This window comes from Caballeronia sp. INML1 (assembly GCF_023631085.1).
Taxonomy (GTDB): Bacteria; Pseudomonadota; Gammaproteobacteria; order Burkholderiales; family Burkholderiaceae; genus Caballeronia; species Caballeronia turbans.
The window spans coordinates 1-41,586 of the sequence record NZ_JALQDT010000020.1 but is presented as its reverse complement, the minus strand read 5'-3'; the positions used below and the strand labels follow the sequence as shown (position 1 = coordinate 41,586).

Below are 41,586 nucleotides of genomic sequence, written 5' to 3'. Positions count from 1 at the left end.
GAGGTGGTCGGCAAGCATCGCACCGGAAAGTTAACAGCCCGGCGCTCCGTTTACAACCACTTCTCACCCCATAAACAAAAATGCCGTTCAGCGCTAACTGAACGGCATTACCTCGCGAGAGGGCTTTTCGCTTGGCGCGGCGCGGATGCGCTCAGAACAAATTGCGTCGGTCGGGATCGTGGAGCGGATCGGGCGTCTTCTGCGTCATGCGCAAAATGCCCTGATCGTCAAAATAGAAGTTGTACATCAGATACCAGATGTTCGCTTCCATATACCGATAGGTCCAGACTTCGCGCTTCATCAGCGGAAAATAGGATGTCTCCACGGGCCGGCCGAAGTTCACGAGCACATCCTTTCTCGTCCACGTGCCGATCTGCGCCTTGTAGAACTCGTTCTCGTCGAGCACCTGTCTGACGTTGACGATCTTGCCGGATGCGTCGATGTCGGCGGCGGTGGTGAATTCGCCGAGCGGTTGCGTCGGCCACATCAGGCGCTTGCCGCCGTCGGGCAGATCGTAGACTTCGCGCGGCGGACCGAGGCGGGCGACGATCGTCGATGCATCGGCGCCCGTCTGATAGTTCTGCCACGGCTGCGCGCAGGCCGACAGAAGGAGCGCGACGCTCGCGCATGCAAGCGACGCGCGCATGCGGTTGAGTTTGTGCAGCATTGAAGCCTCCACGTGCTTGCTCCTCGCGGCGGCGAGCAGCGTTTATTCGATGTTTCCCGTGATTTTGACACGCGCGCGCGGCAAACGATTCTCCGGTACGCCGCGGTATTCGGGCGGATGTGTCGGCAATGCCGGACTTGCGCGGCCCGCCCGGTGCGGCCTATGATCCGCGCTTTCGGCGGATCGGCGGAACGGCATGGAGAAAGAAATCAGCGCGACGCGTTGGCGGCGCATTGTGGCATCGGCGTGCTTCGCGTTGTCTTTGACGGCGCATGCGGCCGATTTGCCGCCCATCAAGCTTGGGCTGATCGAAGGCATGTCCGGCCCGTTCGCGAACGCCGGCGCGATGGTCGAGCGCAACTTGCGCTTCGGCATCGAGCGCGTGAACGCGCAGGGCGGCGTGAAGCTCGCCGACGGCATGCATCCGCTGCAACTCGTCGTGCTCGACGGCAAGGGCAGCAGCGAGGCGAGTCTCGTGCAACTGCGCGCGGCGATCGACGACGGGATCGGCTTCGTCATGCAGGGCAACAGTTCGGCGGTGGCGGCGGCGCTCGTCGCGGCGATCGACAAGCAGAATGCGCGCGAACCGGACCGCCGCGTGCTCTTCCTCAATTATTCCGCCGACGATCCCGCGCTCACCAACGACGCGTGCAGCTTCTGGCATTTCCGCTTCGACGCGCACGCCGGCATGCGCATGGACGCGCTCGCCGACGCGTTGAAGGACGATCGCGCTGTCAAGAAGGTGTATCTGCTGAATCAGGATTACAGCTTTGGTCACGACGTGAGCCGCGAGGCGCAGCGCGCGCTCAAGGAGCAGCGGCCGGATATCGCGATCGCTGGCGACGAGTTTCATCCGATCGGCCGCGTGAAGGACTTCGCGCCTTACATTGCCAAGATCCGTTCGAGCGGGGCGGACGCCGTGATCACCGGCAACTGGGGCAACGATCTGACGCTGCTGGTGAAAGCGGCGCGCGAGCAGGGGCTCGACGCAAAGTTCTACACGTTCTACGGAAACAGTCTGGGCGCGCCGGCCGCGCTCGGCGACGCTGGCGTGAAGCGCGTGATCGCCGTGGCCGACTGGCATCCGAACGTGGGCAGCGCGGCCTCGGACGCTTACTACCGCGCGTTCCGCGCCCGCTATCCGGACGCCGCGGACGACTACCTCGTGGCACGCATGCCGCTGATGGTCGAAATGCTTGCGTCCGCGATGACCCGTGCGGGCAGCGCCAATCCGTTCACGGTGGCGCGCGCGCTGGAAGGCATGAAGTTCGACGGCGAAGGCTTCCACGCGATGACCATGCGCGCGGACGATCACCAGGTGATCCAGCCCCTTTACGTCATGGAAATGGACAGGGCGGGAGCGAAGGGCGTCGCGCTCGATAACGAAGGTGCCGGCTACGGCTTTCGCACGCTGCTCGCCGTTCCCGCGGGAAAAACCGTCCCGCCGACGACTTGCAGAATGTCGCGTCCGGCACGGTAGGGTCGTCGGTGCCTGTCGGAACCGTGCCTCGGGCGGCGGGCCGTATGCTATACTCTGCGCTTCGTCTCCGGTTTCGACCGAGCCGATATCCGAAACTGGCAAACCCACGGCACGGCCTTTCTTCCGTGACCGCCTGTCTGTATCAAAGGAAAAGCAAATGTCCGTAGCAGAAATCAAGAAGTCCGACATCGTCGCAGAATATGCGCGCGGCGCCAACGACACCGGCTCCCCCGAAGTGCAAGTTGCACTTCTCACGAGCCGCATCAACGAACTCACCCTCCACTTCAAGTCGCACTCGAAGGATCATCACAGCCGCCGCGGTCTGCTGCGCATGGTGAGCCGCCGTCGCAAGCTGCTCGACTACCTGAAGGGCAAGGATGCGGATCGTTACCGCTCGTTGATCGAGAAGCTGGGTCTGCGCAAGTAATTGGCGTCAAACGGCCGCCGTTAGAACGAAGTGCCTGTGTCAGTCCGCTGATACAGGCACTTTGTTTTTATACGTTCCGGCCGTGAAGCGGTGCCTGATCGCATTTTTCATCGGTCGACCCGTCGTAGTAGGTAATTCGGCAGTTCATGGCTTTACCCGGATGCATCATCCGGTTCGACACCCGGTCCGGCCTCGCGGCAGAGCTTTGTGTCATTCCAGCGCGGCGCCTGCGCGCACATCCGGCCAGGCGCCGCGCTGGAATGGCATAACACACCTCCCAAGCGTGGCTCGCGACCGCTCCAGCCAGCGCCAGACAGCCGGCGCGGCGCAACTAGAAGGAGTGACAATGTTCAATAAAATCGTCAAAGAATTTAAGTGGGGACAACACAATGTCCGCCTGGAAACGGGTGAAATCGCCCGTCAGGCAAGCGGCGCGGTGATCGTCGATGTCGAAGACACCGTCGTGCTCGCGACCGTCGTCGGCGCGAAGACCGCCAAGCCGGGCCAGGACTTTTTCCCGCTGACCGTGGATTACCTCGAAAAGACCTACGCCGCGGGCAAGATCCCCGGTGGCTTCTTCCGCCGCGAAGGCCGCCCGTCGGAAGGCGAGACGCTGATCTCGCGCCTGATCGACCGTCCGCTGCGTCCTCTCTTCCCGGAAGGCTTCTATAACGAAGTGCAGGTCGTCATCCACGTCCTGTCGCTGAACCCGGACGTCCCGGCGGATATTCCCGCGCTGATCGGCGCATCGGCGGCGCTCGCCGTGTCGGGCTTGCCGTTCAACGGTCCGGTCGGTGCCGCGCGCGTCGCGTACATCAACAACGAGTACGTGCTTAACCCCACGCGCCCGCAAATGAAGGAATCGGCGCTCGATCTCGTCGTCGCCGGCACGGAGCGCGCGGTGCTGATGGTGGAGTCGGAAGCGCAGCAGCTCTCCGAAGAAGTGATGCTCGGCGCGGTCGTGTTCGGCCACGAGCAGATGCAGACGGCCATCGACGCAATTCATGAACTCGTTCGCGAGGGCGGCAAGCCCGAGTGGGACTGGCAGCCGGCGCCGAAGAACGAAGCGCTCATCTCGCGCGTCACGGAAATCGCCAAGCCGGAACTCGAAGCGGCTTACCAGTTGCGCAACAAGCAGGCGCGTTCCGCCAAGCTGAAGGAAGTGTACGCGGCGACTTCGGCGAAGCTCGCCGAGGAAGCCGTGGCGGCCGATGCGGCAACCATCGGCAACGTGTTGTTCGATATCGAAGCGAAGATCGTCCGCTCGCAGATCCTGAACGGCGAGCCGCGCATCGACGGCCGTGACACGCGCACGGTGCGTCCGATCGAAATCCGCACGGGCGTATTGCCGCGCACGCACGGTTCGGCGCTCTTCACGCGCGGCGAAACGCAGGCGCTCGTCGTCGCGACGCTCGGCACCAAGGGCGATGAGCAGAACATCGACGCGCTCGAAGGCGAATACCGTGAGCGCTTCATGCTCCACTACAACATGCCCCCGTTCGCAACGGGCGAGACCGGCCGCGTCGGTTCGCCGAAGCGCCGTGAAATCGGGCACGGCCGACTGGCCAAGCGCGCGCTGGTCGCGTGCCGGCCGAGCGCCGATGAATTCGGCTACTCGATCCGCGTCGTGTCGGAAATCACGGAGTCGAACGGTTCGTCGTCGATGGCTTCGGTCTGCGGCGGCTGCCTCGCGCTGATGGACGCCGGCGTGCCGATGAAGGCGCACGTCGCGGGCATCGCGATGGGCCTGATCCTCGAAGGCAACAAATTCGCGGTTCTGACCGACATCCTCGGCGACGAGGATCACCTCGGCGACATGGACTTCAAGGTGGCCGGCACGGCGCAAGGCGTGACCGCGCTGCAGATGGACATCAAGATCCAGGGCATCACGAAGGAAATCATGCAGGTCGCGCTCGCGCAGGCGAAGGAAGGCCGCATGCACATCCTCGGCAAGATGACGGCCGCGGTACCGCACACGAACACGGAACTGTCCGACTACGCGCCGCGCATGATCACCATCAAGATCAATCCGGAGAAGATCCGCGACGTGATCGGCAAGGGCGGCTCGGTGATCCGCGCGCTGACGGAAGAGACCGGCACGACCATCGACATTTCGGACGACGGCGTCGTGACGATCGCGAGCACGAGCGCGGAAGGCATGGCCGACGCGAAGAAGCGCATCGAGAACATCACGGCCGAAGTGGAAGTCGGCCAGGTCTACGAAGGCCCGGTGCTCAAGCTGCTCGACTTCGGCGCCATCGTGAACATCCTGCCGGGCAAGGACGGTTTGCTGCACATCTCGGAGATCGTCAACGAGCGCGTGAAGGACATCAACGACTATCTGAAGGAAGGCCAGATCGTGAAGGTCAAGGTCATCCAGACGGACGAAAAGGGTCGTGTGCGTCTGTCGGCGAAGGCGCTTCTGAACGAAGCGGCGCAACAGGTAGAGCCCACGCACCCGCAGCAGTAATGCGGTAATGTGTAGACGGCCGGCCGCTGATGCGAGCCGGCCGTTTTCATGTATGACGCGTCGGATGCTATGCATTGTCCGACGCGTCATTGGACTCGATGGCAGTGTGGAGCGTAATTGCGTCAGGCGCGCGCAGTGCCATCCGGTCCGAATGCACACTGACTCCGGTCGTCACAGGGAGAGGATATGAAGGCCATCGAAATCACCGAGTTTGGCGCACCCGACGTCCTGAAACTGGGCGAACGTCCGACGCCTGCGCCAGGCAAGTGCGAAGTCTTGATCAAGGTGGCCGCTTCCGGCGTGAACCGGCCGGACGTGTTTCAGCGGAAGGGCGCCTACGCGCCGCCGCCCGGCGCTTCGGATCTGCCGGGGCTCGAGGTGGCCGGTGAAATCGTCGATGGCGATTTCGATCCCAAGCACAACCCGTTTGGTCTGAAAAAAGGCGATCGCGTGTGCGCGTTGCTCGCGGGCGGCGGATATGCAGAGTATGCGGTCGCCCCGCTCGAGCAATGTCTGCCGGTGCCGAAGGGCCTGTCGGAGATCGAAGCGGCATCGTTGCCGGAGACGTTCTTCACGGTCTGGAGCAACGTGTTCGAGCGCGCTCAGTTGGGCGCGGGTGAGAACGGCGCGGAAGAAACGCTGCTCGTGCAGGGCGGATCGAGCGGCATCGGTGTGACGGCAATCCAGATCGCGAAGGCGCTCGGCTTTCGCGTGTTCGCCACGGCCGGCACCGACGAAAAATGCCGCGCGTGCGAAGCGCTCGGTGCGGAGCGCGCGATCAACTATAAGACGGAAGATTTCGTCGAAGTGGTGAAGTCGCTGACGAATGACCGCGGCGTCGACGTGATTCTGGACATGGTCGCCGGCGACTATCTGCCGCGCGAACTCAAGGCGCTGGCCGACGGCGGGCGCATCTGCGTGATCGCGCTGCTGGGCGGCGCCAAGGCGGAGATCAACCTGAACGACGTGCTGCGCCGGCGCCTCGTCATCACCGGCTCAACGTTGCGTCCGCGTCCCGTCGCGTTCAAGGCGAAGCTCGCGGCGAAACTGAAAGAGCGCGTCTGGCCGGAAATCGAGGCGGGGCGCATCAAGCCGGTGATCCACCAGGTTTTCCCGGCGCACGATGCCGCCGCCGCGCATACGTTGATGGAAAGCAGCACGCACGTCGGCAAGATCGTGCTCGACTGGCGTGAGGACGCGTGACGTTTTCATCCGGCTTGCAGCGTTTCACGTTGCGGCGCGCTTTTGCGGTTTGACCGGTTTCGTCGTAACACAGTAAAATCGCCTGTTTTGCAAGCAGTTTGCGGTTCGTGGCGGTTCATTTTTATAACAGGGCGGCTCTTGCAAGCCGCCGCCGAATGACGAGACATATGTCCAGAGAACGAGCGAAACTGGTGGTGGGCAACTGGAAGATGCACGGTCGCATCGGTGACAACGCGACCTTGCTGACCGAAGTCGCCGCAGGGGCATCGGCTTTGCAAAAGGGCGTGCGCGTCGGAGTGTGCGTGCCGTGTCCTTATCTCGCACAATCGCAGGCGCTTCTGAGCGGCTCGGTCGTGCAATGGGGCATTCAGGACGTGTCGGCGCATGCGGGCGGCGCGTTTACCGGCGAAGTCGCGGCGGAAATGGCGGCGGACTTCGGCGTCACGTATGCAATCGTCGGGCATTCGGAGCGACGTGCGTATCATCGCGAAAGTCCGGAACTCGTCGCGTCGAAAGCTCAGCGCGCGATCGAAGCAGGACTCACGCCGATCGTCTGTGTCGGCGAGACGCTCGAAGAGCGGCAAGCGGGTACGACCGAGCAGATCATCGGTACGCAGCTCGAAGCCGTGCTGCAGATTCTGACCGAAGAACAGGCGGCGGGCATCGTGGTCGCGTACGAACCGGTCTGGGCAATCGGCACGGGCAAGACCGCGCGCCCCGGCCAGGCGCAGGACGTTCACGCATTCCTGCGTCGCAAGCTGCTGGAGAAGGGTGCGTCGGTAGCAAACGTGCCGCTTTTGTATGGCGGCAGCGTAAAGCCTGAAAACGCGGAAGAGCTGTTCGGGCAAAAGGACATCGACGGCGGGCTGATCGGCGGCGCGTCGTTGAAGTCGAAGGATTTTCTGGCGATCTGCCGGGCGGCGCAAACCGTGACGCATTGAGCGTCGAACGGCAGGCGGGCAGGGCAGGCGAACGGGCATAGTGCGACACGAAGGTGTCGCGGAAACATCAGGGATCGGGTGAGTTGAAATGCTGTATTTGAAGACATTGATTATCGTAGTCCAGTTGCTGTCGGCGCTGGGCGTTATTGGCCTCGTGCTGCTTCAGCATGGCAAGGGCGCGGACATGGGCGCGGCGTTCGGCAGTGGCGCATCGGGCAGTCTGTTCGGTGCGACGGGCTCCGCCAACTTTTTGTCGCGCACCACGGCTGTTCTCGCCGCGGTCTTCTTCATCACGACGCTGACGCTGACATATCTCGGCAGCTATAAGCCGCAAACGTCGGCCGGCGTGCTCGGTGGCGCCGCATCCGTGCCGGCATCGGCTCCAGCGGCGGCGGCATCGGCGGCTTCCGCGCCGGCTTCTGCACCTGTCGCGTCGTCCGCGCCGGGCGCTGACGTGCCCAAATAACGACAGAACGAATTTTTCGCAGAATTTGCATTTTGTGCGTTGAACAATTCGTAGGGCCCAGTTATAATTCAAGTCTTGAAGCGATTCGCGGCAATTTAGAAGGAGTTTTCCCGGATTGCAGTACAGTGCCGACGTGGTGAAATTGGTAGACACGCTATCTTGAGGGGGTAGTGGCGAAAGCTGTGCGAGTTCGAGTCTCGCCGTCGGCACCAAAGTTATCCAATGCCAGCCGCTTGCATCGCTTCGGCTGGCATTGTCACTTCTGGAGTACCCTTACGGTTTCGCGGCAGCATCGACAGCGTCAAAGCGGTTGTCACAGTGTGCTGATATCGTGAGCGGTCCCAAGTGAATTCTCCCGCCGGGTGGTCCGTCCCGGCTGAAGGCCCCAATCAATAACAGACCACATCTACCGATCAGAGGATAGCCTTGAACCTCGCACCCTATTACCCCGTCTTCTTGTTTCTTCTAATGGGCCTTGGTTTAGGTATTGCGTTGGTCAGCATCGGCAAGATCCTCGGTCCGAACAAGCCCGACACGGAGAAGAACGCGCCTTACGAGTGCGGCTTCGAAGCCTTCGAAGACGCGCGTATGAAGTTCGATGTGCGTTACTATCTCGTCGCGATTCTTTTCATCATTTTCGACCTTGAGACGGCGTTCCTGTTCCCGTGGGGTGTGTCCCTGCGCGATATCGGCTGGCCCGGCTTCATCGCGATGATGATTTTTCTGCTCGAATTTTTGCTCGGTTTCGCCTACATCTGGAGAAAGGGCGGACTCGACTGGGAATGACAGTTAGATCACCGGATTCATGGGCGGCTTTGGCTGGCTGCTCATCTGGAGTGGAAAACAAATGAGTATCGAAGGGGTCTTGAAGGAAGGCTTTGTCACCACTACGGCTGACAAGCTCATCAACTGGACGCGCACCGGCTCCCTGTGGCCGATGACGTTCGGTCTCGCGTGCTGTGCGGTCGAGATGATGCACGCGGGTGCCGCCCGTTACGATCTGGACCGTTTCGGCGTGGTATTTCGTCCAAGTCCGCGCCAGTCCGACGTGATGATCGTCGCCGGAACGCTGTGCAACAAGATGGCGCCCGCGCTTCGTAAGGTGTACGACCAGATGGCCGAGCCGCGCTGGGTCATCTCGATGGGTTCGTGCGCGAACGGCGGTGGCTATTACCACTATTCATATTCCGTCGTGCGCGGTTGCGACCGGATCGTGCCGGTCGACGTGTACGTTCCTGGTTGTCCTCCGACCGCCGAAGCGCTGGTCTACGGCGTGATCCAGTTGCAGGCGAAGATTCGCCGCACCAACACCATCGCCCGTCAGTAAGGGCCTGAGTCTCCCCAAACTATGGCAAGCAAACTCGAGACCCTCAAAGCGAACCTCGAGACGGCGTTTGGCGGCCGTCTCCAGAGCATCACGGAGTCGCTGGGTCAGGTGACGGTCGTCGTCAAGGCGGTCGACTATCTGGACGTCTGCAAGCAGCTGCGCGATGACCCGTCGCTGCGCTTCGAGCAGCTCATGGATCTCGCCGGCGTCGACTATTCGACCTATGGCGACGGTGCCTACGACGGTCCGCGTTTCGCGGCCGTCAGCCATCTTCTCTCGATCACGAACAACTGGCGCGTGCGTGTGCGCGTGTTCGCTCCGGACGACGAAGTGCCCATCGTGCCTTCGGTAGTCGATATCTGGACGTCGGCGAACTGGTACGAGCGTGAAGCGTTCGACCTCTACGGCATCGTGTTCGAAGGCCATCCCGACCTGCGCCGCATTCTCACGGACTACGGCTTCATCGGCCATCCGTTCCGCAAGGACTTCCCGGTCTCAGGCTATGTGGAAATGCGCTACGACCCGGAAGAGAAGCGCGTGGTCTATCAGCCCGTGACGATCGAACCGCGCGAAATCACGCCGCGCGTGATCCGCGAAGATCGCTATGGCGGTCTGAAACATTAAGAGAACGCCATGGCAGAGATCAAGAATTACACGCTGAACTTTGGCCCGCAGCACCCGGCAGCGCACGGTGTGCTGCGTCTTGTGCTGGAACTCGACGGCGAAGTGATCCAGCGCGCCGACCCGCACATCGGCCTGCTGCATCGCGCAACCGAGAAGCTGGCCGAGACGAAGACCTTCCTCCAATCCGTGCCCTACATGGACCGCCTCGACTACGTGTCGATGATGGTCAACGAGCACGGCTATGTGCTCGCCATCGAAAAGCTGCTCGGCATCGACGTGCCGGTGCGCGCGAAGTACATTCGCGTGCTGTTCGACGAAATTACGCGGGTGCTGAACCACCTGATGTGGATCGGCTCGCACGCGCTCGACGTCGGCGCGATGGCTGTCTTCCTCTACGCGTTCCGCGAGCGCGAAGATCTGATGGACGTGTACGAGGCGGTGTCGGGCGCGCGCATGCACGCGGCGTACTATCGTCCGGGTGGCGTCTATCGCGATTTGCCGGACGCGATGCCGCAATACAAGGCATCCAAGATCCGCAACGCGAAGGCGCTCGACAAGATGAACGAGAACCGTCAAGGTTCGTTGCTCGACTTCATCGAGGACTTCTTCAATCGTTTCCCGCGTTGTGTCGACGAGTACGAAACGCTGCTCACCGACAACCGCATCTGGAAGCAGCGTCTCGTGGGTATCGGCGTGGTCAGCCCGGAGCGCGCGTTGCAGATGGGTCTTTCCGGCGCAATGCTGCGTGGCTCGGGCATCGAGTGGGACTTGCGCAAGAAGCAGCCGTACGAAGTGTACGACCAGCTCGACTTCGATATCCCGGTCGGCGTGAACGGCGATTGCTACGACCGTTATCTCGTGCGCGTGGAAGAAATGCGCCAGTCGACCCGCATCGCCAAACAGTGCATTGCGTGGCTGCGCAAGAATCCCGGCCCTGTGATGGTCGATAATCACAAGGTTGCACCGCCTTCGCGCGTCGGCATGAAGAGCAACATGGAAGAGCTGATTCACCATTTCAAGCTCTTCACGGAAGGCTTCCACGTGCCGGAAGGCGAAACGTACGCGGCGGTCGAGCATCCGAAGGGCGAGTTTGGCATCTACCTGATTTCGGATGGCGCGAACAAGCCGTATCGCCTGAAGATTCGCGCGCCGGGCTATGCGCACCTCGCATCGCTCGACGAAATGGCGCGCGGCCACATGATCGCCGACGCTGTGACGATCATCGGTACGCAAGACATCGTGTTCGGCGAGATCGATCGCTGATTTCATCGCCGCCTGCACGGCGCGCTCGTCGAGCCGCCGTTCCGGATTCGCGAAAGCAATAACAGGAACCCGCAGGAACGCCAGGTCTGCCGCAACACGAAGGGCGCGGCAGGTTTTCGTTCGGTAGGAATTGAAAGAGTCGTGTCTGAAAATGATCTCAGCTGAAGGCCTGAAAGAAATCGATCGCGCGGTCGCGAAGTATCCCGCCGAGCAAAAGCAATCGGCGGTGATGGCGGCGCTCGCTGTCGCTCAGGAAGAGCATGGTTGGCTCTCGCCCGAAGTCATGCAGTTCGTGGCCGATTACCTGAGCATGCCGCCGGTCGCGGTGCAGGAAGTCGCCACGTTCTACACGATGTACGAGCTGAAGCCGGTCGGTAAGCACAAGATCACGCTCTGCACGAACCTGCCTTGCCAGCTTGGGCCGGACGGCGGTTCGGACAGCGCTGCCGAGTATCTCAAGCAGAAACTTGGAATCGATTTCGGCGAGACCACCCCGGACGGCAAGTTCACGCTGAAGGAAGGCGAGTGCTTCGGCGCATGCGGTGACGCACCTGTGATGCTCGTGAACAACCATCGCATGTGCAGCTTCATGAGCCGCGAGAAGATCGACCAGTTGATCGAGGAACTTTCGAAATGACGTCACTCCACGATCGTCACATCAAGCCGCTGATCCTCGCGGGCCTTACCGGCGAGAACTGGCATCTCGAGGACTACGTTGCACGCGGCGGCTACAAGCAGCTGCGCCGCATTCTCGAGGAGAAGATTCCGCCCGAGCAGGTGATCGCCGACGTCAAGGCATCGGGTCTGCGCGGCCGCGGCGGCGCGGGCTTCCCGACTGGCCTGAAGTGGAGCTTCATGCCGCGTCAGTTCCCGGGACAAAAGTATCTCGTCTGCAACTCGGACGAGGGCGAGCCGGGCACGTTCAAGGATCGCGACATCCTGCGCTGGAATCCGCACGCGCTGATCGAAGGCATGGCCATCGGCGCGTACGCGATGGGCATCACCGTCGGCTACAACTACATCCACGGCGAGATTTTCGAAGTCTATCGGGTGTTCGAAGCGGCGCTCGAAGAAGCGCGCGCGGCAGGCTATCTCGGCGCGAACATTCTCGGATCAGGCTTTTCGTTCGAGTTGTATGCGCATCATGGTTACGGCGCGTATATCTGCGGCGAAGAAACCGCGCTGCTCGAATCGCTGGAAGGCAAGAAGGGTCAGCCGCGCTTCAAGCCGCCGTTCCCGGCGAGCTTCGGCGTGTACGGCAAGCCGACCACCATCAACAACACCGAGACGTTCGCGGCCGTGCCGTTTCTGCTTGAAATCGGCCCGCAGAATTATCTCGAGCTCGGCAAGCCGAACAACGGCGGCACGAAAATCTTCTCCGTGTCCGGCGACGTCAATCGTCCGGGCAACTACGAGATTCCGCTCGGCACGCCGTTCTCGACGCTGATGGAACTGGCGGGCGGCGTGCGCGGCAAGTCCATCAAGGCCGTGATTCCGGGCGGCTCGTCCGCACCGGTCGTGCCGGGCGACATGATGCTCGCGACCGACATGGACTACGATTCGATCGCCAAGGCCGGCTCGATGCTGGGTTCGGGCGCGGTGATCGTGATGAACGAAACCCGCTGCATGGTGCGCTCGCTGCTGCGCCTGTCGTACTTCTACTATGAAGAGTCGTGCGGCCAGTGCACGCCTTGCCGCGAGGGTACCGGCTGGTTGTATCGCGTGGTGCACCGTATCGAGCATGGTCTCGGCCGCAAGGAAGATCTGGATCTGCTCAACTCGGTGGCCGAGAACATCATGGGTCGCACGATCTGCGCGCTGGGCGATGCAGCGGCGATGCCCGTGCGCGGCATGCTCAAGCACTTCTGGGACGAATTCGAATATCACGTCGAGCACAAGCATTGTCTCGTCGGCGGGCACGCGCATCACGCGCCGTCCGAAGCGCTTACCGCGTAATCAGGCGCGCAGTCAGATGCGCGAGACAAGGGTTGAGGATCTCTATCCATCATGGTTGAACTAGAAATTGACGGCAAGACGGTCGAGGTGCCTGAAGGCAGCATGGTGATCCAGGCTGCGCATAAGGTCGATACTTACATTCCTCACTTCTGCTATCACAAGAAGCTGTCGATTGCGGCGAATTGCCGGATGTGCCTCGTCGAAGTCGAAAAGATGCCGAAGGCCGTCCCCGCCTGCGCGACGCCGGTTTCGGCCGGCATGGTCGTACGCACCACCTCCGACAAGGCCGTGAAGGCGCAACAGTCGGTGATGGAATTCCTGCTCATCAATCACCCGCTGGATTGCCCCATCTGCGATCAGGGCGGCGAGTGCCAGTTGCAAGATCTGGCCGTCGGTTACGGCAAGTCGCAGTCGCGCTACAGCGAAGAAAAGCGCGTGGTGTTCCACAAGAACGTCGGTCCGCTCATCTCGATGGAAGAGATGTCGCGCTGCATCCATTGCACGCGCTGCGTGCGCTTCGGCCAGGAAATCGCTGGCGTGATGGAACTCGGGATGCTGGGCCGCGGCGAGCATTCGGAGATCACGTCGTTCGTCGGGAAGACGGTGGATTCGGAGCTCTCGGGCAACATGATCGATCTGTGCCCGGTCGGCGCGTTGACGAGCAAGCCGTTCCGCTACAGCGCGCGGACGTGGGAACTGTCGCGCCGCAAGTCGGTGAGCCCGCACGATTCCGTCGGCGCGAACCTCGTCGTGCAGGTGAAGAACAATCGTGTGATGCGCGTTCTGCCGATGGAAAACGAAGCCATCAACGAATGCTGGATTTCCGACAAGGACCGCTTCTCGTACGAAGGGCTGAACAGCGACGAACGTCTCACCACGCCGATGCTCAAGCAGGGCGGCAACTGGATCGAGACCGACTGGCAGACCGCGCTCGAATACGTGGCGAAGGGTCTGAAGGGCATCAAGGCGGATCATGGCGCGAACGCCATCGCCGCACTGGCCACGCCGCATAGCACGGTCGAAGAACTGCATCTGCTGAAGCAACTGGCTGAGGGCGTCGGCACGCCGAACATCGACTTCCGTCTGCGTCAGCACGATTTCTCGGCACCGGTCGGCATCGGAGCGCCGTGGCTCGGCACGAAGATCGCGGATCTCTCGATCATCGACACCGCGTTCGTGATCGGCTCGTTCCTGCGCCGCGATCATCCGCTGTTCGCCGCGCGTCTGCGTCAGGCAGCGAAGAACGGCGCGAAGATCACGTTCCTCAACGCCAGCAACGACGATTCGCTGATCCCGACCGCACACCGTCTGGTCGCCGCACCGTCCGCGTGGCTCGACCAGCTCGCGAGCATCGCGGCGGCGGTTGCCGAAACGCGTGGCGTTACGGTTCCGGAGGCGTTCTCGGGCCGCGAAGTGTCGGCGGCGGCGAAGGATGTCGCAGCATCGCTGTCCGCGGGTGAGAAGCGCGTGGTGCTGCTCGGCAATCTCGCGGTTCAGCATCCGGACTTTGCTCAGATTCAGGCGGCGGCCCAATGGATCGCCGACAATACCGGCGCTACGCTCGGCTTCCTCACGGAAGGCGCGAACTCGGTCGGCGCGCATCTCGTCGATGCATTGCCGGGCGAAGGCGGTCTCAACGCACGCGAAGTGTTCGAGCAGCCGCGCAAGGGCTATGTGCTCCTGAACGCGGAACCCGAATTCGACACGGCCAATCCGGCCCAGGCCATCGCCGCGCTGAAGGCTGCGGAAATGGTTGTGGTGATGTCGCCGTTCCGGCACGGCATGGATTACGCGGACGTGCTGCTGCCGATCGCCCCGTTCACGGAAACGTCGGGCACGTTCGTCAACGCGGAAGGTACGGCGCAGTCGTTCAATGGCGTCGTGCGCGCGCTGGGCGACACGCGTCCGGGCTGGAAGGTGCTGCGCGTGCTGGGCACGATCCTCGGCTTGCCGGGTTTCGAGTTCGACACGGCTGAAGAAGTGCGTATCGCGGCGCTCGGCACGGGCGAACTGACCGCGCGTCTGTCGAACAAGACCACGGTAGACGCCAGGCGCGCCGCATCGAATGTCGCGCTGAACGGAAGCGGCCTGCAGCGTCTCGCCGATGTGCCGATCTATCACGCCGATGCGCTCGTGCGCCGCGCGCCGTCGCTGCATCTGACGGCCGCCGCACGCGACGCGAATGTCGCCGGTTTGCCGACCGCACTCTTCGACAAGCTCGGCCTGAAGGACGGCGAAGCAGTGCGTATCAAGCAAGGCAATCTGTCGGTGACGTTGCCCGCGGTCCGCGACGCGAATCTCGCAGAGTCGGTGGTCCGCGTGTCGGCGGGCACGATGGCTGGCGCCGCGCTCGGCGGCCTGTTCGGTGAACTGGTAGTGGAGAAGGCGTAAAAATGGGCTTGTTCGATACGATCAACGCAGGCGGCACGCAGCTTCTTGGCGTCGCATGGCCGACGGTGTGGGCGGTCGTCCGCATTCTCGTGGTTTCGGTGGTCATCCTGCTGTGCGTGGCGTACCTGATTCTCTGGGAACGCAAGCTCATCGGCTGGATGCACGTGCGTCTCGGCCCGAACCGCGTCGGTCCCGCAGGTCTGCTGCAGCCGATCGCCGACGTGCTGAAGCTTCTGCTCAAGGAAGTCATTCAGCCGACGCAGGCGAGCAAATGGATCTACGTGATCGCGCCGATCATGACCGTGGTGCCCGCGTTCGCGGTCTGGGCGGTCATTCCGTTCCAGGCGCAGGCGGTGCTCGGGGACGTCAACGCGGGTCTGCTGTACGTCATGGCCATCTCGTCGATCGGCGTGTACGGCGTGATTCTCGCGGGCTGGGCGTCGAACTCGAAGTACGCGTTCCTCGGTGCGATGCGCGCCGCGGCGCAGATGGTGTCCTACGAAATTTCGATGGGCTTCGCGCTCGTCGTGGTGTTGATGGTCGCAGGCACGCTGAACATGTCCGACATCGTGCACTCGCAGCAACGCGGCATGTTCGCGGGCTGGGGCGTCAACTTCCTGTCGTGGAACTGGCTGCCGCTCCTGCCGATGTTCGTCGTGTACTTCATTTCGGGCATCGCTGAAACCAACCGTCACCCGTTCGACGTGGTGGAAGGCGAATCGGAAATCGTCGCGGGTCACATGATCGATTACTCGGGCATGGCGTTCGCGCTGTTCTTCCTCGCCGAGTACATCAACATGATCGTGATCTCCGCGATCGCGACGACGCTGTTCCTCGGCGGTTGGGATGCGCCGTTCGGCTTCCTGTCGTTCATTCCAGGCGTATTCTGGTTCGTTTTCAAGGTTTTCCTGCTGCTGTCGGTGTTCATCTGGGCGCGTGCGACTTTTCCGCGTTACCGCTACGACCAGATCATGCGCCTCGGCTGGAAGGTGTTTCTGCCGGTGTCGGTGATTTGGGTGGTCGTTGTCGGCTTCTGGATCATGTCGCCGCTCAACATCTGGAAGTAAGAGACAAGAGCGGACGAAACCATCATGAACGCAATTCAGAACTTCTTCAAAACTTTCTTCCTGACCGAACTGCTGAAGGGTCTGGCGCTGACGGGCCGTTACACGTTCCAGCGCAAGATCACGGTGCAGTTCCCGGAAGAGAAGACCCCGATCTCGCCGCGATTTCGCGGTTTGCATGCGCTGCGCCGGTACGAGAACGGCGAAGAGCGCTGCATCGCCTGCAAGCTGTGCGAAGCGGTGTGCCCGGCGATGGCGATCACGATCGAATCGGAAACGCGCGCGGACAACACCCGTCGCACGACGCGTTATGACATCGACCTGACCAAGTGCATTTTCTGCGGTTTCTGCGAAGAGAGCTGCCCGGTCGATTCGATCGTCGAGACGCATATCCTCGAATATCACGGCGAAAAGCGCGGCGATCTGTACTTCACGAAGGACATGCTGCTTGCGGTGGGCGATCGTTACGAAACGGAAATCGCCGCTGCGAAGGCGGCGGACGCGCCTTATCGTTGATACGAGTTCGATGCCGGAACCCTGCGTTTCGGCATCGCGCCAGAGCGATTTTGTTGTTGCTGTTTGGCACACTGCGGCGCGCGCCGAGGCCGTGTTCTGTCCGTTCAAAGGAAGAGCACGCCACGAGTGCCGACACACCATGCCTGATGATGGCCTAACGATGAACCGGTAATCATGGAATTCACAACCGTACTGTTCTATATCTTCGCGCTGATGCTGACCGTGTCGGCGCTGAAGGTGATCACCTCGCGCAACCCGGTGTCATCCGCGCTCTTCCTCGTGCTCTCGTTCTTCAACGCGGCCGCGATCTGGATGTTGCTGCAAGCCGAATTCCTCGCGATTCTGCTGGTTCTCGTGTACGTAGGCGCCGTGATGGTGCTGTTCCTCTTCGTCGTGATGATGCTCGACATCAACATCGATGTCCTGCGGCGAGACTTCAAGCGCTTCGTGCCGCTCGCGAGCATCGTCGGCGCAATCATCGTGATCGAGACGGCGCTGATCCTGTGGCACGGCTATGGCGCGACGACGACGCCGCTGCGCGATGCTTCGGCCGGCGCGGGTGTTTCCGGCGCGGCACTGATGCCGAACACGCAGCTGATCGGCAAGGTCATCTACACCGACTACATCTTTGCGTTTGAAATTGCAGGCCTCGTGCTGCTGGTCGCGATCATCGCGGCGATCTCGCTCACGATCCGCGACAAGAAGGACAAGAAGACGCAAACCGTCAGCCAGCAAGTCAAGGTGCGCGCGCAAGACCGCGTGCGCATCGTGAAGATGAAGTCGGAAACAGAGGCGCCGGACGCCAATACGGAACCCGCCGTGACCGGCAACATCGGCGCGGGCACGGTCGACAACAAGGGCTGAGCGCGAAGGAGAAATCGAATATGTTGAGTCTTGCCCATTACCTCGTGCTCGGCGCGATCCTTTTTGCGATCAGCATCGTCGGCATCTTCCTGAACCGGCGCAACGTCATCATCATCCTGATGGCCATCGAATTGATGCTGCTCGCGGTGAACACCAATTTCGTCGCCTTCTCGCATTATCTGGGCGACGTACACGGCCAGATTTTCGTGTTCTTCGTGCTGACCGTGGCGGCGGCTGAAGCCGCAATCGGTCTCGCGATTCTCGTGACCCTGTTCCGTAGCCTCGACACGATCAACGTCGAGGACCTCGATCAGCTCAAAGGTTAATTTCAGGCTAGGCTGTTATGTCCACGACACTCAATGAAAACCTCCTGCTCGCGGTTCCGCTGGCGCCGCTGGCCGGCTCGCTGATCGCAGGGCTATTCGGGAAGGCGGTAGGGCGCAAGGGCTCGCATCGCGTCACGATTCTCGGCGTCTTCGTCTCGTTCATCCTCTCCGCGATCGTCTTTAACGACGTGATGCATGGCGCGAGCTTCAACGCGACCATCTACGAATGGATGAACGTCGGCACGCTCAAGATGGAAGTCGGCTTCCTGGTCGACTCGCTCACGGCCATGATGATGGTCATCGTCACCTTCGTCTCGCTGATGGTGCACATCTATACGATCGGCTACATGGCGGACGAGGAAGTGGGCTACGAGCGCTTCTTCTCGTACATTTCGCTGTTCACGTTCTCGATGCTGATGCTCGTCATGAGCAACAACTTCCTGCAGCTGTTCTTCGGCTGGGAAGCGGTGGGTCTCGTGTCGTACCTGCTGATCGGCTTCTATTTCACGCGTGAGAGCGCGATCTACGCCAACATGAAGGCGTTCATCGTGAACCGCGTGGGCGACTTCGGCTTTCTTCTGGGCATCGGCCTGTTACTCGCGTTCGGCGGTTCGCTGAATTACGGCGACGTGTTCGCGCAAGGCGACAAACTCGCGACGATGACCTTCCCCGGCACGCAATGGGGCTTGCTGACGGTCGCGTGCATTTGCCTCTTCATCGGCGCAATGGGTAAGTCGGCGCAATTCCCGCTTCACGTCTGGCTGCCGGACTCGATGGAAGGCCCCACGCCGATCTCCGCGCTGATCCACGCGGCAACCATGGTGACGGCCGGCATTTTCATGGTGACGCGCATGTCGCCGCTCTTCGAGCACTCGGATGCGGCGCTCTCCTTCGTCACGGTGATCGGCGCGATCACGGCCTTGTTCATGGGCTTCCTCGGCGTCGTCCAGAACGACATCAAGCGCGTGGTCGCGTACTCGACGCTCTCGCAGCTCGGATACATGACGGTTGCGCTCGGCGTATCGGCTTATCCGGTCGCCGTGTTCCACCTCGGCACGCACGCGTTCTTCAAGGCGCTGCTGTTCCTCGGCGCGGGTTCGGTCATCATCGGCATGCACCACGATCAGGACATGCGCAATATGGGCGGCCTGCGCAAATACATGCCGATCACCTGGATCACATCGCTGATCGGCTCGCTCGCGCTCATCGGCACGCCGTTCTTCTCGGGCTTCTACTCGAAGGATTCGATCATCGAAGCGGTGAAGTACTCGCATCTGGCGGGCTCGGGCTTCGCGTACTTCGCGGTGGTCGCGAGCGTGTTCGTCACGTCGCTGTACTCGTTCCGCATGTATTTCATGGTGTTCCATGGCGACGAGCGCTTCCGCGGTCCGAAGCATCCCGACTCGCCGATGGGCCAGGCGGAGGCGCACGGCCACGGTCATGACACGCACGGTCATCACGATGATCACGGTCATGGTCCGCATGTTCCGCACGAAACCCCTTGGGTGGTGACGCTGCCGCTCGTGCTGCTCGCGATTCCGTCGATCATCATCGGCGCGATCATGATCGGCCCGATGATCTATGGTGACTTCTTCGCGCACGGCGTGGCGTTCGACAAGGTGATCTTCATCGGCGAGAACCACGAAGGCCTGAAGGAAATGGCCGAAGAGTTTCACGGCTGGGTCGCGATGGCGCTGCACGGCATCATCACGCCGGGTCCGGTGTGGCTTGCGGCGCTGGGCGTGATCGTCGCGTGGTTCTTCTATATGAAGCGTCCGGATCTGCCGGCGGTCGTCGCGAAGACCTTCCGTCCGATCTACGTGCTGCTCGACAACAAGTACTACTGCGACAAGATCAACGAGGTCGTGTTCGCGAAGGGCGCGGTCGCCATCGGCCGCGGTCTGTGGAAAGAGGGCGATGTGGTCGTCATCGACGGCATCGTCAACGGCAGTGCGCGGTTCATGGGCTGGTTCGCCGGTGTGATCCGCTTCCTTCAATCCGGTTACATCTATCACTACGCGTTCGCCATGATTATCGGCATGTTGGGGCTCCTGACCCTGTTTGTGACGCTCGGCGGCAAATAAGGCGAGGGATCCTATGCACTCTTTTCCGATTCTCAGTGTCGCGATCTGGCTGCCGATCATTTTCGGCCTGCTGGTACTCGCAGTTGGTAACGATCAGAACCCGGCGCCCGCGCGCTGGGTGGCGCTGATCGGCTCGGTGCTCGGCCTGATCGTCACGATTCCGCTCATCACCGGCTTCGATACGTCCACGGCCGCGCTGCAGTTCGTCGAGCAGTCGAACTGGATCGAACGCTTCAATATCACGTACCACCTCGGTGTCGACGGCATCTCGATGTGGTTCGTCGTGCTGACCGCGCTCATCACGGTGATCGTCGTGATCGCCGGTTGGGAAGTGATCACGGAACGCGTGTCGCAGTACATGGCCGCGTTCCTGATTCTCTCGGGCATCATGATCGGCGTGTTTTCGACTGCGGACGGCCTGCTGTTCTACGTGTTCTTCGAAGCCACACTGATCCCGATGTACATCATCATTGGCGTCTGGGGCGGCCCGAATCGCGTGTATGCGGCGTTCAAGTTCTTCCTGTACACGCTGGCCGGCTCGCTGCTGATGCTGGTTGCGTTGCTGTACCTCTACACGCAGACGCATACGTTCGATCTCGCTACGTGGCAAGCCGCGAAGCTCGACATGACGCCGCAGGTGCTGCTCTTCATCGCGTTCTTCCTGGCGTTCGCCGTGAAGGTGCCGATGTGGCCGGTGCACACGTGGTTGCCGGACGCGCACGTGGAAGCGCCGACGGGCGGCTCGGTCGTGCTGGCCGCGATCATGCTGAAGCTCGGCGCGTACGGTTTCCTGCGCTTCTCGCTGCCGATCGCGCCCGACGCGAGCCACTTCCTGGCTCCTGTCGTCATCACGCTGTCGCTGATCGCGGTGATCTACATCGGTCTCGTCGCATTGGTGCAGGCTGACATGAAGAAGCTCGTCGCGTATTCGTCGATTGCGCACATGGGCTTCGTCACGCTCGGCTTTTTCATGTTCGGGCCGTCGAGCCAGCTCGCCGTCGAAGGCGCGATCATCCAGATGATCTCGCACGGCTTCATCTCCGGCGCGATGTTCCTTTCGATCGGCGTGCTCTATGACCGCGTCCACTCACGTCAGATCGCGGATTACGGCGGTGTCGTCAACACGATGCCGAAGTTCGCCGCGTTCGCGATGCTCTTCGCGATGGCCAACTGCGGTCTGCCGGGCACCTCGGGCTTCGTCGGTGAATTCATGGTGATTCTGGCGGCCGTGAAGTACAACTTCTGGATTGCCTTCCTCGCCACGTTCACGCTGATTCTGGGCGCGGCCTACACGCTGTGGATGTACAAGCGCGTGTACTTCGGCGCGGTTGCGAACGACCACGTCGCGAAGCTCAAGGACATCAACAAGCGCGAATTCCTGATGCTCGCCGTGCTCGCACTCTTCACGCTGTATATGGGCCTGCATCCGAAGCCCTTTACCGATGTGATGCACGAATCCGTGGCAAACCTGCTCTCCCACGTCGCGCAGTCCAAGCTGCCGCTGGCTCAGTAACGTCGTGCGGAGGAACTAAAAGATCATGCAAAACGCCTCTATGAGTACCCTTTGGCCTGACGCGATCCTGATGGCCGCGGTCGTGCTGGCCTGGCTGAACGACACGATGTTCGGCGAGAAGAGCCGCGGCACGACGTATCTGATCGCGCTCGTCTCGACGATCGTCGTCGGCGTGTGGTTCGCCGTCACGGCGCTCGATCCGACGCCGCATTACTTCTTCACGCGCATGTATATCGTCGATCCGTTCGCGAGCGCGATGAAGGCGGTGGTCTGTCTCGGCTACGCGGTGTCGATCATCTATTCGAAGAAGTATCTGGAAGACCGCGGCCTGTTCCGCGGCGACTTCTTCCTGCTTGGCATGTTCTCGCTGCTCGGGCAGTGCGTGATGATTTCGGGCAACAACTTCCTTACGCTGTATCTCGGCCTCGAACTGATGTCGCTGTCGCTGTACGCGGTCATCGCGCTGCGCAAGGATTCGCCGCAGGCAAATGAATCGGCGATGAAGTACTACGTGCTCGGCGCGCTCGCATCCGGTTTCCTGCTGTACGGCATCTCGATGCTGTACGGCGCAACCGGCTCGCTCGAGCTGAACGAAGTGCTGAAGGCCGTCGCTTCGGGCCGTATCAACGATGCCGTTCTGCTGTTCGGCGTGATCTTCGTCGTGGCGGGTGTCGCCTTCAAGATGGGCGCCGTGCCGTTCCACATGTGGGTGCCTGACGTGTATCAAGGCGCACCGACCGCGATGACGCTGCTCACCGGCGGCGGCCCGAAGGTCGCAGCCTTCGCGTGGGGCCTGCGCTTCCTCGTGATGGGCCTGCTGCCGTTCGCGGTGGACTGGCAAGAAATGCTCGTGATTCTCGCGGCGTTGTCGCTTATCGTCGGCAACATCACGGGTATCGTGCAGAAGAACATCAAGCGGATGTTGGCTTACTCAGCCATCTCCAACATGGGTTTCGTGCTGCTCGGCTTGCTCGCTGGCGTGGTCGACGGCAAGGTGGCGGGCGCGGCCGGCGCGTATAGCTCGGCGATGTTCTACAGCATCATCTATCTCGTGACGACGCTCGGCACGTTCGGCGTGGTGATGCTGCTCGCGCGCCGCGACTTCGAAGCCGAAATGCTCGAGGACTTCAAAGGTCTGAACCAGCGCAGCCCGGTATTCGCGTTCGTCATGATGATCATGATGTTCTCGCTCGCCGGCATTCCGCCGACGGTCGGTTTCTACGCGAAGCTCGCCGTGCTCGAAGCGACGATGAACGCCGGCCTCACGTGGCTCGCCGTCCTCGCCGTGATGACCTCGCTCGTGGGCGCGTTCTACTACCTGCGTGTCGTGAAGCTGATGTACTTCGACGCGCCGCAAGACGCATCGCCGATCGTTGCCGGCGGCCTGAACCGCTCGCTGCTCGCGTTCAACGGTCTCGCCGTGCTGGTGCTCGGCCTCGTGCCGGGTCCGCTGATGACGGCGTGCCTGACGGCGATCTCGCATACGCTGCCCCTGTAATGTCGGCGGCAGGCTGGTTCATCGTCCTGTTGGCGATCGTTCTCGCGAATGTGCCGTTCCTGAATCAGCGTCTCTTTGCCGTCGCCCCGTTGCGCCTTGCGGCGTCGACGGGAGGCAAGGCGGCGAAGAAGAGCGCGTGGATTCGCATCGGCGAGCTGATCGTTCTCTACTTCGTGGTGGGCGCGCTTGGCTTCATGCTCGAAGCGCGCGCCGGCAACCGATTTGATCAGGGATGGCAGTTTTATGCCGTTACCTTCAGTCTCTTCATCGTGCTGGCCTTCCCGGGCTTCACGTATCAGTATCTCGTCAAACGCCGCTGACGGTTTTTCGCCGTCAGCGGCATGTTTGCTTTGAAAGCACAGGGCTCAAGATGGCAGATCAATCCTCGATTCCCGGCAACGATGACGGCCTCATCGAAAAGAAGGTCGAAAGCGTCACGTTGCACGAGGGCAAATTCCTCACGTTGAAGCGCGATACCGTGGAACTGCCCGACGGCAAGCACGCGACGCGCGAATTCGTCGAGCATCCGGGTGCCGTGATGATCCTGCCGGTCTTCGACGACGGCCGCGTGCTGCTCGAACGCCAGTTCCGTTATCCCGTGGGCCGCGTGCTGCTCGAATTTCCGGCGGGCAAGCTCGATCCCAACGAAGACGAACTGACGTGCGCAAAGCGCGAGCTGCAGGAAGAGACGGGCTACACCGCGCGGGAGTGGACGTTCCTCACGCGCATCCATCCGGTGATTTCGTATTCGACCGAGTTCATCGACATCTATCTCGCGCGCGGCCTGCAAGCGGGCGATGCCAGGCTCGACGAAGGCGAGTTCCTCGAAACCTTCATCGCCGATGAAGTTCAACTGTTGAACTGGGTGAAGGACGGCAGCATCAGCGACGTGAAGACGATAATCGGCGTCTTCTGGCTGGAGAAGCTCCGTTCGGGCGAGTGGAAGCTGGGCGAGACGATCACGGACTGAGCGTTGCCTGATTGATCCATGCAGAAGCGGCCCCGAGGGCCGCTTTTGTCGTTTTTGCGTCAGCAAGAGCGTCGAGTGAGCTGACCGGCTAGAATGGGTATTTCGTCGCCCGGCGATCGTTCTCGTTTGCACGAATTTTGGAACGGTCGTTCATAAATCGCGACTTTGAGATAAACTTCAACGAAGCCCCATCAGCATGAAGGTCCTCGATTTAAAGTGCTCGCGCGAACATCGGTTCGAAGGCTGGTTCGCCTCGACCGAGGACTTCGAGTCGCAGTTGTCGCGCAAACTGGTTGCGTGTCCGGTTTGCTCGGAGACGGACGTGAGCCGCATGCCGTCCGCGCCGCGCCTGAATCTTTCGTCGGCGCGAGGCGAGGCGGCGCCGCAGCGTACGCAGGCGCAAGCCGCGCCCGAGGCGGCGGCACTTCAGGCACGCGCTTTGAAGTTCATGCGTGAGTTGATCGAGAAGACCGAAAACGTGGGCGAGCGGTTTGCCGAGGAGGCGCGGCGCATTCATTACAACGAGGCGCCGGCGCGCAACATTCGCGGCATCACGACGCCCGAAGACGCGCATGCCTTGCTCGAGGAAGGGATCGACGTGATGCCGTTGCCTGTTCCGGAAGCTTTGAAAGAGCCGCTGCAGTAAGGCTTGAGCGCGGCGTCTTCTGGCTCCTGAACGGGCCATAAGGGAGACACCGCGCATGAACCTCAGTTATTCCCCCGCCGACGACGCCTTTCGCGCTGATGTCCGCATCTGGCTCGAAGCCAGCCTCCCAGGCGCGCTGCGCGAAAAAGTTCTCCATCACAAGCGTCTGACCCGCGACGATTACACGAGCTGGCACAAGCTGCTCGCGGCGCGCGGCTGGTCGGCGGTCGCGTGGCCGAAGGAATATGGCGGCCCCGGCTGGGACGTGACGCAACAACACATCTGGGACGAGGAGTGCGCCCGCGCCGGCGCGCCGATGGTCCTGCCCTTCGGCGTATCGATGGTCGCGCCGGTGCTGATGAAGTACGGCAGCGCTGTTCAGAAATCCCGCTATCTCCCGCGCATCCTTGACGGCACCGACTGGTGGTGCCAGGGCTACTCGGAACCCGGCTCGGGTTCCGATCTCGCCTCGTTGCGCACACGCGCCGAGCGGCGCGGCGAGCACTACATCGTGAACGGGCAGAAGACCTGGACCACGCTCGGCCAGCATGCCGACATGATGTTCTGCCTCGTGCGCACCGACCCTGAAGCGAAGAAGCAGGAAGGCATCTCGTTCCTTCTGATCGACATGAAGACGCCGGGCATCACCGTGCGGCCCATCATCACGCTCGACGAGGATCACGAAGTCAACGAGGTCTTCTTCGAGGACGTCGAAGTGCCGGCGGACAATCTCGTCGGTGAGGAAAATCGCGGCTGGACCTATGCAAAGTGTCTGCTCGGACACGAGCGCACGGGCATCGCGCGTGTCGGGCAGTCCAAGCGCGAGTTGCTGTTTCTCAAGCGACTCGCGTTGAACCGCAACAAAGGCGGCAAGCCGCTCCTGCACGATCCGCTCTTCGCCGCGAAAATCGCCGCGCTCGACATCGAATTAATGGCGCTCGAAGTGACGGTTCAACGCGTGGTCGCGAGCGAGGCGGGCGGCCAAGGTCCGGGTCCGGAAGCGTCCATGCTGAAGATCAAGGGCACCGAAGTGCAGCAGGCGCTGACCGAGCTGATGGTTGAAGCAATCGGCCCGCAGGCAGCCGCTTTCGATCCCGCATTCCTCGAAGGCGAGCGTCCGCATAGCGTCACGGGCGACGACGATGCCGCGCCGCTCGCAGCGTACTACTTCAACTTCCGCAAGACATCGATCTACGGCGGCTCGAACGAGATTCAAAAGAACATCATCGCGCAGATGATTCTGGGACTTTGAGGAGCGCGCATGGACTTCACTTTCAGCGATGAACAGCAACAGTTCCGCGATGCGCTGCGCCGTTATCTTGACAAGGAATATGCGTTCGATGCGCGGCAGAAGATCGTCGCGTCGGAGGCGGGCGCCGATGAAAAACATTGGCGCGCGTTCGCCGAACTCGGTTTGCTCGCGCTGCCCGTTCCGGAAGCGCACGGCGGCTTCGACGGCGGTCCGGTCGACATGCTCGTCGTGATGCAGGAGCTCGGACGTGCACTCGTCGTCGAACCGTATTGGGCGACGGCTGCGGGTATCGAAGCGCTGCGGCTCGGTGCGCACAAGGGCAGTGCGATCGCGGGGGAGTTGCTCGAACGCGCCGCGCGCGGCGAGATACGTCTTTCGGTCGCGTTCCACGAGCCGCATGCGCGCTACGATCTCTTCGATCTGCGCACGATCGCGAGCGGCGAAGGCGAGCGCTTCACGCTGGCTGGCACGAAGTCGATGGTCCAGCACGGCGCGCAGGCCGATTACTGGATCGTGCCGGTGCGCGTGGAAGGCGAAGTGGCGCTGTTCATCGTCGGGAAGGATGCGGCGAACGTCGGCATCACCGAGTACCGCACGATCGACGGGCAACGCGCCGCGACGCTCACCTTCGACGCAACACCCGCGACGCGCCTTGCTGGCCGCGATACGGGCGCCGCGACTTTCGGGCGCATCGCCGACTACGCGACGTTTCTGCTCTGCGCGGAAGCGCTCGGCGCACTCGATGCGCTCAATCGCGCGACCGTCGACTATACGAAGGCGCGCCAGCAGTTCGGCATGCCGATCGCGCGCTTTCAGGCGCTGCAGCATCGCATGGTCGACATGCTGATCCACACGGAGCAAGCGCGCTCGATCACCTATCTGGCCGCCGCGCGTTACGCGAGCGACGATGCCGTGACACGCGCGCAAGCCGTCTCGGCGGCGAAGGCGCGCGTCGGTCAGGCCGCGCGCTTCGTCGGGCAACAGGCGGTGCAGTTGCACGGCGGCATGGGCATGACCAACGAACTGCCCGCGGCGCACTGGTTCAAGCGCCTGTCGATCATCGAGACGACGCTCGGCGATGTCGATCATCATCTCGCGCGCTTCGCAGCGCTTCCCACTTTTTCCGTTACCGAAGACTGACGCCCATCGAGGAGCTTTTGCATGACATACGCTTATGAGGATTTCGATATCGGCAGCGCCGTTCAGCTGAGCGCGCATACGTTCACGAGAGAAGAGATCGTCGGATTCGCCGAGCGTTACGATCCGCAGCCTTTTCACCTGTCGGAAGCGGCGGGCGAGGCGTCGCATTTCGGCGGACTCGTCGCGAGCGGCTGGAACACGTGTTCCGCGATGATGGGCATCCTCGTGCGCGACATGATCGCCGATTCGACCTCGATGGGCTCGCCCGGCCTCGATAACATCCGCTGGATCAAGCCCGTGCGCGTCGGCGATACGGTACGGCTCACCGTGCGCGTGCTCGACAAGCGCGTGTCGAAGAGCAAGCCGGATCGCGGTATCGTGCAGACGCGCTGGGAAGCCCACAACCAGCACGGCGAACTCGTGCTCACGGTGGATTCGGCCGCGCTCTTCGGCCTGCGCAATCCGGGTGCGCAGGCATGAGTGTCGCGTCGCTGAAGAGCGTCGCGGACGTGTTCGCGGCGGCGGGCGTCGCACGCTACGAAAGCGAATGGACGACAATCGATCAGGCGCGCGTGAACCGCTTCGCCGACGCCACCGACGATCATCAATGGATCCACGTCGATGCAGAACGCGCCGGGCGGGAGTCGCCGTTCGGCGGCACCGTCGCGCACGGCTTTCTCACGCTCTCGCTCGTACCGATGTGGCTTCTGCAATGCGTGCCGCTCGCCGCGCGCATCAGCGTGAACTACGGCATGAATCGGGTGCGCTTCATCTCGCCCGTGCGCGTCGGCGTACGTCTGCGCGCGGTCTTTGCGATCGCCCAGGCGGTCGAAGTCGAAGCGGGCAGCGTGCAGGTGACCTGGCTCGTCACGGTCGAATGCGAAGGCGCCGCTAAGCCCGCGTGCGTCGCGGAGTTCATCACGCGGCACGCGTTCTAGATTCTTCAGACGTCGGCGTATCTGCCGAACTCCAGTTTCGCGATGGCGTTGCGATGCACTTCGTCGGGGCCGTCGGCGAGCCGCAGCGTGCGGGCCGACGCATACGCATATGCGAGCGGAAAGTCGTCGCAGACGCCGCCCGCGCCATGCGCCTGGATCGCCCAGTCGATGACCTGACACGCGACGTTCGGCGCCACGACCTTGATCATCGCGATCTCGCCGCGCGCGCCCTTGTTGCCGACGGTGTCCATCATGTATGCGGCCTTGAGCGTCAGAAGCCGAGCCTGCTCGATCATGATGCGCGCCTCGGCGATGCGCTCCTGCGTCACGCCGTGGTGCGCGATCGGCTTGCCGAACGCGACGCGCCCGAGCGTGCGCTTCGTCATCAGCTCCAGCGCGCGTTCCGCGAGTCCGATCAGACGCATGCAATGATGAATGCGCCCCGGCCCGAGACGGCCTTGCGCGATTTCGAAGCCGCGCCCAACGCCCAGCAGCATGTTCGTCGACGGCACGCGCACGTTATCGAGCGTGATGTCCATGTGGCCGTGCGGGGCATCGTCGTAACCGAAGACATTCAGCGGCCGATGCACCGTGATGCCGGTCGCATCGGCGGGCACGAGAATCATCGACTGTTGCGTGTGCCTGGGCGCTTGCGGGTCGGTCTTGCCCATCACGATATACACCTTGCAGCGCGGATCGCCCGCGCCCGATGACCACCACTTGTGGCCGTCGATGACATAGCTGTCGCCGTCGCGCACGATGCTGCACCGGATGTTGGTCGCATCCGACGAGGCGACTTCCGGCTCGGTCATCAGAAACGCCGAGCGGATTTCGCCGCGCAACAGCGGTTCGAGCCATTGGGCCTTCTGCGCGTCGCTGCCGTAGCGCTCGATGGTTTCCATGTTGCCCGTGTCGGGCGCGCTGCAGTTGAACACTTCCGGTGCCCACGGCACGCGGCCCATGATTTCGCAGAGCGGCGCGTATTCGAGATTCGTCAGGCCTGCGCCGCGTTCCGATGCAGGGAGAAAGAGATTCCAGAGTCCTTCGGCGCGTGCCTTCTCCTTCAGGCCTTCGATCAGTCGCGTCGGCGTCCATGCATTGCCCGCCGCGCGATTCGCCGCGATTTCGTCGGCGTAAGCGCGTTCGTTCGGATAGATGTGCGCATCGAAGAACGCGAGCAGCCTTTCGCGCAATGCTTGCACGTTGGGCGTGTAGTCGAAGTTCATGCCTTTCGTCTCCCTGGCTTTTATCGGCCGACTTTCTGCGCGTATTGCCACGCAAGTTCGGCCATCGGCCGCGCGCGCTTGCCCGCATCGACGGCTTGCGCGCTCGCGGCCGTGCCATCGACGACGCGCTTCATGATGCCTTGCAGGATCGCGGCGATGCGAAACATGTTGTAGGCGAGATAGAAGTTCCAGTCGCCTTCGATCGTGAAGCCCGTGCGTTCGCAGTAGCGCTTCACGTAGGCGGTTTCATCAGGGATGCCGAGCGCGGCCCAGTCGAGCCCGGCGATGCCGCGAAACTGCGACGGATCGACATGCCATGCCATGCAGTGATACGCGAAGTCGGCGAGGGGATCGCCGAGCGTCGACAATTCCCAGTCGAGCACGGCAAGCACGCGCGGCTCGCTCGGATGAAAGATGAGATTGTCGAGCCGATAGTCGCCATGCACGACACTGACGCGCGCGCCTTGCATCTGCGGAATCTGCTGCGGCAGCCATTCGATCAGGCGATTCATCGCCTCGATCTTCCCGGTTTCCGACGCGACGTACTGCTTGCTCCACCGCCCGATTTGCCGCTCGAAGTAATTGCCCGGCTTGCCGTAGCTCGACAGCCCGGCGGCTTCGACATCAACCGTATGAAGTGCTGCGATCACGCGATTCGTTTCGTTATAGATCGCGGCGCGTTCGGCGGGCGTCATGCCCGGCAGCGACTGGTCCCAGAGGACGCGGCCCTGCACGAACTCCATCACGTAGAACGCGCGGCCGATCACGCTCTCGTCCTCGCACAGCGCGAGCATGCGCGCGACGGGGACATCGGTGGATGCGAGCGCGTCCATCACGCGATACTCGCGCTCGATTGCATGCGCGGAAGGCAAAAGTTTCGCCGCGGGTCCGGGCTTCGCGCGCATCACATAGCTGCGGGCGGGCGTGACGAGCTTGAACGTCGGGTTCGACTGACCGCCCGCGAACTGCTCGACGGTCAACGGACCGCCGAAGCCGTCGACATGCGCTGCGAGCCATGTCGAAAGGGCATGGGCATCGAAACGCTGGTTGTCCTGCACCGGGCGCGTTCCTTCGAACGCGGAGAAATCGGAGTGCTTCTTCTGTTGTTCGTCCTGCATCGTCTCCTCCGTTTTTGCGCGGCGCCGTCAGTCCATGTCGCCGGGCTTGTAGCGAACGAACTGCGCATAGAGCAGTTCCATCGTCGTGTTGCGCACGTCGGCGTGCAGCGGCGACGGCGGCGAATGATTGATCGCGTGCACGACCCAGTCGCCGGACTTGTCGCCGACGTCGAGCGCGTTGATACAGCCCGTCGCCTGCGACAGATGTCCGAAGAACGCGCGGCCGCCGGCGGTGATCGCGTGCGAGAGCAGCGCGCGATTGACGCCGCCATGCAGCACGAGCAGCACCGTGTCCCACGAGCGGTCCTCGCGCAGGCGCGCAACCGCAGGCAGCGCGCGATCGAGCAACTCGCCGATCGTCTCGCCGCCGAGAAATCGTGTCTCTTCGGGCACGACGCCATCGAACACGGAAAGAAACGCGCGCTCGATGTCCGACGTCGTGAGGTCCTTGAGTTTGCCGCCGCGAATTTCCTGCCACTCGGGCCAGATTTCCGGGTCGATCGATTGACCCGTTTCCGCGAGCACCCGCCGCGCCGTTTCCACCGTGCGCGGCAATCCGCTCACGATCACGCGATCGAAGCGAATCTTTTGCGCGGCGAACTCGCGGCCCGCCGCGCTCGCTTCCTCGCGTCCGCGTTCGTTGAGCGGGACGCTTTCGGGATCGATCGCGCGGCCGCTGTCGTCGAAGTACGTGACGTCGCCATGACGCATCAGGAAGATGCGGCGGCGCCTGGGCAATTCGTAATGAGCCATGGGCTTAACGATAATTCGGCTGGCGCTTTTCGAGGAACGCGGTGATGCCTTCGAGCGCGTCGCCGTGATGGAGCGCATCGACGAAGCTGTCGCGTTCCATGTCGAGATGCGCGTCGAGCGGCTGCACGTCGGCGGCGTTGATCAGCGACTTGATGCGCGCCATCGCTTTGGGCGACACGCTGCCGAGATCGTCGGCCCAGGCGATGGCCGCATCGAGCGCGATGCCTTTTTTCGTCAGCCGGTTCACGACGCCGACTTCATGCAGCCGCGCCGCGCCGATCGGCTTCGCTTCGAGCAGCACTTCGCTCGCGAGCGTGCGCGGCAGCGCGCGCGACAGGAACCACGAAGCGCCGCCGTCAGGCGTGAGGCCGACGCGCGCATACGACATGACGAACCTGGCGTCGTCGGCGGCGACGATCAGATCGCACGCCAGCGCAAGCGAAAAGCCCGCGCCCGCCGCGGCGCCTTCTACCGCCGCGATCACCGGTTTTGTCGATGCACGCAGCGCGCTGATCCATTCCGCCAGCATGTCGATGCTCGCGCCTTGCACCGACGGATCCTGCGCACGGTTCTCGAGCAGGCGATTCAGATTGCCGCCCGCGCAGAAGAAGTTGTCGGCGCCGGTCAGCACGATCGCGCGCACGGTGTTGTCGCGCTCCGCCGTATTCAACGCCTCGATGCCGGCGGCGTACATGTCCGGATGCAGCGCGTTGCGCGCGCCGGGATTGGACAACATGAGCACGAGCGTGGTGTCGCTGCCCGCGGGACGGTCGGTCAGTAGTTCGGCGCTCATCTGAGCTCCTCGATATGGGTAAGCGAAAGTCCAAGCTGCGCCCGCCGCGTGAGCCAGGGCGCCGGCCGGTAGCGCGGGTCGCCGAGCACGGCGTGGATGTTGCGCAGGATCGTCAGGATGGTCGTCGCGCCGATGGCATCGCCGAGCGCGAGCGGGCCGCGCGGATAACCGAGGCCCAGCATCACCGCGAGATCGATGTCCTCGGGCGTGGCAATGCCTTGCTGCGCGATATCGCAGCCGATGTTTACGATTGTCGCCACGACGCGCTGCGCGACGAAGCCCGTCGAATCGCGGATCACGGTGACCGGCACGCCGTCGAAGGAGAAGAGGGCGTGCGCGGCGTCGCGCATGGCGGGCGCGGTCGCGGGCGTCGTCATGATCGTGCGGCGCGCGACGGTGTCGAGCGGGAAAAGCGTATCGACGGCCACGACGCGTGTTGCATCGAGATGTTCGTTGACGGCCGCGGTCGTCGCATCGAAGCCGAGCGGCGTCACGAGGATCAGCGAATCCGGCTCGGGCGTGTGGCCCGCGTCTATATGCACGGAGCAATCGCATCGGGCGATCAGCTTGAGCACGTCCTCGCGTCCGGCGTGCGACGCCCGGCTTATCCAGACGCGCGTTGGCAGTTGCGTGGGCGCGGCGGGTTCCGGCGGCATGTCCTGCTTGCCGTCGACATAACGATAAAACCCTTCGCCCGCCTTGCGCCCGATGAGGCCGCCGGCGAGCCGCGTGCCGGTGATCGGCGACGGCCTGAAGCGCGGCTCTTCATAGAACTGGTGATAGATCGATTCCATCACCGGATGCGAGACGTCGAGCGCGGTGAGATCGAGCAACTCGAACGGCCCGAGGCGAAAGCCCGCCTGCTCGCGCATGATGCGGTCGATATCCGCGAAGCTCGCGACGCCTTCGCTCGCCACGCGCAGGCCCTCGGTGTTCATGCCGCGCCCGGCATGATTGACGATGAAGCCCGGCATGTCCTTCGCGCGCACCGGCGTGTGTCCCACGCGGCGCGCGAGGTCCATGAGCGCATCGCCGGCGCGCGGATCGCCGCGCAGGCCGTCGATGACTTCCACGACACGCATCAGCGGCACGGGGTTGAAGAAGTGAAAGCCCGCGACCCGCCCGGGATGCGCGCAGCCGGCGGCGATCGCGGTGATCGACAGCGACGAGGTATTCGACGCGAGAATGCAATGCTCGCCGACCACGGCTTCGAGTTCGCGGAATAATTCGCGCTTGATGTCCAAGTTCTCGACGATCGCCTCGACGATGGCGTCGCAATCGGACAGCTCGCTCGTGTCGCCCGCATCGCGGATGCGCGCGAGCGCCGCGTGCGCGTCGGCTTCCTTGAGCTTGCCCTTGGCGGTGAGCTTCGCGAACGTCTCCGACAGATATTCGCGCGCGGCGGCGAGCGCTTTCGGATTCGTGTCGTAGATATGCACGTTCAGCCCGCCGAGCGCCGCGATCTGCGCGATGCCGCGCCCCATCGCGCCACTGCCGACGATGCCGAGCGTCTCGATCCTGTATGCGTGCTGGCTCATGATGCGGTTCTGCTCCTCGGGGATGGGAACGCGCGTGGCGTCGGGTTCGATGCGGCTCGGCAGGGGCGCCGTCGCTCAGAGTCTGGCGAGACGTTCGAGCGCAAGCGCGAGCGTTTCTTCTTTCTTCGCGAAGCAAAAGCGCACGACGCCCGATTCGTGGCTCTCGTGATAGAACGCCGACACGGGAATCGCGGCCACGCCGATTTCGCTCGTGAGCCATTGCGAAAACTCGGCTTCGGGCAAGTCGCTGATCTTCGAGTAATCGACGCACTGGAAGTACGTGCCGTCGCAAGGCAGAAGCGAGAAGCGCGTGTTCGCAAGTCCCGCGCGGAAGAAGTCGCGCTTCTTCTGATAGAAGGACGGCAGTTCGAGGTACGGCTTCGGATCTTCGAGATAGTGCGCGAGGCCGATCTGCATCGGCGTGTTCACCGTGAACACGTTGAACTGGTGCACCTTGCGGAATTCGGCGGTGAGCGCGGCGGGCGCGGCCACGTAGCCCACTTTCCAGCCGGTCACGTGAAAGGTCTTGCCGAAGCTCGACACGACGAAGCTGCGCTTGGCCAGTTCCGGGTAGCGCGACACGCTTTCGTGCGGTGCGCCGTCGTAGACCATGTGCTCGTAGACTTCGTCGGAGACGATCAGCACGTTGGTGTCGCGCACGATCTCCTCGAGCTTTTTCATGTCCTCGGCGCGCCACACGCGACCGGTCGGGTTGTGCGGCGTGTTGATCATCAGCAGCCGCGTCTTCGGCGTGATCGCGGCGGCGATCCTGTCGAAGGGCAGCGCGTAGTCGGGCGCTTCGAGCGACACGAACACCGGCTTGCCGCCCGCGAGCTCGATCGACGGCACATAGCTGTCGTACATCGGCTCGATGACGATGACTTCATCGCCCGGATGCACGCAGCACAGGATGGCCGTGAGCAGCGCCTGCGTCGCGCCGGCGGTCACGGTGATCTCCGTGTCCGGGTCATAGGCGCGGCCGTAGAGCGCGTCGATCTTGCGCGCGATCGCCTGGCGCAAGGGCGCGGCGCCCGCCATCGGCGGATATTGATTGTGGCCGTCGCGCATCGCGCCGGCGACCGCATCGACGATGCGCGCATCGCAGTCGAAATCGGGGAAACCCTGACCGAGATTCACCGCGCCTTTTTGCGTCGCGAGCGCGCTCATCACGGTGAAGATGGTCGTGCCCACATTGGGCAGACGCGACGGGAAAGAAAGCTCGGGCGGTGTCGGCGGCAATTCGTGCGTGGCGTTCATGATGATATGGACGTGGAAGAGGGCTCGCGGCTATTTTAAGACAGCATCAGCCGATGGCCGTCTGTGCTTCTAACTCGAGCACGAAGGGTTTGGGTTCGGCGATGCGAAAGGCGAAGTCGCGCGCGATGCGGCGTGCGAGCTTCAGCACCGCGCGATCTTTCGAGACGAGCCATTCGGCGCCCGACGCGTGCGCGAGCTCGAGAAACTTCTGGTCGTCGCGGTCGCGGCATTTGGGCAGCGCTCGCTCGCCTTCTTCGATGGTCGCGGCGACGAGCGTCGACAGTCGCGTGACGGTCGCGAGCGCGGCTGCCTTGTCGATCTCCATGCGCACGAACTGCGGATAGTCGAGCACGCGCGTGAGCTCGCGCAGGCAGCGCGCGTCGATCAGCGCTTCGAGCGTGCGGGCTTCGAGGGCCGCGTGGATGGGACGCGTAGCGGGGTCGTCGAATACGAGGATGTCGATCCACACATTCGAATCGAGCACGACGCGCATCGGCGGCGACAATGGCAACGGCGCGGCGGAATTGTCCATTCGATACAATCTGGGGTTTATGCCAATGATCGCCGGCGGGGTGCCGGCGAGCCTCCATGATAATCGTTCTCTCTCCCGCCAAATCGCTCGACTACGAGACGCCTGCCCATATCAGGAAGCACACGCTGCCCCAGTTCGTCGATGACGCCGCCGAGTTGATCGACGGATTGCGCGAACTCTCGCCGCAGCAGATCGGCGGCATGATGGGCATTTCGGATCAGCTCGCGGCGCTGAATTTTCAGCGCTACGCAGACTGGTCGACGACTTTCGATACGCGCAATTCGAAGCAGGCGGTGCTCGCGTTCAACGGCGACGTCTACGAAGGTTTCGCCGCGAAGACGCTCTCGGCGGGCGATCTCGACTTCGCGCAGAACCACGTGCGCGTGCTGTCGGGGCTGTACGGCTTGCTGCGCCCGCTCGACCTGCTGCAGCCGTATCGTCTGGAGATGGGCACGAAATTCCCGAATGCGCGCGGCAAGGATCTCTACGCTTTCTGGGGCGATCGCATTACCGCGGCGCTCAACGAACACCTGAAAAAGCAGCGCGGCGCGCGCGTGCTGGTGAATTGCGCGTCGGAAGAATACTTCAGGTCGGTCAGGCCGAAACTGCTCACGGCTCCCGTTATCTCGCCCGTTTTCGAAGACTGGAAGGGCGGCCGCTACAAGATCATCAGCTTTCACGCGAAGCGCGCGCGCGGTCTGATGGCGCGCTATGCGGTCGAGAACCGCATCGACGAGCCGGACGCGCTGAAAAGCTTCGACAGCGAAGGCTACAAGTTCGACCCGAAGGCGTCGAACGACACGACATACGTATTTCGTCGCCGCACCGGGGAATGAGGCCCGCGCGGCAAGCACGCAAGGAAACGCAGATGACACTTTCCATTTCAAGCAACTTCGACGCGGGTGCGATCGAAGTCCTCAACGCCGACGATCCCGCGGACATTCGGCTGCGCATCCGGCCCGACTCGCATGCCGATTTCGCGCAATGGTTCTACTTTCGCGTATCCGGCGCGCGCGGCGAGCGTCTCGTGATGACTTTCGAGAATGCGGCGCAGTGCGCGTTCCCGGAAGGCTGGCGCAACTATGAAGCCGTCGCGAGCTATGACCGCGTGAACTGGTTCCGCGTGTCGACCGAGTACGACGGCCAGGTGATGAAGATCGATCACACGCCGGACTTCGACCGTATCTACTACGCGTACTTCGAGCCGTACAGCGAGGAGCGCCACTCGGAATTTCTCGGCGCGGTTCAGCAGATGCCGCTCGCAACGCTGACCGAGCTCGGCAGCACCGTGCAGGGCCGCCCGATGTCGGTGCTCTCGCTCGGCATCCCGGACTTCGGTGACGCCGAGCCGAAGAAAAAAGTCTGGATCATCGCGCGCCAGCATCCGGGCGAGACGATGGCGGAATGGTTCGTCGAAGGGCTCGTGAAGCGTCTCGCGGGCTTCGGCGACTGGGCGGGCGATCCGGTCGCGCGCGCGCTCTTCGAGCGGGCCATCTTTCATATCGTGCCGAACATGAATCCCGACGGCAGCGTGCTCGGCAACCTGCGCACGAACGCCGCGGGCGCGAACCTGAATCGCGAATGGATGGAGCCGAGCGCGGAACGCAGCCCGGAGGTGCTCGCCGTGCGCGAGGCCATTGCGGAGACGGGCTGCGATCTGTTCTTCGATATCCACGGCGACGAAGCCATTCCCTATGTGTTCGTCGCAGGATCGGAGATGCTGCCGGGCTTCACCGCGCAACAGGCAGAGGAGCAGAAGGCATTCGTCGAATTCTTCAAGCAGGCGAGCCCCGATTTCCAGGACGTGTACGGCTACGAGTCGAGCAAGTATCAGTCGGATGCGCTCAAGCTCGCGTCGAAGTACATCGGCAACGAGTACAAGTGTCTGTCGCTCACGCTGGAAATGCCGTTCAAGGACAACGCGAACTTGCCGGATGAGAGCGTCGGCTGGAACGGCGCGCGTAGCGCGGCGCTCGGTGCATCGATGCTTCAGGCGATTCTGTGGCATCTGCAGTCGTTTGCCGCCTGACGGCCGGCGATCTGACGCTGATGTAAAAAGGGGGTGGCCGCTTCAGGCGCCCACGCCCTTTTTGATGGTGTCTTCTTCGCAGTGAAGGTATCGGCTAGTGCTTCTTGGTCGTCTTCTTCGTCGACTTGCCCGAAGACTTCGACGTGCTCTTCGTCTTGCCCGCGCTCGCCTTTGTTTTCGCGCCGTGCTTACCCTTAGCGCTTTGCGTCGAGTGCGGCTCGGCGCGCGGGCGCAACGCGGGCACGGGATCGTTCCAGCCAAAGGCAAGCATCTGGCTGCCGACGTAGCCGCAGCGGAACTTGAGCGGAGTGGGATCGCGCTCGCCGTTCTTCGGCATGCCCTGACCTTCGACGGTCACCACGTTGTCCACTTTGATTCGCTGCTTCTTTTCGTCGAACGAATCGTTCCATGGCTCGATCGCGGAATGCGCGGCATCGAACGAGTTGGGCGGGAATTCGACGTGATCGAATGCCGAAGACGTGCTGGCGATGAAGTTGCCATGCGCGGCGCAATCCGCGACAAGCGGGTTGGCCTTGAAGTCGGTGACGAAGTGGTGAATCAGTTCGTTGCGCTCGTCGAGCGAATCGGCAAAAGCGGACACCGCGCATGTTAGTGATGCGCATACCGCCAACCGGCCGACGAGCCGCAGGAGCCGGCGCGGTGCGTAGTTACGTTCCATCAAGTCTGGCGCTAAGAAGACACGGGCAAGTAAGATGCGCCGTGTGGGGAAGGAGTTCAATCTTATCGTACTTTGTGCGCGCGCCCATCGCCCGGAATCCGATATCCGGGGTTCTGCATTGCACGAGGCAGGTAGGGTTCGCGAGACTCAGACGCGCGGACCGCGATCGAGGCGATAGCGGCGCACGTCATATGTGGTGATCCACGCTGGTTTGTAAACAGCAATCAGGATGGTGAGCAGACCGGTGAAGAGCGCTTCTCCTGCAACGAGCAGCAGCGAGCCTCGCGTGAACGCCGGAGGTACGACGAACGGCCCGCTGGCGAGCGCCATCTCGAGCAGTACGGTCGCGCCGCATGCCGCCGCGACCGCCGCACCCGAAGTGATGAATCCGTGCCCGGCGATGAAGGTGAAAAGATTGCGCGGCAACCAGGCGTTGCTCAGACGCTGCAGCAGGGTCGATACCGCGACCGGCAGTGCGCCGAAGAGAAGATAGGTGGTCGCCACCGAGAGCCACGACGCATCGAGAACGACCGCGGCGAGGCCCGTGGTCGCTGCTGTTCCGATGAGCGCGAGGCGCCAGTCGAACAACGTGACCATCAGCGTTGCGCCCAAGAGATGGATGACGGGTCCGTCATCGAACCATGCATTACATGCCCACAGCACCGACACCGCGACGATGATGCCGAGCCACACGTTCTGCAGCGTGGCGTCTTGCAGACGAGCGAAAGGTCGCTGCAGCAGCGCGAGCGCGAGCACTCCCGTGGCGACGATCCAGCCGCCGACGGTAAGCCAAAGCGGGAGCGGTGTGTAGAAGAACCCCATGCCTTGCATATTACTCGTTGCGCGTAAAACGTGTGCGCAAAGGACGAACCCGTTTGCCTGGATTGTTGCTAGAACGTCGATTCAGGCTCGGCGGCCATCGGGAGCGCGGCCGCGTCATTGTCGAGAAGCGACGGATAGCGCGTCCGTGGCCGGCGTAGCGGGATAACGCCTGGCTGCCCTGCGACGGCACGCACGGGTTTCTCGCGTCCGCTGCGCAGGATTTCGAGATGCGAGTTCTGCACGCCGTTGTAGATCGCGACTGCGGCGGCGCGGTTCGTCGCGCCCAGTTGCTGGAAGATGCTTGCAAGGTGGATCTTCACCGTGCCTTCGCTGATGCCGAGCGTCTTCGCGATCATCTTGTTCGTGCTGCCCATGTGCACGCAGCGCATGATCTGCTGCTGTCGGGGCGACAGAGCCGGATGGTGGCGGATCCTGTGCGGCAGTGTGGCGACGTCCCGAGCACGGCGAGCGGTGAACTCGAGCGTCAGTTCGGGGTCGACTACGTCGGGCGGAATGTAATGGCCGCCGACGAGCACCATCTCCAGCGCGCGCAGGATCAGGATTGGATCGAGCGCGCGCGGGATCACGCCCATTGCGCCGACGCTCATTAGCGCGTAGACCAGCGCGGCACCGCAGCGATCGACCATGATCGCCGCGGGCACGCGGGGCGCTTCGTCCAGCAGAATCCGTAGGTCGCTGGTACGCAGGTCGGGCGCCCAGTCGATCACGGTCATGTCGGGTTCGGAGCGTTTCAAGGCGGAACGGGCTTGCCTCCAATCCTTCGCCTCGGTGAATTGCGCATGGCGCGCAACACGGCGCAGCAATGTTTTAAGGCCCGCCCGGCGCTCCGCGTCGGAACCAATAATGTTGATTATCATGCTTTACCTCATGTCAATACACCCGTCGCCCTCAGCTTCGGGACTCGACGCCGGCTTACACGTTGGCGTCAGTGGCTATATTGACAAATTTGCGCTGATTTGGCCCCCTATCCGAATGGCATAGGCCTAAATACACAAAACCCCGCACGGAGCGGGGTTCGTCCTGGCCGAAAACGGCTCTTTCGCCGGCTTTCAGTGGAAATGAGGCTGCGCCGGCTCCGCATCCTCCGGCATCTCGGCATGAACGATTTCACCGAGCGGATCCGCGTAGAGTGGCACACCGCAGTCGTCGCAAAACTCCGGCTCGAAGCGTCCCGCATGGCGGCGAACGTCCGAGACGCCCGTTTTCTTCAGCAACTCGACAATTTCCTCGACCGGGCCATTGGCGCCCTCGAGATCGACCGCGTCCTCGTCCATCCCCAGCTCTCCGTTTTCGCGTCCGTAGAGTGGCCATACGACCCCGTAGATCACATCGTTGCTGCCGCGCCGCGTGAAACCAATGCGGTATTCGTCGATACGGCGCTCGCCGAAGCCCGCGATGACCGCCCGTAAATCCTGAGGCGCGGTGCCGAGTGTGTCGAACAGATACCGGACGGCGGTGCGCACGGTGTGCGGACGAACCTGCTCGTCGGCATCGCGGCAGGCCGAGTAGTAGGCGTCGGGAAGCAGGCACTCGAATTCGCAACCAGGCAGGATGGCGGCGAAACTCGGTCCGCCTTGAGCGGCCCACTGCTCGAGGCATTGACCGCGTTCGACGCGGCTGCCGTTTTCGTCCTCTTGCCAGCGGAAGAACGCCGTGCCGGCCGGTACGACGACTAGCGCCAGCAGGAATCTCGGGTCGGCGAGAATCGGCGAGGTTTCCGGAAGATCGGACAGGTTCAGACGCGCGACGCTACCGTTCAAAACCGTCTGCAACAACTGTTGCGCGAGGCGCGCGGTATCCACGTGGTGTCGCGGTAATTGATCGATGCTATAGAGATAGGGCGCGACAGCGACGCGCGCGTCTGCTGCGAGGACATGCGCCTGCATTTGCGTGCGCAGGGCATCGACGGCTTCGCCTTTCAGCGCCCCCGACGGAATCGCGTAGCGCGTCCACGCGAGCACCGGCGCGGAAATAAGCAATGCTTCGTGGGGTGCGCCGTCGATGTCGACCTTGAATGACTCGCTATGCGTCTCGGCCATATCGGCGAGCGCTCCATAGGCGTCCGGATGGTTTTGCTGCAGGTGGTCGAGCGCGGCGTCGAGCGTCGTCTGGTTGCCGTTACGCACGAGTTTGACGATGAGGCTGTCGAGGCGAGCTTCCCAGAATCGATCCTCGACACGGCTACCGGACGCGAAGAGCGCGAGGGAGAGGCTGACGAGCTTGTCGGCATCCGGGGGAATACGTTTTGCGATTCGCGAGCGCATATGGATACAAGAGTAATTGGTGCGGTGAACCTTTAATTGTAGTCGCTCGGACGATGCTTTTATCGTGCGACGTTGCAGTAGGTCGATTCACGTGCAGCGAGGCATTCGGAGCGGTCGAACTATTTTTTTGCATTCCTCTTGCGAAGCTGAGGTTCACTCACTAGAATTCCGTTCCTTCGCGATTCGATGAACGCGAAGGAAGCGAGAGTAGAGGCGGTATCGGTGGTGTGCTCTGAGTAAGCGGTAGAAGGCTCTGAGCGCGGTTGGCAAGAACGGAAAGCGTCGAATTCTTGTTGACACGAACCGAAATGTTGTTCATAATCTCGTTTCTCTGCTGCTGATGCAGCGGCGCAAGACAGAGGGTGAGGTAGGGGTCTTGCGATGTGCTCTTTAAAAACTAACAGCCGATAAGTGTGGGCGCTTGATGTTGGGTGCGGTCTGGTTCTTCGGGGCTGGATATAGCGAAAGTATCAAGAGTCTCACACGAAGTATCAGAGGAAGGTTTTTCCATCTTTGGATGGAGTAAAT

The 41,586-nt window shown here is 62.4% G+C and carries 41 protein-coding genes and 1 tRNA gene; 30 read left to right on the top strand and 12 right to left on the bottom strand.

Going from position 1 to position 41,586, the window contains the following annotated elements:
• Positions 1–151: 151 nt before the first annotated feature.
• Positions 152–667: a hypothetical protein gene (locus NCR38_RS08355; RefSeq protein WP_061119727.1), complete on the bottom strand. Its 516-nt coding sequence runs from the start codon at positions 665–667 to the stop codon at positions 152–154.
• 196 nt (positions 668–863) lie between these two features.
• On the opposite strand from NCR38_RS08355, the gene NCR38_RS08350 reads away from it, so the two are divergent.
• The 28 genes from NCR38_RS08350 (at position 864) to NCR38_RS08215 (ending at position 28,026) form a co-directional block, all read left to right on the top strand.
• A complete protein-coding gene (locus NCR38_RS08350) occupies positions 864–2,147 on the top strand; it encodes a branched-chain amino acid ABC transporter substrate-binding protein (RefSeq protein WP_250476791.1) in 1,284 nt (427 codons plus the stop codon).
• Between the two features lie 157 nt (positions 2,148–2,304).
• Positions 2,305–2,574, top strand: a complete 270-nt coding sequence (gene rpsO / locus NCR38_RS08345) for a 30S ribosomal protein S15 (protein ID WP_061119624.1) — start codon at positions 2,305–2,307, stop codon at positions 2,572–2,574.
• Positions 2,575–2,914: 340 nt separating this feature from the next.
• Positions 2,915–5,044: a polyribonucleotide nucleotidyltransferase gene (gene pnp, locus NCR38_RS08340; protein ID WP_250476790.1), complete on the top strand. Its 2,130-nt coding sequence runs from the start codon at positions 2,915–2,917 to the stop codon at positions 5,042–5,044.
• A 186-nt stretch (positions 5,045–5,230) separates the two neighbouring features.
• Positions 5,231–6,247 (top strand): NAD(P)H-quinone oxidoreductase, encoded by a 1,017-nt coding sequence (locus NCR38_RS08335; protein ID WP_061119622.1) that lies wholly within the window; start codon positions 5,231–5,233, stop codon positions 6,245–6,247.
• A 167-nt stretch (positions 6,248–6,414) separates the two neighbouring features.
• On the top strand, positions 6,415–7,188 hold the full coding sequence (gene tpiA, locus NCR38_RS08330) for a triose-phosphate isomerase (RefSeq protein WP_061119726.1): 774 nt from the start codon (positions 6,415–6,417) through the stop codon (positions 7,186–7,188).
• An 88-nt stretch (positions 7,189–7,276) separates the two neighbouring features.
• Complete coding sequence (gene secG / locus NCR38_RS08325; RefSeq protein ID WP_061119621.1) at positions 7,277–7,654, top strand: preprotein translocase subunit SecG; 378 nt, start codon at positions 7,277–7,279, stop codon at positions 7,652–7,654.
• A gap of 127 nt (positions 7,655–7,781) precedes the next feature.
• Positions 7,782–7,866 (top strand) — tRNA-Leu (locus NCR38_RS08320).
• 214 nt (positions 7,867–8,080) lie between these two features.
• Entirely contained in the window at positions 8,081–8,440 is a 360-nt protein-coding gene (locus NCR38_RS08315; RefSeq protein WP_250476789.1) for an NADH-quinone oxidoreductase subunit A, read from the top strand.
• 61 nt (positions 8,441–8,501) lie between these two features.
• Positions 8,502–8,981: an NADH-quinone oxidoreductase subunit B family protein gene (locus tag NCR38_RS08310; RefSeq protein ID WP_006052903.1), complete on the top strand. Its 480-nt coding sequence runs from the start codon at positions 8,502–8,504 to the stop codon at positions 8,979–8,981.
• Positions 8,982–9,002: 21 nt separating this feature from the next.
• Positions 9,003–9,605, top strand: a complete 603-nt coding sequence (locus NCR38_RS08305; protein WP_061119620.1) for an NADH-quinone oxidoreductase subunit C — start codon at positions 9,003–9,005, stop codon at positions 9,603–9,605.
• Positions 9,606–9,614: 9 nt separating this feature from the next.
• Entirely contained in the window at positions 9,615–10,868 is a 1,254-nt protein-coding gene (locus NCR38_RS08300) for an NADH-quinone oxidoreductase subunit D (RefSeq protein WP_061119619.1), read from the top strand.
• A gap of 151 nt (positions 10,869–11,019) precedes the next feature.
• Positions 11,020–11,505, top strand: coding sequence for an NADH-quinone oxidoreductase subunit NuoE (nuoE, locus tag NCR38_RS08295; RefSeq protein WP_061119618.1), 486 nt, complete (start codon positions 11,020–11,022; stop codon positions 11,503–11,505).
• The gene (nuoF, locus tag NCR38_RS08290) at positions 11,502–12,824 is read left to right on the top strand and encodes an NADH-quinone oxidoreductase subunit NuoF (RefSeq protein ID WP_250476788.1); all 1,323 of its coding nucleotides are present in this window, start codon (positions 11,502–11,504) and stop codon (positions 12,822–12,824) included. The genes nuoE and nuoF overlap by 4 nt, the downstream gene beginning before the upstream one ends.
• 51 nt (positions 12,825–12,875) lie before the next feature.
• Positions 12,876–15,215 carry an NADH-quinone oxidoreductase subunit NuoG gene (gene nuoG / locus NCR38_RS08285; RefSeq protein ID WP_250476787.1) on the top strand — a complete coding sequence of 780 codons (2,340 nt, stop codon included), beginning with the start codon at positions 12,876–12,878 and terminating at the stop codon, positions 15,213–15,215.
• A 2-nt stretch (positions 15,216–15,217) separates the two neighbouring features.
• Positions 15,218–16,282 (top strand): NADH-quinone oxidoreductase subunit NuoH, encoded by a 1,065-nt coding sequence (gene nuoH / locus NCR38_RS08280; protein WP_061119615.1) that lies wholly within the window; start codon positions 15,218–15,220, stop codon positions 16,280–16,282.
• A gap of 24 nt (positions 16,283–16,306) precedes the next feature.
• A complete protein-coding gene (gene nuoI / locus NCR38_RS08275) occupies positions 16,307–16,795 on the top strand; it encodes an NADH-quinone oxidoreductase subunit NuoI (RefSeq protein WP_061119614.1) in 489 nt (162 codons plus the stop codon).
• 174 nt (positions 16,796–16,969) lie between these two features.
• Positions 16,970–17,659 carry an NADH-quinone oxidoreductase subunit J gene (locus NCR38_RS08270; protein ID WP_061119613.1) on the top strand — a complete coding sequence of 230 codons (690 nt, stop codon included), beginning with the start codon at positions 16,970–16,972 and terminating at the stop codon, positions 17,657–17,659.
• 20 nt (positions 17,660–17,679) lie between these two features.
• Positions 17,680–17,985, top strand: coding sequence for an NADH-quinone oxidoreductase subunit NuoK (gene nuoK / locus NCR38_RS08265; RefSeq protein WP_007588140.1), 306 nt, complete (start codon positions 17,680–17,682; stop codon positions 17,983–17,985).
• Between the two features lie 17 nt (positions 17,986–18,002).
• A complete protein-coding gene (nuoL, locus tag NCR38_RS08260; RefSeq protein ID WP_061119612.1) occupies positions 18,003–20,069 on the top strand; it encodes an NADH-quinone oxidoreductase subunit L in 2,067 nt (688 codons plus the stop codon).
• A gap of 13 nt (positions 20,070–20,082) precedes the next feature.
• Positions 20,083–21,582, top strand: a complete 1,500-nt coding sequence (locus NCR38_RS08255) for an NADH-quinone oxidoreductase subunit M (RefSeq protein ID WP_061119611.1) — start codon at positions 20,083–20,085, stop codon at positions 21,580–21,582.
• Between the two features lie 40 nt (positions 21,583–21,622).
• Positions 21,623–23,080, top strand: coding sequence for an NADH-quinone oxidoreductase subunit NuoN (gene nuoN, locus NCR38_RS08250; RefSeq protein WP_250476786.1), 1,458 nt, complete (start codon positions 21,623–21,625; stop codon positions 23,078–23,080).
• The gene (locus tag NCR38_RS08245) at positions 23,080–23,400 is read left to right on the top strand and encodes a DUF2818 family protein (protein ID WP_061119609.1); all 321 of its coding nucleotides are present in this window, start codon (positions 23,080–23,082) and stop codon (positions 23,398–23,400) included. The genes nuoN and NCR38_RS08245 overlap by 1 nt, the downstream gene beginning before the upstream one ends.
• A 50-nt stretch (positions 23,401–23,450) precedes the next feature.
• Positions 23,451–24,050, top strand: a complete 600-nt coding sequence (locus NCR38_RS08240; RefSeq protein WP_250476785.1) for an NUDIX domain-containing protein — start codon at positions 23,451–23,453, stop codon at positions 24,048–24,050.
• Positions 24,051–24,246: 196 nt separating this feature from the next.
• Positions 24,247–24,696 (top strand): DUF1178 family protein, encoded by a 450-nt coding sequence (locus NCR38_RS08235; protein WP_061119607.1) that lies wholly within the window; start codon positions 24,247–24,249, stop codon positions 24,694–24,696.
• Positions 24,697–24,751: 55 nt separating this feature from the next.
• Positions 24,752–25,948, top strand: a complete 1,197-nt coding sequence (locus NCR38_RS08230; RefSeq protein ID WP_250476784.1) for an acyl-CoA dehydrogenase family protein — start codon at positions 24,752–24,754, stop codon at positions 25,946–25,948.
• A 9-nt stretch (positions 25,949–25,957) separates the two neighbouring features.
• On the top strand, positions 25,958–27,088 hold the full coding sequence (locus NCR38_RS08225; protein ID WP_250476783.1) for an acyl-CoA dehydrogenase family protein: 1,131 nt from the start codon (positions 25,958–25,960) through the stop codon (positions 27,086–27,088).
• Between the two features lie 21 nt (positions 27,089–27,109).
• Positions 27,110–27,568: a MaoC family dehydratase gene (locus NCR38_RS08220; protein ID WP_061119604.1), complete on the top strand. Its 459-nt coding sequence runs from the start codon at positions 27,110–27,112 to the stop codon at positions 27,566–27,568.
• Positions 27,565–28,026 (top strand): MaoC family dehydratase, encoded by a 462-nt coding sequence (locus NCR38_RS08215; protein ID WP_250476782.1) that lies wholly within the window; start codon positions 27,565–27,567, stop codon positions 28,024–28,026. Before NCR38_RS08220 ends, NCR38_RS08215 begins: the two co-directional genes overlap by 4 nt.
• 5 nt (positions 28,027–28,031) lie before the next feature.
• Here NCR38_RS08215 and NCR38_RS08210 read toward each other — a convergent pair whose 3' ends face one another.
• The 7 genes from NCR38_RS08210 to NCR38_RS08180 all read right to left on the bottom strand — a co-directional run bounded on the left by NCR38_RS08210 (position 28,032) and on the right by NCR38_RS08180 (position 35,243).
• Positions 28,032–29,252: an acyl-CoA dehydrogenase family protein gene (locus tag NCR38_RS08210; protein ID WP_250476781.1), complete on the bottom strand. Its 1,221-nt coding sequence runs from the start codon at positions 29,250–29,252 to the stop codon at positions 28,032–28,034.
• Positions 29,253–29,272: 20 nt separating this feature from the next.
• Entirely contained in the window at positions 29,273–30,370 is a 1,098-nt protein-coding gene (locus tag NCR38_RS08205; protein ID WP_250476780.1) for a phosphotransferase, read from the bottom strand.
• 27 nt (positions 30,371–30,397) lie between these two features.
• Positions 30,398–31,123 carry a histidine phosphatase family protein gene (locus NCR38_RS08200; protein WP_061119600.1) on the bottom strand — a complete coding sequence of 242 codons (726 nt, stop codon included), beginning with the start codon at positions 31,121–31,123 and terminating at the stop codon, positions 30,398–30,400.
• 4 nt (positions 31,124–31,127) lie between these two features.
• Positions 31,128–31,916 (bottom strand): oxepin-CoA hydrolase, alternative type, encoded by a 789-nt coding sequence (locus NCR38_RS08195; RefSeq protein ID WP_061119599.1) that lies wholly within the window; start codon positions 31,914–31,916, stop codon positions 31,128–31,130.
• On the bottom strand, positions 31,913–33,454 hold the full coding sequence (locus tag NCR38_RS08190; protein WP_061119598.1) for a 3-hydroxyacyl-CoA dehydrogenase: 1,542 nt from the start codon (positions 33,452–33,454) through the stop codon (positions 31,913–31,915). The genes NCR38_RS08195 and NCR38_RS08190 overlap by 4 nt, the downstream gene beginning before the upstream one ends.
• Positions 33,455–33,529: 75 nt before the next feature.
• Positions 33,530–34,711: a pyridoxal phosphate-dependent aminotransferase gene (locus NCR38_RS08185; RefSeq protein WP_250476779.1), complete on the bottom strand. Its 1,182-nt coding sequence runs from the start codon at positions 34,709–34,711 to the stop codon at positions 33,530–33,532.
• 46 nt (positions 34,712–34,757) lie between these two features.
• Positions 34,758–35,243, bottom strand: coding sequence for a putative toxin-antitoxin system toxin component, PIN family (locus NCR38_RS08180; RefSeq protein ID WP_061119596.1), 486 nt, complete (start codon positions 35,241–35,243; stop codon positions 34,758–34,760).
• A 56-nt stretch (positions 35,244–35,299) separates the two neighbouring features.
• Between NCR38_RS08180 and yaaA the strand changes: the two genes are divergently transcribed.
• Both yaaA and NCR38_RS08170 read left to right on the top strand, forming a co-directional pair.
• Complete coding sequence (gene yaaA, locus NCR38_RS08175; RefSeq protein WP_061119595.1) at positions 35,300–36,079, top strand: peroxide stress protein YaaA; 780 nt, start codon at positions 35,300–35,302, stop codon at positions 36,077–36,079.
• Between the two features lie 32 nt (positions 36,080–36,111).
• Positions 36,112–37,272 (top strand): M14-type cytosolic carboxypeptidase, encoded by a 1,161-nt coding sequence (locus NCR38_RS08170; protein WP_250476778.1) that lies wholly within the window; start codon positions 36,112–36,114, stop codon positions 37,270–37,272.
• A gap of 94 nt (positions 37,273–37,366) precedes the next feature.
• On the opposite strand, the gene NCR38_RS08165 is transcribed toward NCR38_RS08170, so the two are convergent.
• From NCR38_RS08165 to NCR38_RS08150, 4 genes are all read right to left on the bottom strand, one after another.
• Positions 37,367–37,951, bottom strand: a complete 585-nt coding sequence (locus NCR38_RS08165) for a BspC domain-containing protein (protein WP_061119594.1) — start codon at positions 37,949–37,951, stop codon at positions 37,367–37,369.
• Positions 37,952–38,098: 147 nt separating this feature from the next.
• Positions 38,099–38,773 carry an energy-coupling factor ABC transporter permease gene (locus NCR38_RS08160; RefSeq protein WP_061119724.1) on the bottom strand — a complete coding sequence of 225 codons (675 nt, stop codon included), beginning with the start codon at positions 38,771–38,773 and terminating at the stop codon, positions 38,099–38,101.
• Between the two features lie 68 nt (positions 38,774–38,841).
• Positions 38,842–39,651: a response regulator transcription factor gene (locus tag NCR38_RS08155; protein ID WP_250476777.1), complete on the bottom strand. Its 810-nt coding sequence runs from the start codon at positions 39,649–39,651 to the stop codon at positions 38,842–38,844.
• Between the two features lie 192 nt (positions 39,652–39,843).
• Complete coding sequence (locus NCR38_RS08150) at positions 39,844–41,058, bottom strand: DUF2863 family protein (RefSeq protein ID WP_061119592.1); 1,215 nt, start codon at positions 41,056–41,058, stop codon at positions 39,844–39,846.
• Between the last annotated feature and the right edge of the window lie 528 nt (positions 41,059–41,586).

Excerpts from the sequence above, each read along its gene's own strand:
- NCR38_RS08355 (WP_061119727.1), bottom strand. The coding sequence starts at position 667 with ATGCTGCACAAACTCAACCGCATGCGCGCGTCGCTTGCATGCGCGAGC.
- NCR38_RS08350 (WP_250476791.1), top strand. The coding sequence starts at position 864 with ATGGAGAAAGAAATCAGCGCGACGCGTTGGCGGCGCATTGTGGCATCG.
- rpsO (WP_061119624.1), top strand. The coding sequence starts at position 2,305 with ATGTCCGTAGCAGAAATCAAGAAGTCCGACATCGTCGCAGAATATGCG.
- NCR38_RS08335 (WP_061119622.1), top strand. The coding sequence starts at position 5,231 with ATGAAGGCCATCGAAATCACCGAGTTTGGCGCACCCGACGTCCTGAAA.
- tpiA (WP_061119726.1), top strand. The coding sequence starts at position 6,415 with ATGTCCAGAGAACGAGCGAAACTGGTGGTGGGCAACTGGAAGATGCAC.
- secG (WP_061119621.1), top strand. The coding sequence starts at position 7,277 with ATGCTGTATTTGAAGACATTGATTATCGTAGTCCAGTTGCTGTCGGCG.
- NCR38_RS08310 (WP_006052903.1), top strand. The coding sequence starts at position 8,502 with ATGAGTATCGAAGGGGTCTTGAAGGAAGGCTTTGTCACCACTACGGCT.
- NCR38_RS08305 (WP_061119620.1), top strand. The coding sequence starts at position 9,003 with ATGGCAAGCAAACTCGAGACCCTCAAAGCGAACCTCGAGACGGCGTTT.
- NCR38_RS08300 (WP_061119619.1), top strand. The coding sequence starts at position 9,615 with ATGGCAGAGATCAAGAATTACACGCTGAACTTTGGCCCGCAGCACCCG.
- nuoE (WP_061119618.1), top strand. The coding sequence starts at position 11,020 with ATGATCTCAGCTGAAGGCCTGAAAGAAATCGATCGCGCGGTCGCGAAG.
- nuoF (WP_250476788.1), top strand. The coding sequence starts at position 11,502 with ATGACGTCACTCCACGATCGTCACATCAAGCCGCTGATCCTCGCGGGC.
- nuoG (WP_250476787.1), top strand. The coding sequence starts at position 12,876 with ATGGTTGAACTAGAAATTGACGGCAAGACGGTCGAGGTGCCTGAAGGC.
- nuoH (WP_061119615.1), top strand. The coding sequence starts at position 15,218 with ATGGGCTTGTTCGATACGATCAACGCAGGCGGCACGCAGCTTCTTGGC.
- nuoI (WP_061119614.1), top strand. The coding sequence starts at position 16,307 with ATGAACGCAATTCAGAACTTCTTCAAAACTTTCTTCCTGACCGAACTG.
- NCR38_RS08270 (WP_061119613.1), top strand. The coding sequence starts at position 16,970 with ATGGAATTCACAACCGTACTGTTCTATATCTTCGCGCTGATGCTGACC.
- nuoK (WP_007588140.1), top strand. The coding sequence starts at position 17,680 with ATGTTGAGTCTTGCCCATTACCTCGTGCTCGGCGCGATCCTTTTTGCG.
- nuoL (WP_061119612.1), top strand. The coding sequence starts at position 18,003 with ATGTCCACGACACTCAATGAAAACCTCCTGCTCGCGGTTCCGCTGGCG.
- NCR38_RS08255 (WP_061119611.1), top strand. The coding sequence starts at position 20,083 with ATGCACTCTTTTCCGATTCTCAGTGTCGCGATCTGGCTGCCGATCATT.
- nuoN (WP_250476786.1), top strand. The coding sequence starts at position 21,623 with ATGAGTACCCTTTGGCCTGACGCGATCCTGATGGCCGCGGTCGTGCTG.
- NCR38_RS08245 (WP_061119609.1), top strand. The coding sequence starts at position 23,080 with ATGTCGGCGGCAGGCTGGTTCATCGTCCTGTTGGCGATCGTTCTCGCG.
- NCR38_RS08240 (WP_250476785.1), top strand. The coding sequence starts at position 23,451 with ATGGCAGATCAATCCTCGATTCCCGGCAACGATGACGGCCTCATCGAA.
- NCR38_RS08235 (WP_061119607.1), top strand. The coding sequence starts at position 24,247 with ATGAAGGTCCTCGATTTAAAGTGCTCGCGCGAACATCGGTTCGAAGGC.
- NCR38_RS08230 (WP_250476784.1), top strand. The coding sequence starts at position 24,752 with ATGAACCTCAGTTATTCCCCCGCCGACGACGCCTTTCGCGCTGATGTC.
- NCR38_RS08225 (WP_250476783.1), top strand. The coding sequence starts at position 25,958 with ATGGACTTCACTTTCAGCGATGAACAGCAACAGTTCCGCGATGCGCTG.
- NCR38_RS08220 (WP_061119604.1), top strand. The coding sequence starts at position 27,110 with ATGACATACGCTTATGAGGATTTCGATATCGGCAGCGCCGTTCAGCTG.
- NCR38_RS08215 (WP_250476782.1), top strand. The coding sequence starts at position 27,565 with ATGAGTGTCGCGTCGCTGAAGAGCGTCGCGGACGTGTTCGCGGCGGCG.
- NCR38_RS08210 (WP_250476781.1), bottom strand. The coding sequence starts at position 29,252 with ATGAACTTCGACTACACGCCCAACGTGCAAGCATTGCGCGAAAGGCTG.
- NCR38_RS08205 (WP_250476780.1), bottom strand. The coding sequence starts at position 30,370 with ATGCAGGACGAACAACAGAAGAAGCACTCCGATTTCTCCGCGTTCGAA.
- NCR38_RS08200 (WP_061119600.1), bottom strand. The coding sequence starts at position 31,123 with ATGGCTCATTACGAATTGCCCAGGCGCCGCCGCATCTTCCTGATGCGT.
- NCR38_RS08195 (WP_061119599.1), bottom strand. The coding sequence starts at position 31,916 with ATGAGCGCCGAACTACTGACCGACCGTCCCGCGGGCAGCGACACCACG.
- NCR38_RS08190 (WP_061119598.1), bottom strand. The coding sequence starts at position 33,454 with ATGAGCCAGCACGCATACAGGATCGAGACGCTCGGCATCGTCGGCAGT.
- NCR38_RS08185 (WP_250476779.1), bottom strand. The coding sequence starts at position 34,711 with ATGAACGCCACGCACGAATTGCCGCCGACACCGCCCGAGCTTTCTTTC.
- NCR38_RS08180 (WP_061119596.1), bottom strand. The coding sequence starts at position 35,243 with ATGGACAATTCCGCCGCGCCGTTGCCATTGTCGCCGCCGATGCGCGTC.
- yaaA (WP_061119595.1), top strand. The coding sequence starts at position 35,300 with ATGATAATCGTTCTCTCTCCCGCCAAATCGCTCGACTACGAGACGCCT.
- NCR38_RS08170 (WP_250476778.1), top strand. The coding sequence starts at position 36,112 with ATGACACTTTCCATTTCAAGCAACTTCGACGCGGGTGCGATCGAAGTC.
- NCR38_RS08165 (WP_061119594.1), bottom strand. The coding sequence starts at position 37,951 with ATGGAACGTAACTACGCACCGCGCCGGCTCCTGCGGCTCGTCGGCCGG.
- NCR38_RS08160 (WP_061119724.1), bottom strand. The coding sequence starts at position 38,773 with ATGGGGTTCTTCTACACACCGCTCCCGCTTTGGCTTACCGTCGGCGGC.
- NCR38_RS08155 (WP_250476777.1), bottom strand. The coding sequence starts at position 39,651 with ATGATAATCAACATTATTGGTTCCGACGCGGAGCGCCGGGCGGGCCTT.
- NCR38_RS08150 (WP_061119592.1), bottom strand. The coding sequence starts at position 41,058 with ATGCGCTCGCGAATCGCAAAACGTATTCCCCCGGATGCCGACAAGCTC.